General features: G+C 57.0%; 61 protein-coding genes (1 of these 61 cut by a window edge). 23 read left to right on the top strand and 38 right to left on the bottom strand.

What is annotated here, in order from left to right; all coding sequences use genetic code 11:
* Positions 1 to 1,099: the 3' portion of a 3-deoxy-D-manno-octulosonic acid transferase gene (locus tag GS636_RS15235; protein ID WP_171670373.1), read on the top strand. It extends 140 nt beyond the left edge of the window; 1,099 of the gene's 1,239 nt are visible here — the last part of the coding sequence; its start codon lies off the left edge, out of view; its stop codon occupies positions 1,097 to 1,099.
* Positions 1,086 to 2,087: a tetraacyldisaccharide 4'-kinase gene (lpxK, locus tag GS636_RS15230; RefSeq protein ID WP_171670371.1), complete on the top strand. Its 1,002-nt coding sequence runs from the start codon at positions 1,086 to 1,088 to the stop codon at positions 2,085 to 2,087. The genes GS636_RS15235 and lpxK overlap by 14 nt, the downstream gene beginning before the upstream one ends.
* 36 nt (positions 2,088 to 2,123) lie before the next feature.
* Here the strand turns inward: lpxK and GS636_RS15225 are convergent, their stop codons facing one another.
* Both GS636_RS15225 and GS636_RS15220 read right to left on the bottom strand, forming a co-directional pair.
* A complete protein-coding gene (locus tag GS636_RS15225) occupies positions 2,124 to 2,786 on the bottom strand; it encodes a DsbA family protein (RefSeq protein WP_171670368.1) in 663 nt (220 codons plus the stop codon).
* Positions 2,787 to 2,799: 13 nt separating this feature from the next.
* Positions 2,800 to 3,306, bottom strand: coding sequence for a DUF721 domain-containing protein (locus GS636_RS15220; protein WP_171670366.1), 507 nt, complete (start codon positions 3,304 to 3,306; stop codon positions 2,800 to 2,802).
* Positions 3,307 to 3,387: 81 nt separating this feature from the next.
* Between GS636_RS15220 and mutY the strand changes: the two genes are divergently transcribed.
* Positions 3,388 to 4,443 carry an A/G-specific adenine glycosylase gene (gene mutY / locus GS636_RS15215; RefSeq protein ID WP_171670363.1) on the top strand — a complete coding sequence of 352 codons (1,056 nt, stop codon included), beginning with the start codon at positions 3,388 to 3,390 and terminating at the stop codon, positions 4,441 to 4,443.
* A 61-nt stretch (positions 4,444 to 4,504) separates the two neighbouring features.
* A complete protein-coding gene (locus tag GS636_RS15210; protein ID WP_171670360.1) occupies positions 4,505 to 5,641 on the top strand; it encodes an alkane 1-monooxygenase in 1,137 nt (378 codons plus the stop codon).
* A 79-nt stretch (positions 5,642 to 5,720) separates the two neighbouring features.
* On the opposite strand, the gene GS636_RS15205 is transcribed toward GS636_RS15210, so the two are convergent.
* From GS636_RS15205 to GS636_RS15190, 4 genes are all read right to left on the bottom strand, one after another.
* Entirely contained in the window at positions 5,721 to 7,103 is a 1,383-nt protein-coding gene (locus GS636_RS15205; protein WP_171670357.1) for an adenylate/guanylate cyclase domain-containing protein, read from the bottom strand.
* 140 nt (positions 7,104 to 7,243) lie between these two features.
* Positions 7,244 to 8,344, bottom strand: a complete 1,101-nt coding sequence (locus tag GS636_RS15200) for a site-specific DNA-methyltransferase (protein ID WP_171095800.1) — start codon at positions 8,342 to 8,344, stop codon at positions 7,244 to 7,246.
* A gap of 107 nt (positions 8,345 to 8,451) precedes the next feature.
* A complete protein-coding gene (locus tag GS636_RS15195; RefSeq protein ID WP_171188749.1) occupies positions 8,452 to 9,069 on the bottom strand; it encodes a ribonuclease HII in 618 nt (205 codons plus the stop codon).
* Positions 9,070 to 9,178: 109 nt separating this feature from the next.
* Positions 9,179 to 9,637, bottom strand: coding sequence for a hypothetical protein (locus GS636_RS15190; protein WP_171095796.1), 459 nt, complete (start codon positions 9,635 to 9,637; stop codon positions 9,179 to 9,181).
* A 176-nt stretch (positions 9,638 to 9,813) separates the two neighbouring features.
* Here GS636_RS15190 and GS636_RS15185 point away from each other — a divergent pair, with 176 nt between their 5' ends.
* The 3 genes from GS636_RS15185 to GS636_RS15175 all read left to right on the top strand — a co-directional run bounded on the left by GS636_RS15185 (position 9,814) and on the right by GS636_RS15175 (position 12,455).
* Positions 9,814 to 10,101, top strand: a complete 288-nt coding sequence (locus GS636_RS15185; RefSeq protein WP_171236098.1) for a hypothetical protein — start codon at positions 9,814 to 9,816, stop codon at positions 10,099 to 10,101.
* A complete protein-coding gene (locus tag GS636_RS15180) occupies positions 10,073 to 10,774 on the top strand; it encodes a helix-turn-helix domain-containing protein (RefSeq protein ID WP_171095792.1) in 702 nt (233 codons plus the stop codon). Before GS636_RS15185 ends, GS636_RS15180 begins: the two co-directional genes overlap by 29 nt.
* A gap of 106 nt (positions 10,775 to 10,880) precedes the next feature.
* Positions 10,881 to 12,455, top strand: a complete 1,575-nt coding sequence (locus tag GS636_RS15175) for a DUF427 domain-containing protein (RefSeq protein WP_171670355.1) — start codon at positions 10,881 to 10,883, stop codon at positions 12,453 to 12,455.
* A gap of 89 nt (positions 12,456 to 12,544) precedes the next feature.
* Here GS636_RS15175 and GS636_RS15170 read toward each other — a convergent pair whose 3' ends face one another.
* The 6 genes from GS636_RS15170 to GS636_RS15145 form a co-directional block, all read right to left on the bottom strand.
* Complete coding sequence (locus GS636_RS15170) at positions 12,545 to 13,339, bottom strand: DUF1217 domain-containing protein (protein ID WP_171670352.1); 795 nt, start codon at positions 13,337 to 13,339, stop codon at positions 12,545 to 12,547.
* Positions 13,336 to 13,737 carry a flagellar biosynthesis repressor FlbT gene (gene flbT, locus GS636_RS15165; RefSeq protein WP_171670350.1) on the bottom strand — a complete coding sequence of 134 codons (402 nt, stop codon included), beginning with the start codon at positions 13,735 to 13,737 and terminating at the stop codon, positions 13,336 to 13,338. Before flbT ends, GS636_RS15170 begins: the two co-directional genes overlap by 4 nt.
* Positions 13,737 to 14,111 (bottom strand): flagellar biosynthesis regulator FlaF, encoded by a 375-nt coding sequence (gene flaF, locus GS636_RS15160; protein ID WP_171670347.1) that lies wholly within the window; start codon positions 14,109 to 14,111, stop codon positions 13,737 to 13,739. The genes flbT and flaF overlap by 1 nt, the downstream gene beginning before the upstream one ends.
* A 77-nt stretch (positions 14,112 to 14,188) precedes the next feature.
* Complete coding sequence (locus tag GS636_RS15155) at positions 14,189 to 15,400, bottom strand: flagellin (RefSeq protein WP_171188593.1); 1,212 nt, start codon at positions 15,398 to 15,400, stop codon at positions 14,189 to 14,191.
* Between the two features lie 209 nt (positions 15,401 to 15,609).
* Entirely contained in the window at positions 15,610 to 15,969 is a 360-nt protein-coding gene (locus tag GS636_RS15150) for a flagellar export chaperone FlgN (RefSeq protein ID WP_171670344.1), read from the bottom strand.
* Positions 15,959 to 16,234 carry a rod-binding protein gene (locus tag GS636_RS15145; RefSeq protein WP_171188589.1) on the bottom strand — a complete coding sequence of 92 codons (276 nt, stop codon included), beginning with the start codon at positions 16,232 to 16,234 and terminating at the stop codon, positions 15,959 to 15,961. Before GS636_RS15145 ends, GS636_RS15150 begins: the two co-directional genes overlap by 11 nt.
* A 111-nt stretch (positions 16,235 to 16,345) precedes the next feature.
* Between GS636_RS15145 and GS636_RS15140 the strand changes: the two genes are divergently transcribed.
* From GS636_RS15140 to GS636_RS15130, 3 genes are read left to right on the top strand one after another with little or no spacing between them, the layout of a single operon-like run.
* Complete coding sequence (locus tag GS636_RS15140; protein ID WP_171670342.1) at positions 16,346 to 17,569, top strand: flagellar hook-length control protein FliK; 1,224 nt, start codon at positions 16,346 to 16,348, stop codon at positions 17,567 to 17,569.
* Between the two features lie 3 nt (positions 17,570 to 17,572).
* A complete protein-coding gene (locus tag GS636_RS15135) occupies positions 17,573 to 18,235 on the top strand; it encodes a flagellar hook capping FlgD N-terminal domain-containing protein (RefSeq protein WP_171670339.1) in 663 nt (220 codons plus the stop codon).
* Positions 18,236 to 18,285: 50 nt separating this feature from the next.
* A complete protein-coding gene (locus tag GS636_RS15130) occupies positions 18,286 to 19,155 on the top strand; it encodes a phosphotransferase family protein (protein WP_371808733.1) in 870 nt (289 codons plus the stop codon).
* A gap of 9 nt (positions 19,156 to 19,164) precedes the next feature.
* Here GS636_RS15130 and GS636_RS15125 read toward each other — a convergent pair whose 3' ends face one another.
* The 5 genes from GS636_RS15125 to GS636_RS15105 all read right to left on the bottom strand — a co-directional run bounded on the left by GS636_RS15125 (position 19,165) and on the right by GS636_RS15105 (position 24,457).
* Entirely contained in the window at positions 19,165 to 20,466 is a 1,302-nt protein-coding gene (locus GS636_RS15125; RefSeq protein ID WP_171670337.1) for an FAD-binding oxidoreductase, read from the bottom strand.
* A complete protein-coding gene (locus GS636_RS15120; RefSeq protein ID WP_171095769.1) occupies positions 20,463 to 21,281 on the bottom strand; it encodes an ABC transporter permease in 819 nt (272 codons plus the stop codon). The genes GS636_RS15125 and GS636_RS15120 overlap by 4 nt, the downstream gene beginning before the upstream one ends.
* Positions 21,278 to 22,168 carry an ABC transporter permease subunit gene (locus GS636_RS15115; protein ID WP_171670334.1) on the bottom strand — a complete coding sequence of 297 codons (891 nt, stop codon included), beginning with the start codon at positions 22,166 to 22,168 and terminating at the stop codon, positions 21,278 to 21,280. The genes GS636_RS15120 and GS636_RS15115 overlap by 4 nt, the downstream gene beginning before the upstream one ends.
* Positions 22,168 to 23,295 (bottom strand): ABC transporter ATP-binding protein, encoded by a 1,128-nt coding sequence (locus tag GS636_RS15110; RefSeq protein WP_171670332.1) that lies wholly within the window; start codon positions 23,293 to 23,295, stop codon positions 22,168 to 22,170. The genes GS636_RS15115 and GS636_RS15110 overlap by 1 nt, the downstream gene beginning before the upstream one ends.
* Positions 23,296 to 23,371: 76 nt before the next feature.
* Complete coding sequence (locus GS636_RS15105; protein ID WP_171670330.1) at positions 23,372 to 24,457, bottom strand: polyamine ABC transporter substrate-binding protein; 1,086 nt, start codon at positions 24,455 to 24,457, stop codon at positions 23,372 to 23,374.
* A 140-nt stretch (positions 24,458 to 24,597) separates the two neighbouring features.
* Here GS636_RS15105 and GS636_RS15100 point away from each other — a divergent pair, with 140 nt between their 5' ends.
* The 3 genes from GS636_RS15100 (at position 24,598) to GS636_RS15090 (ending at position 28,062) form a co-directional block, all read left to right on the top strand.
* Positions 24,598 to 25,281, top strand: a complete 684-nt coding sequence (locus GS636_RS15100; protein ID WP_253762823.1) for a GntR family transcriptional regulator — start codon at positions 24,598 to 24,600, stop codon at positions 25,279 to 25,281.
* Positions 25,282 to 25,356: 75 nt separating this feature from the next.
* The gene (locus GS636_RS15095; RefSeq protein WP_171095759.1) at positions 25,357 to 26,754 is read left to right on the top strand and encodes an aspartate aminotransferase family protein; all 1,398 of its coding nucleotides are present in this window, start codon (positions 25,357 to 25,359) and stop codon (positions 26,752 to 26,754) included.
* 129 nt (positions 26,755 to 26,883) lie between these two features.
* Positions 26,884 to 28,062, top strand: coding sequence for a peptidase S41 (locus GS636_RS15090; protein ID WP_171670326.1), 1,179 nt, complete (start codon positions 26,884 to 26,886; stop codon positions 28,060 to 28,062).
* 55 nt (positions 28,063 to 28,117) lie between these two features.
* On the opposite strand, the gene GS636_RS15085 is transcribed toward GS636_RS15090, so the two are convergent.
* Both GS636_RS15085 and GS636_RS15080 read right to left on the bottom strand, forming a co-directional pair.
* Positions 28,118 to 29,410 carry a lytic murein transglycosylase gene (locus GS636_RS15085; protein WP_253762821.1) on the bottom strand — a complete coding sequence of 431 codons (1,293 nt, stop codon included), beginning with the start codon at positions 29,408 to 29,410 and terminating at the stop codon, positions 28,118 to 28,120.
* Between the two features lie 87 nt (positions 29,411 to 29,497).
* Entirely contained in the window at positions 29,498 to 30,211 is a 714-nt protein-coding gene (locus GS636_RS15080; RefSeq protein WP_171095754.1) for a YafY family protein, read from the bottom strand.
* An 84-nt stretch (positions 30,212 to 30,295) separates the two neighbouring features.
* Here GS636_RS15080 and GS636_RS15075 point away from each other — a divergent pair, with 84 nt between their 5' ends.
* Together GS636_RS15075 and GS636_RS15070 are read left to right on the top strand one after the other, a co-directional pair.
* The gene (locus tag GS636_RS15075) at positions 30,296 to 30,994 is read left to right on the top strand and encodes a glutathione S-transferase family protein (RefSeq protein ID WP_171188571.1); all 699 of its coding nucleotides are present in this window, start codon (positions 30,296 to 30,298) and stop codon (positions 30,992 to 30,994) included.
* Entirely contained in the window at positions 30,991 to 31,377 is a 387-nt protein-coding gene (locus tag GS636_RS15070) for a DUF1801 domain-containing protein (RefSeq protein ID WP_171670321.1), read from the top strand. The genes GS636_RS15075 and GS636_RS15070 overlap by 4 nt, the downstream gene beginning before the upstream one ends.
* Here GS636_RS15070 and rnr read toward each other — a convergent pair.
* From rnr to dapE, 3 genes are read right to left on the bottom strand one after another with little or no spacing between them, the layout of a single operon-like run.
* On the bottom strand, positions 31,368 to 33,626 hold the full coding sequence (gene rnr / locus GS636_RS15065) for a ribonuclease R (protein ID WP_171670318.1): 2,259 nt from the start codon (positions 33,624 to 33,626) through the stop codon (positions 31,368 to 31,370). The genes GS636_RS15070 and rnr overlap by 10 nt on opposite strands.
* Before the next feature lie 47 nt (positions 33,627 to 33,673).
* On the bottom strand, positions 33,674 to 34,249 hold the full coding sequence (locus GS636_RS15060) for a TIGR04282 family arsenosugar biosynthesis glycosyltransferase (RefSeq protein ID WP_171670315.1): 576 nt from the start codon (positions 34,247 to 34,249) through the stop codon (positions 33,674 to 33,676).
* Positions 34,250 to 34,252: 3 nt separating this feature from the next.
* Positions 34,253 to 35,392, bottom strand: a complete 1,140-nt coding sequence (dapE, locus tag GS636_RS15055) for a succinyl-diaminopimelate desuccinylase (RefSeq protein ID WP_171670313.1) — start codon at positions 35,390 to 35,392, stop codon at positions 34,253 to 34,255.
* 210 nt (positions 35,393 to 35,602) lie between these two features.
* Here dapE and GS636_RS15050 point away from each other — a divergent pair, with 210 nt between their 5' ends.
* Entirely contained in the window at positions 35,603 to 36,661 is a 1,059-nt protein-coding gene (locus GS636_RS15050; protein ID WP_171670311.1) for a transporter substrate-binding domain-containing protein, read from the top strand.
* On the opposite strand, the gene GS636_RS15045 is transcribed toward GS636_RS15050, so the two are convergent.
* Entirely contained in the window at positions 36,658 to 37,014 is a 357-nt protein-coding gene (locus GS636_RS15045) for a hypothetical protein (RefSeq protein WP_253284805.1), read from the bottom strand. The genes GS636_RS15050 and GS636_RS15045 overlap by 4 nt on opposite strands.
* Before the next feature lie 104 nt (positions 37,015 to 37,118).
* Between GS636_RS15045 and GS636_RS15040 the strand changes: the two genes are divergently transcribed.
* Complete coding sequence (locus GS636_RS15040; RefSeq protein ID WP_171670308.1) at positions 37,119 to 37,454, top strand: cupin domain-containing protein; 336 nt, start codon at positions 37,119 to 37,121, stop codon at positions 37,452 to 37,454.
* A 57-nt stretch (positions 37,455 to 37,511) separates the two neighbouring features.
* On the opposite strand, the gene dapD is transcribed toward GS636_RS15040, so the two are convergent.
* The 3 genes from dapD to GS636_RS15025 all read right to left on the bottom strand — a co-directional run bounded on the left by dapD (position 37,512) and on the right by GS636_RS15025 (position 40,003).
* Entirely contained in the window at positions 37,512 to 38,339 is an 828-nt protein-coding gene (gene dapD / locus GS636_RS15035; protein ID WP_171105853.1) for a 2,3,4,5-tetrahydropyridine-2,6-dicarboxylate N-succinyltransferase, read from the bottom strand.
* 108 nt (positions 38,340 to 38,447) lie between these two features.
* Entirely contained in the window at positions 38,448 to 39,047 is a 600-nt protein-coding gene (locus GS636_RS15030) for a GntR family transcriptional regulator (protein WP_171095734.1), read from the bottom strand.
* A 44-nt stretch (positions 39,048 to 39,091) separates the two neighbouring features.
* Positions 39,092 to 40,003, bottom strand: a complete 912-nt coding sequence (locus GS636_RS15025; RefSeq protein WP_171670305.1) for a threonine/serine dehydratase — start codon at positions 40,001 to 40,003, stop codon at positions 39,092 to 39,094.
* A 79-nt stretch (positions 40,004 to 40,082) separates the two neighbouring features.
* Between GS636_RS15025 and GS636_RS15020 the strand changes: the two genes are divergently transcribed.
* On the top strand, positions 40,083 to 40,925 hold the full coding sequence (locus GS636_RS15020; protein ID WP_171188552.1) for a TIGR00730 family Rossman fold protein: 843 nt from the start codon (positions 40,083 to 40,085) through the stop codon (positions 40,923 to 40,925).
* Positions 40,926 to 40,928: 3 nt separating this feature from the next.
* Entirely contained in the window at positions 40,929 to 42,026 is a 1,098-nt protein-coding gene (locus GS636_RS15015; protein WP_171670303.1) for a cystathionine gamma-lyase, read from the top strand.
* Here the strand turns inward: GS636_RS15015 and GS636_RS15010 are convergent, their stop codons facing one another.
* Complete coding sequence (locus GS636_RS15010) at positions 42,027 to 42,410, bottom strand: hypothetical protein (RefSeq protein WP_171670300.1); 384 nt, start codon at positions 42,408 to 42,410, stop codon at positions 42,027 to 42,029.
* Positions 42,411 to 42,570: 160 nt separating this feature from the next.
* On the opposite strand from GS636_RS15010, the gene GS636_RS15005 reads away from it, so the two are divergent.
* From GS636_RS15005 to GS636_RS14995, 3 genes are all read left to right on the top strand, one after another.
* Entirely contained in the window at positions 42,571 to 43,491 is a 921-nt protein-coding gene (locus tag GS636_RS15005; RefSeq protein ID WP_171670298.1) for a DnaJ C-terminal domain-containing protein, read from the top strand.
* A complete protein-coding gene (locus GS636_RS15000; protein ID WP_152459322.1) occupies positions 43,488 to 43,826 on the top strand; it encodes a hypothetical protein in 339 nt (112 codons plus the stop codon). The genes GS636_RS15005 and GS636_RS15000 overlap by 4 nt, the downstream gene beginning before the upstream one ends.
* A gap of 63 nt (positions 43,827 to 43,889) precedes the next feature.
* Positions 43,890 to 45,548: a U32 family peptidase gene (locus GS636_RS14995; protein ID WP_171670295.1), complete on the top strand. Its 1,659-nt coding sequence runs from the start codon at positions 43,890 to 43,892 to the stop codon at positions 45,546 to 45,548.
* 6 nt (positions 45,549 to 45,554) lie between these two features.
* Here GS636_RS14995 and GS636_RS14990 read toward each other — a convergent pair whose 3' ends face one another.
* The 4 genes from GS636_RS14990 to GS636_RS14975 form a co-directional block, all read right to left on the bottom strand.
* The gene (locus tag GS636_RS14990) at positions 45,555 to 46,172 is read right to left on the bottom strand and encodes a cytochrome P460 family protein (protein WP_171670293.1); all 618 of its coding nucleotides are present in this window, start codon (positions 46,170 to 46,172) and stop codon (positions 45,555 to 45,557) included.
* 286 nt (positions 46,173 to 46,458) lie between these two features.
* Entirely contained in the window at positions 46,459 to 47,646 is a 1,188-nt protein-coding gene (rlmN, locus tag GS636_RS14985) for a 23S rRNA (adenine(2503)-C(2))-methyltransferase RlmN (protein ID WP_171095715.1), read from the bottom strand.
* A 175-nt stretch (positions 47,647 to 47,821) separates the two neighbouring features.
* The gene (locus tag GS636_RS14980) at positions 47,822 to 47,989 is read right to left on the bottom strand and encodes a hypothetical protein (RefSeq protein ID WP_171670290.1); all 168 of its coding nucleotides are present in this window, start codon (positions 47,987 to 47,989) and stop codon (positions 47,822 to 47,824) included.
* Positions 47,990 to 48,157: 168 nt separating this feature from the next.
* On the bottom strand, positions 48,158 to 48,694 hold the full coding sequence (locus GS636_RS14975; protein ID WP_171670288.1) for an invasion associated locus B family protein: 537 nt from the start codon (positions 48,692 to 48,694) through the stop codon (positions 48,158 to 48,160).
* A gap of 178 nt (positions 48,695 to 48,872) precedes the next feature.
* On the opposite strand from GS636_RS14975, the gene GS636_RS14970 reads away from it, so the two are divergent.
* Positions 48,873 to 49,871, top strand: coding sequence for an asparaginase (locus tag GS636_RS14970; protein WP_171670285.1), 999 nt, complete (start codon positions 48,873 to 48,875; stop codon positions 49,869 to 49,871).
* 5 nt (positions 49,872 to 49,876) lie between these two features.
* Here GS636_RS14970 and GS636_RS14965 read toward each other — a convergent pair whose 3' ends face one another.
* The 7 genes from GS636_RS14965 to GS636_RS14935 form a co-directional block, all read right to left on the bottom strand.
* Entirely contained in the window at positions 49,877 to 50,197 is a 321-nt protein-coding gene (locus GS636_RS14965) for a YciI family protein (protein ID WP_171095708.1), read from the bottom strand.
* 22 nt (positions 50,198 to 50,219) lie between these two features.
* On the bottom strand, positions 50,220 to 50,648 hold the full coding sequence (locus GS636_RS14960; RefSeq protein ID WP_171670283.1) for an SRPBCC domain-containing protein: 429 nt from the start codon (positions 50,646 to 50,648) through the stop codon (positions 50,220 to 50,222).
* Positions 50,636 to 50,965, bottom strand: coding sequence for a helix-turn-helix transcriptional regulator (locus GS636_RS14955; protein ID WP_171670280.1), 330 nt, complete (start codon positions 50,963 to 50,965; stop codon positions 50,636 to 50,638). The genes GS636_RS14960 and GS636_RS14955 overlap by 13 nt, the downstream gene beginning before the upstream one ends.
* Positions 50,966 to 51,007: 42 nt before the next feature.
* A complete protein-coding gene (serB, locus tag GS636_RS14950) occupies positions 51,008 to 51,886 on the bottom strand; it encodes a phosphoserine phosphatase SerB (protein WP_171670277.1) in 879 nt (292 codons plus the stop codon).
* 35 nt (positions 51,887 to 51,921) lie between these two features.
* Positions 51,922 to 52,650, bottom strand: coding sequence for a metallophosphoesterase (locus GS636_RS14945; protein ID WP_171670275.1), 729 nt, complete (start codon positions 52,648 to 52,650; stop codon positions 51,922 to 51,924).
* Between the two features lie 121 nt (positions 52,651 to 52,771).
* On the bottom strand, positions 52,772 to 54,367 hold the full coding sequence (serA, locus tag GS636_RS14940) for a phosphoglycerate dehydrogenase (protein WP_171670273.1): 1,596 nt from the start codon (positions 54,365 to 54,367) through the stop codon (positions 52,772 to 52,774).
* Positions 54,368 to 54,425: 58 nt separating this feature from the next.
* Positions 54,426 to 55,580 (bottom strand): phosphoserine transaminase, encoded by a 1,155-nt coding sequence (locus tag GS636_RS14935; protein WP_171670271.1) that lies wholly within the window; start codon positions 55,578 to 55,580, stop codon positions 54,426 to 54,428.
* Between the last annotated feature and the right edge of the window lie 185 nt (positions 55,581 to 55,765).

Here is a 55,765-nt window from a genome sequence, read left to right as displayed (position 1 = left end):
GCGCGCGGTGAACGACTTTTGCCACCGGATGCTGCAAGTTCGATCCGATCTGAACTTCGTCCTGACAACGCCGTCTGACGCAGATTTGGACAGCTGGCCGCAACATGATTTCCCGCTGGTCAACCTGCCTCAGGACCAAAGCGGTGCTGTGCGCGGCTTCTTGGATCACTGGCGTCCGTCTATGGGGCTTTGGGTGGGCGGTGATCTGATGCCGAACATTCTGACCCGAGCCGATGAACACAACATCCCACTGGTTCTGTTCGATGCTCAGTTCAGCGTTACCTTACCCCGAAGCGCACGCTGGTTGCCGGATATCACGCGGGCCACGTTTGACTGTTTTCAACACGTCATGACTGCATCGCCAGAAACAGCGCGCCAGATCCGCCGACTGGGCATTCCATCCGCCAAAGTCCATGAATCGCCTCCCCTGCGCATCAGCCCCAACCCCAGGCCATGGCCCGAAGACGAGTTGATTGAAACCAATCACACCCTTGCCGGGCGACCCGTCTGGCTGGCAGCCTGGGTTCAGGACAAAGAATTTATCTCAGTTCTGACGGCACACCGGCAGGCCCTTCGCATGCTGCACCGGCTTGTCCTTGTGTTGCACGTGGCTGATGAATTAGAGGTCGGGCCGCTGAAACGTCGGCTTGAAACTATGGACCTACGCTGCGTCAATTGGGACGCCGGAGAAGAGATTGAAGATACCACGCAGGTAATACTGACATCGGACCCAGAAAACCTGGGCCTGTGGTGTCGCGTGTCCGCCGTCACTTTTATGGCCAGTTCGCTGGAGCGTGGCGCGGGCGGTCGTGATCCCTCTGAGTCGATTGCATTGGGATCTGCTATTATTTACGGGCCGTTTGTTCATCGCCACGACGCTTTGTATTCTCAGCTGCGGCAGGCTGGTGCTGCCAAACAGGTCAAGACAGCAACCGAACTGGGGGATGCTCTGATCGAACTTCTGGCACCGGATCTTGCGGCAGGCATGGCATTGGCGGGATGGCAGATGATAACCGAAGGCGCACCACAAGCAGATGCCCTGATCGAAATGGTGCAAGATATTCTGGATCAGCGGAGTGCGGAACATGCGGGCGCCTGATTTCTGGAACACCGCCCCGGATCATCTGGACTTCAGGGCGCGTCTGCTGGCACCGTTCGGCCATCTTTATGCCGCTGCCACGGCCCGCAGGGTCGCTTCAAAGGTCGGTGAACAGCCGGGCGTGCCGGTGATCTGTATCGGCAACCTCAATGCCGGTGGGACTGGCAAGACACCTACGGTGATCTGGACCCTCGAACAGCTTAGAAATGCATGGCACGAGCCACATGTCGTCACGCGTGGGCATGGGGGGTCGCTGGAAGGCCCGGTGCTGGTCGATCCTGCCAAACACACCGCCGCCGAGGTCGGAGATGAGCCGCTGTTGCTGGCAATGTTTGGTGAGGTTTGGGTCGCCAAGGACCGGGCAGCAGGTGCCCGTGCGGCTGCGGCTGCGGGCGCGACGGTGATCGTGCTGGACGATGGGTTTCAAAACCCTTCGGTCACCAAAGATTTTTCCATCATCGTCGTCGATGCTCAACGCGGATTTGGAAACGGGCTTTGCTTGCCCGCCGGTCCTTTGCGCGAACCTGTGAACGTTGGCTTGCAACGCGCCGATCTGGTGCTGTCACTAGGCGATAAGGCCGCGCAGAAGGCGTTTTCTTCGCAATGGAGCACACAAGTGACCGTTCCGCATGTCGCCGGAGTCATTGAACCTTTGCAGACCGGTATGGATTGGACAGGGACGCGCGCACTGGCCTTTGCAGGTATCGGCTATCCCGAAAAATTCTTTCAGACCCTGCGCCGTCTGGGTGTCGAGCTGGTGCGGGCCGAAGCATTGGACGATCACCAGCCCCTGACCCAGGCCTTGATGACCCGGCTGGAAAACGAAGCACGTATGTTAGGGGCTCAGATGATTACGACTGAAAAAGACGCTGTGCGCCTGCCCCGTGCTTTCCGTAACAAAGTGATCACGCTGCCGGTCCGACTTCAGATACCGCAAGGCGAAAAGGTGAAAGAGATGCTGCTAACCGTAGCCCCGTCACCTAAGTAGGTTCGGCCGACCCCATTAGGGTCGACCGGAAGAAGATCAGCTGCCAAGCTCGGCTTCGATCAGCTTCTTGAAATCCGCGTAGGATTGATTGTCGACCTTCTTGCCGTTCACAATGAAGGACGGCGTCGACTGAATGCCGTCGCGCTCAGCGTTTTCCTGATACCATGCAGCAAGCGTACGCGCTTTGGTGCCGTCTTGCAGACACGCTTCAAGCTGATCGCCGTCGATCCCGGCCAAACGGCCGATCTTGCGCAGCTCGTCAACGATCTCAGCCGGACCGCCCGCACGTGTCCATTCGGATTGTTTTTCATAGATCACGTCGGTGATGCCAAAAAACTTCTCTGGTCCCGCGCAACGGGCAACCATCGACGCCCACAAACCGTAACGGTCAAAATATACCTCACGATAGGTGAATTTGACCTTTCCTGTATCGATGAAATCTTTCTTGAGTTGCTTATACGCGCTCTGATGAAAATTCGCACAATGCGGGCAGGTGTAAGAGGCATATTCGATGATCTCGACCGGTGCGTCTTCGGCACCCTGCACCATTTCGATGATGGTCGAGGTATCAATATCCGCCTCCTGCGCCTCGGCAGTTCCCACCAACAGGTTGGACGAATTGGAATTTGACAGCGACAGCCAATAGCCGCCAGCGGCGACGGCGACGGCCGCACAGATTACGGTTGCAATACGGCTCATTCTCAGCCCTTTCTCAGCGTTTCTGTTTGGATAAAACGTTGCATGCAAGACGTTCAAGAGCCGCGCGCAAATCTTCATCATTCACGTCGCGTGACACTTTGTCTGCTTCGGCGGCAACGTCAGGTGCAATCTGGGCTTTTGCCTGCTTCGGCTTGTGGTCGAAACTGGCTTGCCCTTCGGCAAATCCGGTCGGGGCGGTCTGGGTGATGCGGATGCGGCTGATGGCGTTGTATCCGTAAACCGCGTTGACCTTACCGCGCAGTTGTTCCTTCTGCATTTCCAGCATCGGCGCCTGCGGGCCGGTGGTCAGCACGGTCAGGGTCGCACCAAAGCCGCCCTTACCATAGCCCACATTGACCGGGCGCGCGATGGCAGCGGTGTCCTGACCTACAATCTCGGCCCAATGGGTCAACAACCGCGACACAGCAAAGCCCCGGCTTTCACCGGCGCGCCGGATCTGATCATTCAGCAAAGACGCGGTGCGTTTGAACCCGCGGGTCGAGGAACGTCTGCGTTGCATCTGGTTTCCCACTCCTACACCGCTATTGTAATAGGCAGACCATCGGGTGCCAGCGAAACCCGACAAGGAGATGAATAAAACTTGCGTGATTCCCCTGAATTCATCGTCAGCACCCCGCTTTTAGAGTGGTATGACCGCCACGCGCGCGACATGCCATGGCGCGTCAGCCCTGTGGCTCGGGCCGACGGGGTGCGCCCTGACCCCTACCGGGTCTGGCTGTCCGAAGTGATGTTGCAGCAGACCACCGTGGCAGCGGTGCGCGATTACTTCCTGCGTTTCATCACCCGATGGCCAACAGTTCACACGCTTGCCGCTGCGCCGGACGAACAGGTGATGGGGGAATGGGCTGGGCTGGGATATTATGCCCGTGCCCGCAACCTACTGAAATGCGCCCGTGTTGTTGCGCAAGACCACGATGGCCAGTTTCCTCACACCTATGATGCATTGCTGAAACTGCCCGGCATCGGCCCGTATACCGCCGCTGCGATCTCGGCCATTGCATTTGATCAGCCCGAAACAGTGCTGGATGGCAATGTCGAACGGGTCATGGCCCGGTTTTTTGACATTCACGATCCTTTGCCAGGGTCCAAATCTTTGCTGAAAGAAAAGGCCGAGACCCTGACGCCGACCACGCGACCCGGGGATTATGCTCAGGCTGTTATGGATTTGGGGGCCACGATCTGCACGCCGAAATCTCCGGCCTGCGGCATATGTCCGTTGCGTGACCCCTGTCAGGCCCGCATCGCAGGAACCCAGGCCGACCTTCCCCGAAAAACGCCGAAAAGGCCCAAACCCACCCGTTATGGCCACGTCTATATTGCGCGTAAGGCAGACGGGGCCATGGTTTTGGAGCGTCGGCCGGATAAGGGCCTTCTGGGCGGAATGCTGGGCTGGCCCGGATCAGAGTGGAACGATGCGCCAGCCGAAAGCGCCCCGTTCCCGGCAGATTGGGCGATCCTGCCGGCTGAAGTTCGCCATACCTTCACGCATTTCCATTTGATACTCAGGGTTTGGGCCGCCGATATCGAAGATGACAACGTCCCCGAGCACCTGAAAGTGTTGGACAAGCACAGTTTCAAACCCAGCGACCTGCCAACGGTGATGCGCAAAGCCTACGATCTATGGAAAGAGCGTTAAGACCGCTGTGCAATCCGCCGGGCCACAGTTAGGCTAGGCCCATAACGTCGGAGCAGAAATAATGATCGCAACAGGCACACTGTCCCGCTGGCAGTCCGCATCCCCTTTCTGGGTGTCCTTGCTGTTGATCCCGCTAATCTGGTTCACCGCAATTGCCGGAGGCTGGTGGGTCCTGTTGATCCCTCTTTCGACTTGGTGGGCGTTTGCGGTTCTGGACCGGATCACCGGCCTGAACGAGCAGAATGCAGATCCGGAGACATCTGATGATGTGTTGCACTGGTACATCCTACTGACAAAGCTTTGGGTGCCGCTTCAATTCCTGACGCTGTTTGGTTTGATTTGGTATGCAACCCACACCAACCATCTGTCGATGCCCGCAAAAATCGGTCTGTTTTTCGGTATGGGCGTCCTGTCCGGTACAATCGGGATCAATTACAGTCACGAGCTTATGCACCAGAAAAGCCGGGGCGAGCGATGGCTGGGTGACATCCTTTTGGCCATGGTGCTGTATTCCCATTTCCGGTCCGAACATCTGCTGGTCCATCACCGTTACGTGGGCACACCGCGCGATCCGGTGACGGCCCGGTACAACGAAGGGTTCCACCGCTTTTATCCCCGCGTTCTGTGGCAATGCTTTTTGTCAGCCTTCAAGGCCGAACGCGACAAGCTGGCCCGCAAAGACCGGCCATGGACGGATCGCTCCAACCCATTTTGGCGATACTGGACCCTGCAAGGCGCAATGCTAATTCTGGCAGCGCTGATCGGAGGGTGGGCTGGTTTGGCCCTGTTTCTGCTGCAAGCCGGTGTCGCGATCTGGCAGCTTGAGCTGGTCAACTACGTGGAACACTACGGCCTGACCCGAAAACATCTGGGCGACGGGCGGTACGAACATGTCTTGCCACGCCATTCCTGGAATGCGGCGCATAAAGCGTCAAATTGGTTGCTGATCAATCTGCAGCGCCATTCCGACCATCACTACAAACCCAACCGTCGGTTTCCCCTGTTGCAACATCACAGGCCAGACTCAGCCCCACAATTGCCGTATGGCTATCCGGTGATGACCGTTGCAGCGATGATCCCCCCGCTTTGGCGGCGGGTGATGAACCCGCGTGTTCGGGAATGGAGACGTCACTACTATCCCGAAATTACGGATTGGCACCCTTATAACAAGGCTTTGAACCAGATGCCCAAAGCGTGACCGCAGCGCGCGTCTGCGCGCTGTCTGGCCCAACTGTCAGCACGGCATCTTCGCTTCTGTTCTGATGGGCGGGAGGGTTTCAGTTCTTCATCACCCAGATATTCATCGGAGCCTCTACCCCGCGGACAGATTGATCGCGATGTGCAGTGAAACCTTCCATCGCACCTGGCACAGTGGGGTTTTCTTCAGCTACCCGTTCCCGCACAGCATCGCTGACAACTATGCTTGCCCGAAACTCGCGCGTCAGCGCTTCCAGCTTGGCCGCCACATTGACCGCATCACCGATCACTGCAAATTCCAGCCGGTTGGCGCCGATGTCCCCCAAAACGACCGAGCCATAATGCACCCCAATACCAATTTGGATTTCGGGTTCTCCCGCACGCCGACGATCCAGATTCCAGCGGTCGATCACCTTCACCATCGCGCGCGCGCAGCCCAACGCATTGCTTGCATCCAAGGGCGTCGGCACCGGCGTGCCAAAGGTCGCCATCAACCCGTCACCCAGATACTTGTCCAGGGTTCCGTGGTGCCGGAACACCTCGCTCTCCATTCGGGCGTGGAAGCCCCGCAGCACCTCGATGACCTCATAAGGATCACGGCCAGCGGCGTATTTTGTGAAACCCACGATGTCGATAAACAAGACCGCCACATTCTCTTTACGGACCTGTTTCAGCGGTTCGTCATTCTGGCTGAGTTCATCCACCACGTTGGGTGAGAAATATCGCGACAGATTGGCCCGTTCCCGTTCCAAACCGGCGTTGCTCATCAGCAGCTGGTTCAATCGCCGCATCGAGACACCCAATGTCACCGCAACCATGACAAAAACGACGACTTGCTGGACACGCTGCGGGGCCATGAAGCTGTTGGGGTCCAACAATTCGGCAACGTCCGGATAGCCCTGCAAGGCTGTCGCAACCTTTTCGCTGATCCCCGGAATGGGGGTGGCCACCCACCAGGCAATGATCCAACCCGCCGTCCACATCATTGCGGTCCAGGAACCGATGGCAATCACCGTGCGCCAGGAATAGGCCAGAGTCCCAGCTGCAAGAATGATGAAGAAATATTGGAAGTTGTCGAACCGGTATTGCATTGCCAGCGGTCGAACGTCATCGCTGAACGGGTTAGGCACGATCATTCCAAGCGTCATGATCAGCAGATCGACGAAGATTAAAAACAGCTCGGCACGGGATTGCCCAACGCGACCGGCCCGACGGATCAGCCAACCGTTCGCGCAGATCAACAGCAGGATGAAGTGATACCATAGCACTTCCCACTGCGGGTTAAGGAAAATCAACAACACCCCGGTCAGCGCCATCGCCACCCAACGGGCACGCACGGCCAGTTCCAACCCTTCGCGCTTATGCCGTTCTAACGCGGCCTCGGTATATTTGTTATCCAAATCGTATGTATCAGGCTGTGTAAAAAACAGGCTGCGGCGGGGCTGCGCGGTCGTCTCGGTCATGGCCGTGATCTTTCTTGCAGTGTCAGGGTCATTGTCATGCAACCACTGTTGATGCCAAAACAAAAGACCCCGCCGTAGGATCGGCGGGGCAAGGCTTAGTGCCTAGTGTCAGGCCACAGGCACCGGCGGTGTTCTTGAAATCAGTTCATCTCGGCCCGGATCTGCTGACGCAGAACGTCGATCGGAACCGTTTTTCCATCGCGCTTGAAGCACCAGTATGTCCAGCCGTTGCAGGAAGGGGCGTTTTCCAGATGCGCGCCAACCTGATGGATCGAGCCTTTGACGTTTTGACCGACCAGCGTGCCATCGGCGCGCACTTTGGCTTTGTGACGCTGGTTCATGGAATAGAGTTCTTCGCCCGGGCGTAGCATCCCACGTTCGACCAGTTGGCCAAAGGGTACGCGCGGTTCCGCACGTTTGCTGGCGCTGACCTCCAGCGCCTCGCGGTCGAACTTGCGCACCTTGGCGATGCGTTTCTCGGCCACTTTGCGATAGCTTTCCTCGCGCTCGATACCGATGAACTCGCGACCTAGCATTTTGGCAACTGCACCGGTTGTACCTGTGCCAAAGAACGGATCCAAAATCACGTCGCCCGGATTGGTCGAGCCAATCAACACGCGGTGCAACAACGACTCCGGCTTTTGCGTCGGATGCGCTTTGTCACCGTTTTCGTCCTTCAGACGCTCATGCCCGGTGCAGATCGGCAGCACCCAGTCACTGCGCATTTGCACGCCTTCGTTCAGCGCTTTCAAAGCTTCATAGTTGAAGGTGTATTTTGCACCTTCGCGCTTGCTGGCCCAGATCATCGTCTCATGCGCGTTGGTAAAGCGTTTACCCCGGAAATTCGGCATCGGGTTCGACTTGCGCCATACAACGTCGTTCAAAATCCAGTACCCCGCGTCCTGCAGGGCCGAGCCCACGCGGAAGATGTTGTGATAAGACCCAATAACCCAGATCGCGCCGTTGGGCTTCAGCAGTCGGTGCGCCGCCTTCAGCCATTCGCGGGTGAACTGGTCATAAGCCCCAAAGCTGGAAAACTGATCCCAGTGATCATCAACCGCATCCACCTGAGAGTTATCCGGGCGGTGCAACTGGCCTTTCAACTGCAGATTATAGGGCGGATCCGCAAAAATCAGGTCAACCGACGCCTCGGGGAGACTGTTCATCACATCGATGCAGTCCCCGGATAGAATCGTGTTTAAAGGGAGCGCTTTTGCGCCCTTTTTGGTGGTCGTTGTCATATCACTGCCTCAAGTATCCACGGCGCTTTTGCGCTCATTTGGTTGAGACAAGGATGAGTCAAAGACGATTCGCCGTCAATTTCTTTTTTGAATCAGCAGGTTACGATTTACTCTTGATACAAGATATTGTGCACCGGTTTGAACGAACGTCTATGGTGTGGGGTCACGCCAAGATTTTGCAGCGCTTCTTTGTGTTGTTTTGACGGATAACCGGCGTTGGTTTCCCATCCATAACCCGGATGCTGTTGCGCCAAATCCACCATCACCTGATCGCGCCAGTTTTTCGCAAGGATTGAAGCGGCCGCAATCGACACCGAACGGGCATCCCCCTTCACAACAGCCTGCGACGGGATCTTCATACCACGCGGAATCATATTGCCGTCGATTAGCAGGAAATCGGGGGCCGGTGTCAGTGCCTCGACCGCGCGCAGCATCGCCAGATGCGAGGCCCGCAAGATGTTGATCTCATCAATCTCGGCAACCGTGGCCTCTGCGACAGCAAACTCGGCGCTGGCGCGAATCTCTGCGTCCAGTGCAGCCCGACGTTTTGCAGTTAGCTTCTTAGAGTCATTCAACCCCTCGGGAATATCCTCTGCGTTCAGAATCACGGCGGCGGCAACAACCGGTCCGGCCAAAGGGCCGCGCCCGACTTCATCCACTCCGGCGATACGGATATGGCCCCGCTCCAGCAGCGCTTGCTCAAGTTCGAAATCTGGCTTTGTCATGCCATCGGAAAACCGCGTTTCACGCAGCACCGCAAGTAAAAAGAGAGGGCAGCCCACACTGCCCTCTCCAACGCGGCACTTCTTTGGCACCGCTCCTGCTCAACCGATGTTACTGGTAAACGACGCGGTATCCCTTCTGGCGCAGGCACGCAGGTTCGTATGCCCGCTTGACCTTTTTGCCATTCCAGAAACCAACCTTGCACTCTTGGGGCAGGCTATTGGCATGTTTGTAGTGTTTCTTGAGGCACTTCGGACCAAGCAACAAATGGTCCTGTGAATAGCTGTTATACGTACGCAAGCAGCGCTGGGGCAGATCGTACCGGGCTACGCGCGGCGGCAATGGGCGCACCGGCTGGGGCTTGTAAGGTTTCGGAGTATACGTTTGATGGCGTGCCGCCCGGTTCCTATCCTTTTCCTTGTTATAGTAATGAACTCCGGCCCCAATAATCGCGATGGCCGCCAGACCACCCAGAATGTCCTTGGCATCCGCTGCCCGCGCCTGAGAGGCCGAAACGCCGGTAATGGCAACCGCGGTCGCAATGATCAAAGCGATGAATTTCTTATGCATGAGGCGTGTCCTTCTGATTGTTTGGGCGACCATGTGACAGACCGCGTCCTGATTGCCCTGACACTGGGGGCAGCCGTTCCTGCCAAGCAATAACGGCCCGGTGTTATCGGATATCAGATCCCGCAAACCCCTTAGGTTATTGAATATCGCAGCAACTCATGCGCAGGATGCGGCCTATGAAACAGATCCTCTCTTCTCTGACCTTTGTGGCCCTGATATCGCTTGGCTCTGCCGCGTCTGCGGCGGACTGCTATGCGGATTACAAGGCGAAAAAGGACAACCCTCTGCGTTTGCATTACGGGGTTATTCAAGTCTCGAACTGCGATAAGGGTCAGGCCCGAGCAGAAATCGCCCAGCGCCTGAGCGCGTCAGGCTGGACCCTGCTTGAGGTTCAGTCCGTTTTTGGACCAGAAGGGTTGGATCAGAGGAAGGGCAATGCCGGACAATTCTATCTCCGTTTCTGATGCGCGCCGGTCGGGCGTCCGGCTGGTTGTGCTGGGCATCGCTGCCATCGTTCTTATTCTGATTACGGCCGCCATTTTTCTGTTCTGGACCTTGCCAGATGCAAATGCGTTTAATGCGCGTGTCGAGCGTTTGTTTGTCGAGGCTGACCTGACCTCGCAAACAGAAATCCGGTTGCTTGAGATCTTGGCCCAATCGGGCACAGCCTTTGCCGACACCTTGTCCAGTTACCGGATGGTCATCTACGTATTGCTGGTTTTCGCGAGTGCGATGATGATCTCGGCACTGGTCTTTCTGGTGATGCTGGTTCTGATGAATCGACGCATGGCACAGATCGAACGCACCGGCATTCAGGTGACATCCCTGCTGATCAGCCGTGAGGAAAACACCGTTTACCTCAACAATATGGATTTCAAACTGACGCCCGCCGCCATGGAAACCCTGTCCGTTCTGGCGGAATCACGGCTGGATGACGAGGTTCTGTCCGGTGCCCAGATCGAGGGCATGATTTCCGGTCGCGATGCTGCCGATTGCGACGAAGCCGCTGGCGCAACGCGGATCAAACGGCTGCGCGACGCGCTTGGAAATCAAATGGTCAGCGAACTTTTGGTCAAGAATATCGCCAAGAAAGGCTATATGCTGTCCATAGAAAAAGACGTCATTCAGATGGTTTGATCACGTGGCAGCCCACGCTCGCATTCGGTAAAATCCCATTTCAACCTCTTGGAAAGTGGGATGGGAACGCCCATTCTGTATATACCAAAGGCAAGGGAGGTCGCTTATGAACGTCCACGCCGCACCAAAGATGACCGGTTACGGAATCTCTGTCGAGCCTCTGAGCGGCAGGATTGCGATTTACCGCGATGACGTCCTTTTGGCTGAAAGCACAAATGCCAAGGTTATGTATGAAACGCGCTTGCCGCCCACGGTTTACGTGCCGCGTGTGGACGTGTGTGTAGATTTGAGCGCAGAAACCGAACTGCAAACCTTCTGCCCGTTCAAAGGCACCGCCACCTATCACGACATCAGCCTGCCAGGTGAAACGCTGGCCAATTCCGTCTGGGCCTACGAAGACACTTTGCCGGAAAGCAAAGCAATACAAGGCTGCATCGGTTTTACAGCTGGAGCCTATACACGGATAGATTTAGGCGACAACCGCCTGCGTGAAGTTGATGATGGCAACATAAGCGGGCCTCTGATTGATTGGTTGATGCGCGGTGCGTCTACAGCGACGACACCAGAGAGCTTTACCGAAGCACTAGCTGAAAAAATGCTGGAGCACGGTATCGCGATCCAGCGTCTGAGTATTTTGGCATGGTCCCTACATCCCTTGATCGTGGGCAAGCATTATATCTGGGAAAAAGGCGAAGAAGAGATTCTGACCCGGGCCCCCACCTATGAAATCTATGATCATCCGGCCTTTATCAACAGCCCACTGCGCCATGTTTCGAACGGTCTTGGCGGCGTGCGGCAACGGCTGAACGATGACAACCCGCATAACAGCTTCCCGATCATGGAGGATTTACGGGCCAAAGGCGCGACCGATTATGTCGCCATGCCGCTGCCATTTTCCGATGGGCGGACAAATGTTCTGACGCTGACCTGTGATCATCCGGATGGGTTTACCACGGAAAACCTGGGCCTGGTGTTCGAGTGTTCTGCGGTGATCGCTCGGTTCTACGAAGTTTTCATGCAACGTGAAAACGCGCAGGTTTTGCTGGAAACATATGTCGGCAAACGCACAGGCGCCCGCGTTTTGGGCGGAGAGATTCGGCGCGGCGATGGGGATGAGATCGACGCGGCGATCATGTTCTGCGATCTCCGCAACTCGACAAGCCTTGAAGAGAAACTGGGCCGAGCCGCTTACATCAATGTGTTGAATGCGTTCTTTGAAACGGTGTCGGGCATCGTGCACGACAACGGAGGAGAAGTTCTAAAGTTCATTGGCGACGCTGTTTTGGCCGTCTTTCCAGTTTCGGAAGAGGACGCCACGACCGCTCGGGTGAATGCACAACGTTCGGCAATTCAAATCGTGGAAACGTTGGGTGAACTGCGAAAAGACGGCTCTGATGCACATTGCGACTGTTCAATCGGCGTGGCTTACGGGCGCGTGACTTATGGCAACGTGGGGTCGCGCGAGCGCCTGGATTTCACGGTTATCGGTCAAGCCGCAAATATAGCCGCGCGTTTGGGGGAATTTGGCAAAACAAAAGGGCATCGGATTGTTGTGTCCGAAGACATTGAACCAGCATGCTCCAACGCTTTGCCGCTGGGTGCGGTAGAGTTACACAATGTGTCTCAACCAGTCGTATCTTACGCCTTGCGCACTGCGGCGGATGCTATACTCGACGGCTAAGGCTGATACTTGTGCTCTGGCAATTCATCTGGCGTCCGGTGATCCAGCCCAACATCAGACGCAATCCGACCTCAGGCGGAACGTTCCGTTCACACAGCCCCAAGCAGGATCAACGCAGTCTGTGCCGGTGAAATCGTGTTCTGAAGCTGTGCAATCTGGCTGCGGGCCAGATAGGTGTCGGTCAGTTCCGTGATAGCGTTCTGATCCGAGAACCGCGCCAGATCTTCCGATCCGGTCAATTGAAACAACCTGTCTTTGAATTCGACCAATTGCGCGTCAATGTCCAGCTGAGCAAAGGACGGAGGCAAACCAAGCGCCGTCTCCATCATGCTGCGCAAGGGCGGCAACCCCATCAGATCGAACCACTTGGTATCGGCACTTGACGTGCTGTTTGCCAGGTCTGCAAGCTCCCGCTGAGCATAAAGCGCGATACGCATCGTCTCATCCGAAGCGCCTACGGCGATTTCGAACCGAGCAGACAAGTTGGCCTGCGCAATTTCTTCCATATTTGTTCTAAGCGCCGTTTTCCTGGCAGCCCCTGGGCCGAACCCGAAAGCGTCTGAAAACTCGCGATACCGCTTGTCTGCAAGGCGATTTGACAAAGCGTCGTCAGCCTGCGTGCCATCTTCAAGGATCTTTTGAACAAAAAACCTGTTATCCAAATCGCCTTCCAGTCCGAACGCACCCAAAGCGACCTGCAACAGCCTGCGATCCGATACCAGGTCTTCTGCTGATTGAACTTTGCCAATGTTTTCCATGAAATATTTCGTCTCTCGATCATTCGCCGCTGACGAGGAAAAGCTTTGAAACTGGCCTTCGTAAGTGCGTTGAAGAAATCGCCAGCCAACGATTCCTCCGGAAGGGACAACAGGCTGAAAGGTCATTGCTGATACGCCATCAAGCGCTCTTCTCTTGGCAGAAGCGAACGGAGGGATTTGAGGCATTTGTAATAGTGCTCGGCCACCAGCGCATCGGTGGCCTCAGACAGAACGCGGCGGCTGTCTGCATCCGTAAAGACCTGACTCAACTCCTCTACGCGGCGCAGCAGTTGCTGCCGGGCGTGTTCCGGTTCCATGTCACCAGACAAGACCAATTGTGCTGCATAACAAACGCGACGCACCGGCGTGTTGGCTTCGTCCGGATGGATCGCATCCTTTAAACGCAGGACATTGGCCTGCGGCGTCATGATTGAAAACCTGCTGCGGCGATCCCCGTTTTCGATAACCACACCGTTGATCAGCACTCCTTCTTTCGGGGCAAGTTTCAGGACCAGTCCACTCATTAAGTTGCCCTCATCTGACGCAGGCCGCGCAAGACAGCCGTGTTGATTTCCAACAATGGCTCAACCGCTGCCCCATCTCCCAATACGCGACTGCTGTGTTGTTCGGTAAACTCGGCAAGGTAGAATATCCGCGCCCGCAGATCGTTCGGCAACGCGTTTGCGGAATCCGCAACGCCTGTTGCCAGTACCCCCCAAAGGCGCCGATTCTCATGCACCGCCTGCACAAACGCCGAGAAATCCGTCGCTTTGCGCGCTGTTGCGGCCTTGAGGCGCCGCGTGATTCTGGAGATTGCTTCATATTCGGTATCGCGGGGCGTCCGTGTTGGCGTGGCGGCTTGCGCATAGCTGTGTTGAGCGAGGGTTTGCGGTGTCACTTGAAATCCTTCCAAAGGGTCGCCTTCAGGCGATCAGGGCCGGGGCACAAAAACCATGCCCCGGCCTGCTTTTTTGATTAGCGGAACAGCGACAGGATCGACTGCGGGGCCTGGTTGGCGATCGATAGCGACTGAGTTGCCAGCTGCTGCTGTACCTGAAGCGCCTGCAGACGAGCCGAGGTCTCTTCCATATCTGCATCGACAAGCGAGCCGATACCGGATTTGAACGAGTCAGACAGGTTCGAAATGAACTCTTTCTGGGTCTCAATTCGGCCTTGCGCCGAACCAAACGCGGCCGATGCGTCGATCGACGTGTCGATCAGCGACTCGACTGCAGCCAATGCAGCGGTCGCCCCCGCACCTGTCGACACATCAATACCGGCCAGAGCGCCAAGACCACCAGCACCCGCGTTCACGAACTGAGCAGAGAACGAGAGGTCAGAACCAGTGCCGTTGGTCACTGACAAGGTTCCGGCCGTACCAGAATCATAGTCGACCGTTAGGCCAGTAATTCCAAGTTCTTCAATCTTTGACTTCAGCCCCACTGCGACAAGGTCACCAGTGGTTGTCGCCGCAGCGTCCTCTGCGGACACCGTGTACGAGACAACCTGATCATTAATGGCGACGACAACCTTGTCCCCAGCAGCGAACGCGCCGCTGGATTCATCGGTCACCAACGCGGTCGCAGCGGTCGCACCGTTGTCAATGGTCGCGCCAACACGGTCATTGCCGGTCGACGCACCGGTTGACCCATCAAAGACCTGTTTTGTGGCGTAGCCGCCAGTGGACAGGTTCTGCCCGGATACCGAGATGGAAGATGCCGTAACTGCACCGGTATTGTCGCGATCCAACGACGCCAGAATCGAGGCTGAGCCTGCTGATCCATCAACCAGGTTCAGGCCGTTGAACTGGGCAGCGCTGACAACCGATGCGATCTGCTCTTTCAATGCTGTCACGTCATCGTTGATTTTACCCCGATCAACATTGTCTTCCTGCGCTGCGACAATCTTGCTTTTCATCTGCGTCAACAGATCTGTGACGGTTTCCGACGCGTTCCGTGCAACGGCGACTGTCGATTCCCCCAACGCCAAGCTGTCCTTGATGGCGTTGAAGCCTTTGACATCCGATTCCATCACTTTCGAAATTGCCCAAACCGCCGAGTTGTCCTTGGCTGTCGCGACGTCTTTGCCGGTCGAAATCGCGTTCTGGGTCATCGCCAGGTTCTTGTTCACAGACTTCAGCGTTTGCAGCGCAACCATCGCGCCATTGTTTGTCAGAATGCTGGACATAGCTTTCATCCTTTTCCGTTTGGGCCATTTTGCCCATGTTCACCCCACAAGACCTGCGGGCTTTGGTGTCTTTCTGACCTGTGCGACGCGCCACTTGGCCGTTCGCGCCACCTGCCGTTTCCAGGTGCAGCACCACTTTTGAACCAGACCCCCTAACGGAATGCTAAAACCTCAGAACCCATAATTTCGGATTTGAATCAAACTTCTGCCTATGCCCTCTTTTCCAACTTCACAGTGCTGCGAACTGCGAATTGACTGCGTTGACCGTCGGCGCCATAGGTGCTGAATTCCTGTCGAACACGCCGCAGTTCGGCCATGCGGGTGGCAACCGCCCGAATGCCGGCGGCTGCACTGTTCAGCAACGCCTGATTCCGCTCGACCTTGCGCTGGACGCGAATCAACGCGTCACTGTCCTGCACTTGAAGATCGTTGATTGCACCGATCAGTTTCTCTTTTTCCGGCACCATATGGGCCAGGCGATCGAGATCCCCTTGCACAAGGGCCGCGCGCTCAAGATCCAGAACTTCTTCCAGTGATTTGATCAGCGTCATGTCGGCTTCAAATGTCATCGGCTTTCTCCATCAGTGACTTGAGCAGGATTTCAGACAACCCAACGCCCCCGGACTGAGCCAGTTGTTGCGCCTGGTGCTGAACAAGAAGCGATCCAAACTGGTCTTCGCCGACCCCGCCGCCGAAACTCTGTCGTGTCTGCGCCAGCCCAGCTGACTTGAGCATTTCACTTAAAAAAGCCGCCTCCAACTCTATGGCTGCGTTTTTGAGGCGGGTGTGAGTCAATGGTGCCGGACCCGTTGAGAGGCTCTTGGAAACCTGCATTGTTTTCTCCGAAATTTGCTTCGAACTTTCTTGATCAAAGGCGAAAGCGGTTAAAATAAACGTAACTTCCTGCGGGCAGAGTGCAGAGCAATCACACGGAGCCGGAGCAAAATGCCCAACCCAGTTATGCTGCCCACAACGACGTCGACAGCCGTTGCCAAACCCGCCTCGACGCGCAATGAGGCTGGCCAGAACGGTGAAGTGACAAGCTTTGAAGACATTCTTGGGCAAGAAACGGGCGGCGATGAGCCGCCTGAACCCGAACTGCTGGTTACTGCTCCTGAAATGCAAGACTCGGGAACTGAAACAGAGACAGCAGATCAAACAGAGCGCCAAGCTGCCCCGATTGCGGAACCGCAACTTGTTTCGACTCTGGCGGGCAACTCAACAAAACCTGCCGACAGGATGTTCATTCCTGAGGGCGATCAGAATCCAAGCACTCACCTACAAGCAGGTGTTCCGCATATTTTTGACAGTGAGCTGCCTGAGCCACCGCACATTTCTACGTCCTCGGGCCAGCATAACATCGCCGATCCTGTTGCACCCACAGCTGCGCGATCTGATGCAGGATTGGTTCACACTGCTGTGACCCAACAGCGGATACCTGTGAAGGTAGCCGAGAATGGCCGACCTATCGAGCAAATGACCAAGGCAAACGGCAAATTAAGCGTGCCGGACATCGGTCCCAACTTTCAAAACACCGACCCTGTACAACCACCAGAAGTCGCACCCGCAACGTCCAAACCAGCAAATCCAGATCGCGCGCCACCTGTTGCACAGCTTCAACTGATGGCAACGCTTGCCGAAAAAGAACAGAACGCTCTTGTTCAGGAAGCTGAGCCAACAGTTTTCGCCAAGGACGAACCGCTCCAACTTGCTCCGAGAGAAACAACGCCGCAGCTTTCTGCGCCGTCTGCGTCAGCTCGCGCCGAGCTCGCCCGTGCAATCGCCGGGCAGTTGGCGGCGACCATTCAGACGCGTCCGGGGGCCGGGATAACTGAAATTGCATTGAACCCCGATGAATTGGGGCGTGTTTCCATTGTTCTGAACGGGCGCGATGACGGGCTGCACATGACCATTGCCTTGGAACGCCCAGAAACCCTGGAGCTGATGCGACGTCACATTTCCTTACTTACGGAAGAGTTTCAGAAACTGGGATACGGTGCGTTGAGCTTTGATCTGGGTACAGCCTCCGACGCGGACACGGGCTGGGCTAACACCAACAAGACCGAGTCGGGATCCGTCTTTGAATCGATAAAAGGCGATTCGGATGTTCAAACCGACTCTCTTCCACAAATTTTAGTCCCAAGCCGGGGCATCGATATGAGGTTTTGACACATGATCACCCCAGTGAATACGGCGCAGGCAGCAAGCTCTCAGCCGTCTGCAAACAACGCACAGACGTCCGCGATTACATCGGATTTCGAAACCTTTTTGCTGATGCTCACAGCGCAAGCCCAGAATCAGGATCCGCTTGAGCCGATGGACTCGACACAATACGCGTCGCAACTGGCCCAGTTCTCGATGGTCGAGCAGCAAGTTCAGACCAATGATCATCTGTCATCGTTGGCAAGCACGCTGGGCAGTGTGAACCTTAGTGACCTTGCAAGCTGGGTCGGTATGGACGTCCGATCAACTTCCGCCTTTCACTTTGACGGACAGCCCAAGACCTTGTTTGCCCAGGCTGATCCACAAGCTGATACAGCCAAGCTGGTGATACGTGACGAAAACGGGACCGTGCTCGACAAAGTAACTGTACCCCCTGCTCAATCCGAATTTGTGTGGGCCGGCGTTACCTCTTCGGGAAATCCAATGAGCGCCGGCAACTACACAGCGGCGCTGGAAAGCTACAAAAATGGAGAGCTGCTGACCCAAACACCAGTCGCAGCCTACAACCGCGTCATAGAGGCTCAGGTTGGCGGTAATACAGTGCTTCTAACCCTTAGCGGCGGGGAAGTGATTTCAGCAAGCGACGTAAACGCCGTCCGAACTGGCGCTTGATCTGGGGCGCTGGAGCGTCCAAAGCTTGGCAAATCGACTCGCCAAAAGAAGTGACAAGACCCCTGCCTGAAACGCCTGCCCCTCCTCGCGATCTGGTTGACCACCTCTGCGTTCAGGGGCTGGTCAGCGCGCGCGCGCGATTTGAAACACTCTATGGCGGGCGCACCAATCGGGTATGGAAGGTTTTGGAAGACAGCGGCGACAAGGTATTGAAGCTGTACAACACGGCCCTTCGCAACCCCTTGTTTCGCAATGATCCAGAGTTAGAGGCGCAATGCCTCAAAACCCTCGGGCCAGAAGGGTTCGTACCAAGGTTGCGCGACTCAGGACGGTACAAAGATGCGCATTGGGTCTTCTATGACCATGCCCCTGGAACACCCTGGCAGGAAGGAGCCGACAAGGTTGGTGCGTTGCTGCGCAGGTTACACGACCTCACGCTTTCTTTCTCAGCCCCAGCCGGATGCAACGGCAGTGAGGACCTCAGGGCGCATGGGGTTCGTATTCTGCAGGGCTGCTCATCCGAGACGCGGCACAAATTGTTGGAACAGCAACCCGTGGAAACGGTGGCGCCTGCGAAAAAGACGTGCCTGATTCATGGCGACCCGGTAGCTGGGAACATCCTGGTTGCAGGAACAAACCTGACACTGATCGACTGGCAATGCCCTGCCCTTGGTGATCCAACCGAGGATTTGGCGCTGTTTCTTTCTCCGGCCATGCAACGCCTGTACCGAGGGGCCGCTTTGGCAAAGTTCGAAGAAGAGCAGTTTCTGAACGCCTACGGCGATCCGGAAATTGCGGACCGTTACCTGCGCTTAAAACCTTGGTATGCGTGGCGCATGGCCACCTATTGCCTGTGGCGCGCGGAAAACGGCGCGCCCGATTATGCCGAAGGACTGAAGCTAGAAGCAGCGGCCCTGTGACTTTCGCCTTTATCTAAGATCCGCAAGGCCCATCAGGGCATAGGCTGGCGGCATGAGCGCGCGACGCCAGCGCCCCAGTGGGAATTTTTCAGGCGTTTGACACATAGCTGCAGGCAAACCGGCACTCTGCCCCAGGGCCAACCTGGCCAGAGCCCGTCCGCTGTAGGCTCCCATGGCAACGCCATTTCCGTGATAAGCAAAGCCGGCAAACATACCCGGTTGCCCCTGTACAGGTCCAACATAGGGCGTCAACGCACGCGACATACACACCAACCCGGACCACATATGCGTGGCCTCGACCTTCGACCAGGCGGGAAACATCTTTTTGAAATCCTGCTGAACCTTTGCCCGGATTGATGCCTCTGAACGGGCAGAAGAGCGCAACCCACCCCTCATACCAAACAGAAATCGCCCGTCCGGCATCAAGCGGAAATAATGCAGAAGATTACGCGTGTCATAGCACATCTGGGCCGAGGTCCAGCCCTGTTCCAATTGCTCGGTCTGGCTGAGCGGTCGCGTGACCATAACGGTCGATTGTGCCGGCAGGTAACGCCCTGACATCCAATCCGGGATATCTTCGCTGGAATACCCGTTGGTACAAACCAAAACAACTTGCGCATTGACCTGCCCTCCTGGGGTTCGCAATGCAAACCCCGAAGCGGATTTCTTGATACCTAGAACCGGGCTGTTCTGAAACAGATGTGCACCTTTGGTCTTGGCGGCGCGTGCGATCCCGAAAAGGTACTTCCGGGGATTTAACCCAAATCCGACGGGCATCGTGTACCCCCCGTAAAATGCCCCCTCCATTCCCAACGCGGGCAAGTCTTTGGCTTCGTGCACTATGCCGGTCTTGTCTGACTTTTGGCGCAACACATCCATCGCGTGTTTTGAATGCGCAAGTTGGGTTTCACCGTTCGAATGCGTGTCCGCATCAATGTGATACCGCGCCAGAAGATCGGCGACCAACTGCACGGCATCTGCTTCGGCTGTTTCATAGGCCAGCGCCCCGGCGCGACCATGCCGTCGTGCCATCGCGGCATGGTTCAGTTTTGAGCCACCCAAACAGCAAAAGCCGCCATTGCGTCCGGACGCACCCCATCCCGGAGGGCCGGCTTCGAATACCGCAACCGAAGTGGTTTCAGCCAAATGCAAGGCCGCAGAAATCCCCGTAAAACCACCGCCGATCACGGCGACATCTACTTGCAGGTCTTCCTGAACCTCTGGCCAATCGGGGCTGGAAACCGTTTCATCCCACCAACACCCGTCGCGTGGTGCGTTGCTGTACGCGTAGTTCGGAAAAATCCGCTTCATTCGGTGCGCGCGGCGGCCAATTCGTCCTGCCGCTGACGAACCATCGCCCGTTTGGTGACAAGCGAGGCCGTGATGACCCCAACCGTCACCACAGCAATCATGATCGTGGACAGCGCGTTGATTTCCGGGCTTACACCAAGACGTACGGCCGAGAAAATCTTGATCGGCAAGGTTGTCGCAGACGGCCCTGATGTGAAAGACGCAATCACCAGATCATCCAGCGACAAGGTGAAGGCCAGCAACCAGCCCGAAATCACTGCCGGTGCGATGATCGGCAGGGTGACAAGGCGGAAAGCTTGCGCGGGTGAGCATCCGAGATCAAGCGCTGCTTCTTCCAGTGACCGGTCAAATGTGATGAGACGCGAGGATACAACCACCGACACGAAACACATTGAGAAGGTGGTATGCGCCAGAACGATGGTCAGAATTCCTCGATCCAGACCGATGCCGATAAACAGCAGCAACAACGAAAGACCGGTAATCACTTCGGGCATCACCAGCGGCGCGTAGATCATGCCAGAAAACAGCGTCCGACCAAAAAACCGTCCGCTGCGGACCAGCACATAGGCAGCAGCCGTTCCCAAAATGGTTGCCAGTGTTGACGAAAAAACCGCTACCCGGACTGTGACCCAAGCGGCATCCAAAAACGCCTCGTTCTGCAGCAGCTCTCCGTACCACTTAGTTGAAAACCCGGCCCAAACCGTGACCAGCTTGCTTTCGTTGAAGCTGAAAACGATCAGGATGATCATCGGGATGTAAAGGAACGCAAATCCCAGCGTCAGCGAAACAGTATTGAACCAGCTTAACCTGTTCATCCGTCACTCTCCGCCTGTTTCTGCTGGTTGCGCTGGAACAGCACGATGGGAACCACCAAGATCAGTAGCAAGATAATCGCCACTGCACTGGCCACCGGCCAGTCACGGTTCGAGAAGAACTCTTCCCACAACACCTTGCCGATCATCAGTGTGCCCGAACCGCCCAGAAGCGAGGGGATCACGAACTCACCGATCACCGGGATCATCACAAGGAAGCAACCTGCAATGATGCCGGGCTTGGACAGTGGAATGGTCACCAGCCAGAAGGCTTGCAAACGCGAACAGCCCAGATCTTCGGCCGCCTCAATCAGCGATCCGTCCAAACGCTCCAACGCCGAATAAATCGGCAGAATCATGAACGGCAGATAGGTGTAAACGATGCCAATATAGACAGCGGTCGAGGTATTCAGGATCGTCAGCGGCGTCGAAATGAGACCCGTCCACAGCAAGATTTGATTCAGATACCCTTCGTTCGAAAGGATACCCATCCACGCGTAAACCCGGATCAGGAATGAGGTCCAGAAGGGCAGGATCACCAGCATCATAAGCGTTGGCCGCCATTCCTGAGGCGCGCGGGCCATGCCATAGGCGATGGGATAGCCGACGAGCAATGTAAAGAAGGTCGAGATCAAAGCGATCTTGACGCTGGACAGGTAGGCTTTCCAATACAGATCATCCTCAGTCAGCCAGACATAGTTCTCAAAATCCAGTTCGCTTAAAAACTTTTTGATCCCCGCCCAGCCGGCGGACATATCTAGGGTCGGAGTATAAGGCGGGATGGCAAGTGCCGTGTCCGACAGCGATATCTTCAGAACGATGAAGAATGGCACCAGAAACAGTGCCAGCAACCAGACATAAGGGATGGCGATTAGAACGGCGCGGCGCATCAGTTCGCCAGCAAAACCGCAGCCGTCGCTGTCCACGACAGCCAGACCGGGTCTTCCCAAGTGAACGAACGGCGCGATATACGGCGGGTGTTGGCCGTCTGTGCCTTGATGATTGTGCCGTTTGCCAATTCGACGTGATAGGTGGACAGATTGCCCAGATAGGCAATGTCATGAACCTTGCCCTGAACAGCGTTTACCGCATCGGCTGGCCTCTCGGCTGAGATGGTCACCTTCTCGGGGCGGATCGCCAGATGGCAGGACTGACCGTTTGAAAAGCTCGTTGATGATGACGCCGTTATAGGAGCCTGACCTTCGGCCCAATCAATCTGATAAGTATCCTCACCCGATGGGGCTGCACGGCCTTCGATAATGTTCACATCCCCAATGAAATCAGCAACATAAACCGAGGCCGGGTTCTCGTAGATTCGGTCGGGCGTAGCAACCTGCATCAATTGCCCCTGATCCATCACCGCCACTCGACTGGCGACTGTCATGGCCTCTTCCTGATCGTGGGTGACGATCACAAATGTGGTGCCGGTTTTCTCTTGAATATCCATCAATTCGAACTGCGTATCTTGGCGCAGTTTCTTGTCGAGCGCACCCAGCGGTTCGTCCAACAGCAGAAGCTTTGGGGCCTTCGCCAGCGAGCGTGCCAAAGCAACGCGCTGTCGTTGTCCACCTGAAATCTGATGCGGCTTACGGCGGGCAAACTGCTCCAATCGGGTCAGGCGCAGCATTTCTTCAACCCGTTCTTCAAGGTCGTGTTTCGGCATATTGTCCCGACGCAGACCAAACGCGATGTTTTCCCAGACGCTGAGATGCGGGAAAAGAGCATATGACTGGAACATCATGTTCACAGCGCGCTTGTTGGGTGGAATAGGGTCAATATCCTGACCGCCCAACAGGATATGACCTTCGGTTGGGGTTTCGAACCCGGCAAGCATCCGCATCATCGTTGTCTTGCCACATCCCGACGGACCAAGCAGGGCAAAGAATTCACGCTCGAAAATATCCAGTGACAGATTGTCGATCGCCGTGAACTCGCCGAAGCGCTTGGTCACGTTCTGAAACTGGATCAAGGGTTTCGCCTGTGGGTCATCCCACGGCGCAAAGACGTCAGAATTCAAGGCAGCCCCCGCATAGTCAGTTTGGACATTTTGTGTGCGGGGCCGTCATTCGACCGCCCCGCGCCGTGAAACCGGATCAGGTACCTGACTTGATCTTGGTCCAAAGGCGGGTCACGACACGCTGCGTTTTCGCAGGGTAAGGCGTCGTGATGTACAGGTTTTGCATTGTCGTATCATCCGGATAGATTGCCGGATCACCAATCACGTCTTCCTCAAGGAATTCCTGCGAGGCTTTGTTGCCATTGGCGTAGTAGACGTAATTGGACGCGGCAGCCATGTTGTTGGCATCCAGGATGAAATTCAGGAACTTATGCGCGCCTTCCGGATTCGGTGCATCCGCCGGGATCGCCATTTGGTCAAACCACATCAGCGATCCTTCCGCGAACGGATGATATTCGATGTTCACACCGTTCTCGGCTTCGGCTGCGCGGTCTCTTGCCTGCAGGATGTCACCTGACCAACCCACGGCAACGCAAATGTCGCCATTCGCCAGCGCGTTGATGTATTCCGAACTGTGGAATTTTTGGATGTGTGGACGAACGCTCATCAGAACGTCTTCGGCTCTCTTGATCACATCCGGATCGTGGCTGTCCGGGTCTTCACCGATATACTGCAAGGTCATCGGTATCATTTCGGCTGGCGCATCAAGGAAATGAACACCACATGACGCCAGTTTTTCCATGTTCTCTGGCTTCAAAACCAGATCCATGCTGTTCAGTGCCACATCGTCGCCCAAGGCTTCCTTGACCTTGTCGACATTCACACCAATACCCGTGGTGCCCCACATATAGTTAATCGAATAGGCGTTGTTTGGGTCATACCCTGCAGTTCGCTCTTGAATAACGTCCCAAAGGTTGCCCGCATTCGACAGTTTGGCCGCATCCAGTTCCTGAAACGCCCCTGCCTGAATTTGACGTTGAAGGAACGTGCCAGAAGGCACCACCACGTCATAGCCCGAACCACCAGCCAGCATCTTGGTTTCCAGAACCTCGTTGCTGTCAAACACGTCGTAGATGAGGGTCAGACCAGTTTCTTCCTCGAATTTGCTCAGAAGCTCTTCGTCGATGTAGTCGGACCAGTTGTAGACACGCACCTCTTCAGCGAAAGCCGCCGAAGTCCCCAATGCGATGACCGCTGTCATGGTCAGCGTTTTGATTGTCATATTCTTCTCCCTGCAAGTGTACGGCTATTTTCCCGTTTTTTTGGATTTGATCAAGTTTTGCGTTTTCCCTTGATCCAGCGTATGGTTTCACGAGGTCTGTCACCTGACAAGTCAGGGTTAGTCGAAATAGGATGAACCAATTGGATTTGATCAAAAATAAGGCATCTGCAACTCCAACCGACAGCGGAAAACAACCCGCACATGAGCAGGTTTATCAAACCCTCAGATCTCAGATCCTGTTTGGGGAACTGGTCCCGGGGCAGCCCGTCACAATCCAAGGTTTGACTGATTCGCTGGGTGTTGGAATGACCCCGGTACGCGAAGCGATCCGACGGTTGATCTCGGATGGGGCACTGGTATTTCAGGGCAACCGCCGCGTCAGCGTTCCGCTTTTGACCACCGCTGATATCGAGCAAATGATTTTTGCCAGAATTTCAATAGAATCAGAGCTTTCCAGACGCGCAACCGGCAATTTGCAGACGGCAGACATTGATCATCTGGTACGCATCGACAAGCATTTGGATCGTATGATCGCGGATGGCGACGTTGGCGGGTATCTGCGTTTGAACCAAACGTTTCATGAGACACTCTATTCCCATGCCAATGCCGCTATCCTCAGCGACCTTGCCGAACGGCTGTGGTTGCGCTTTGGCCCGTCTTTGCGGGTTGTTTGCGGTCGTTTTGGCACACAGAGCCTTCCTGACCGGCACAAAGATATCATTACCGCGTTGCGCAACGGCGACGCTGAAATGGCGGCAAAAGCAACGGCTCAGGACATTGAGCAAGGTATGGAGCTGATCTCGGAGTCCCTCAATTCCGCCTAAATCCCTCCGATTCGATTGACAGTGTAAAATTTGATCATATTGTGATCCCCAATTGCTTTTGTGGGAGAATCTCGGATGTCCACCATCACCAATCATATGCCGACCGCAGAACTTCAGGCGCTGGATGCAGCGCATCACCTCCATCCGTTTTCCGCCAATGGCGCGCTGGGTCAGGAAGGTGCGCGTGTGATTACCCGTGCCAAAGGGGTTTACCTGACCGATAGTGAGGGTGAAGAGATTTTGGACGCCATGGCAGGTTTGTGGTGCGTCAATATCGGGTACGGTCGCGACGAACTGGCAGAAGTTGCCGCGCGTCAGATGCGTGAACTGCCCTATTACAACACGTTTTTCAAAACGACCCATGTTCCGGCCATTGCACTGGCCGCAAAGATTGCCGAGCTGGCACCGGGCGATCTGAACCACGTCTTCTTTGCTGCGGGCGGGTCCGAGGCCAACGATACAAATATCCGTCTGGTCCGCACCTATTGGGCCGAAAAGGGCCAGCCGGACAAGAACATCATCATCAGCCGTCACAATGCTTATCACGGGTCTTCTGTAGGGTCTGCTTCGCTGGGCGGCATGGCAGGGATGCATGCGCAAGGTGGCATCCCGATCCCGAACATTCATCACATCAACCAACCCAATTGGTGGGCCGAAGGTGGTGACATGTCGCCCGAAGACTTCGGACTGGCCCGTGCTCGCGAGCTGGAAGAGGCTATTCTGGAACTGGGCGAAGACCGCGTCGCCGCCTTTATCGCCGAACCCGTGCAGGGCGCAGGGGGCGTGATCGTCGCGCCGGATACGTATTGGCCGGAAATCCAGCGCATCTGTGACAAGTACGACATTCTTTTGATCGCGGATGAGGTCATCTGCGGATTTGGCCGTACCGGCAATTGGTTCGGCTCGCAAACCGTTGGAATCAAGCCGCATATCATGACCATCGCCAAGGGGCTCAGCTCGGGCTACGCGCCGATCGGCGGGTCCATCGTAAATGATGAGATCGCCCAAGTGATCGGCGGCACCGAGTTCAACCACGGCTACACCTATTCCGGCCACCCTGTCGCCGCTGCTGTGGCGCTGGAGAACCTACGTATCCTCGAAGAAGAGAAGATCGTCGAGCATGTTCGCGACGTAGCCGCCCCTTACCTGAAGGAAAAATGGGAGGCTCTGGCCGATCATCCGCTGGTGGGTGAGGCGAAAATCGTTGGCATGATGGCGTCGATCGCGTTGACCCCAGACAAGGCCAGCCGCGCCAAGTTCGCATCCGAACCGGGCACCGTGGGCTATATTTGCCGCGACCGTTGTTTTGCCAATAACCTGATCATGCGTCATGTGGGCGACCGGATGATTATCTCACCGCCCCTGATCCTGACCCCGGCAGACATCGATGAGATGTTTGTGCGGATCCACAAGTCATTGGATGAAGCGCAAGCCGAGATTATTGCACAGGGTTTAATGAAAGCGGCGTCTTAATCGGCGCGGTCGGGAACACGGTAAAGGCGGCTAGAATGGCCGCCTTTTGTTTTTTGGGCTTGGCCAGATGATACTGTCCAGTTTAGCCCTTGTTAGACATTCCTTATTCTCGGAACGTTAGGATCCTTTGTGTCGCTGAGCCAAGACCTCGAACCCATTCTGGACGTTGTGAAACGAACCGACCCAAGCTTTGCGACGGTCGATCCAAGAAAGATCGACGCCAATATCGAAGCTGCGCGAAAACACGCGTCTCAGAATGCGCGAGAGCAGTTCTTGCTTTCGGCAATGCGCCTCTTAGCCCTTTCCGGCAACGGCCACACACGCCTGATCCCGAACGACGCGATCTCAGTCCTGCCGCTGCGATTTGTGAGCTTTGGGAGATCGGTTTTTCTAACCAAAACCTTTACGCCACTTGCGGAACTTGCGCCCAGTAAGCTGCTCGGCGTTAACGGTACACCTGTAGAAAAGATCGAACGCGCGGCAGCCTCTCTTCTGTCAGGAACACCGCAACGAAAGCGTGTAATTGGACCTTTGATATTTGCCTGGCCAGCAGCGTTGGCCGAACTGGGTTTCGCACCATTCGACCATGAGACACAGTATCACCTTCAAGGCGCTGACGGGCGCAGACACTCAGTAAGTGTGGCGAACGGCGATACTGTTCTGGCGTCAGAAATGTATCCACGGAACGAACACGGCAAAGTCGATCCCCTAAGGAATGACAAAGGGTTCGTGGAAATCCACGACTGTTCTGAAAATGGTCTCGCTTTGAAGCTGCCAAGTTTCTTCGATCCCAGTGAAAGCGCGCTTGCCGAAGCAATCGATAAAGCCGCCACACAGGTTCGGGCCCGCCGCGACAATTTCCTTGTCATCGATGTTCGGAGCAACACCGGGGGCGACTTTTTGGCAACCATGCCTCTGATCGATGCAATCACCGAAAGTACCCAGCGGTGCGGATGTGCGGTGTTGGTGGACAAATTCACCTTTTCTGCAGCAATCGTCTTTGTCGCGATCCTCAGGTATCGGCTTGGGTACAAGCTGACGATCGTCGGTGAAGAAATGGGCGACGGGCTCAAGTTCTTTGCGGAAGGCGGCTTGATCGAATTGCCGAACAGCGGCGCCGTTGTTCGATACTCAACTGCGCTTCACGATTGGGAAACCGGAACGACGGATCAAACGACGCCGTCTGACATCGCCCGTCAGCTCGTGCCTGTCCATAGGCTTGCAATTGATCGGGAATGGTTTTCGACACCGTTTGACACAACGCCTGAGGACACTGCCTACAACAGGCTGGTTGAAGAATTGGCTTAACGCAGTTGCGTCGCGCACAACCGGCTCAAGCAAACATAGACGGCCCGCTACTCGGTCACCTCAACCGATCCAACAGTTTCACAGTCGGATACCCGTCCGGGCGCAACCCCTGTGCCAGCTGATAGGCCCGCACGGCGTTGATCGTATTTGGTCCGGTACGCCCATCAATGCCCTTTGTGTCGAACCCGGCTTCGGTCAGGCGGGTTTGCAGTTCCTTTTTCTCGGAAAAACTCAACACCCGGTCCGCGCGCGGCCAGTTGGATTGAAACGACACGCCTCCGGCAAGTCGGTCAGACAGATGCCCGATACCGATCACATAGGCGTCGGCCCCGTTATACGCTTCGATCACACTGAAATTGTCAAAGATCATCAAGGCAACGCCCTGCCCTCCGGCCGGAAGCAGGATCGCCGCCCGACCGTGGTCTGGAACAGCGTTGCCATCGGTTCCCACAACACCCTGTGCAGCCCATTCGGACGGCATCCGGGTGAAGTCTCGCCGGGCCGAAGCGTAGTCAAAGCCTGCGGGCAACTGCACCTCAACCCCCCAAGGTTGCCCCTTGGTCCAGCCGTGTTGTGCCAGATACGACGCCGCCGAGGCCAGCGCATCCGTTGGATCGTCTGACCAGATGTCGCGACGGCCATCTCCGTCAAAGTCGACCGCATGATCAAGATACGAGGTCGGCATGAATTGCGTGTGGCCCATCGCCCCCGCCCAACTGCCCAACATGTTTGCAGCGCTGACATCACCTGCCTGCACGATCTGCAGGGCAGCGATCAACTGGGCTTCGAAGAACTGAGCACGCCGTGCGTCAAAGGCCAGTGTCGCCAGAGACCTGAGCGTGCGGCTACTGCCACGATAGGACCCAAACGAGGTTTCCAGCCCCCAGATTGCCGTTACAACCTCTTTCTCGACACCATATTCAGCCTCAATCTGCTTCAGCACCTGCCGGTGCCGTTGCATGGCGGCACGCCCGTTTGACAATCGCGTGTCCGAAACCGCCGAATCCAAATAAGCCCAAATCGGCTTCGAGAATTCGGCCTGATTTCGATCCCGCGCAATGATGTCTTCGTCAAAGGTTATATCCGAAAACACCTGAGACAGCGTCCGTTGCGATATTCCCTGCTGCCGCGCCCTATCCTGAAACGCGCTCAGCCAGACCTGAAACCGTGCTGCCGCTGCTGCAGAAACCTGCAGCGCCTCGATCGATGGTCGCGGAACGGGTCGAAGCGAAACAGCCAAGTCTGCCGAAGCCAGCTGTATCGTTTCGCCAAGAGCATCACTGCCCGACCATTTTCCAGTGTCTGTTGTGTCCGCCTGCACCATGGATGCCCATAATGCGACGGTCATGACGCCGCCTACGCATTTATGCATACCGATTTTTCCTGATTACTGCTCAACCCTAAGGTAGCGCAAAATCGGCAAATCACAAAGCGCTCAGGCACCTGTCTCGCAGTCTTGTGCTTCCCGGTCGGCGCGGATGCGAGCCAGCACATCGCGCAGCATCGGCACCCGGTTTGGCCTAAAGCTTTGATCCGTCACGCACATATCCTGCATCCGGTCCAGGCGAAAAACGCGAAAATCCTGCCTCAGATGGCACCAGCTGAGCAACACATTCGAGCGGTCCATATAGACGATGCTAAGCGGATCCACGCGCCGACGCGTGGCCTCTCCCTTTGCGTCGGTATACGAAAACTCTACCGTGCGCTCGTCCCAGGCTGCCTGCCGCAGGGTTGAAGCGTCTATCGTCGGTGCCGGAGGACGATTAAATCGGGTGGCCGCCAGAATTGCGTGACTCAGCCTGTGCGACTGACGCGGTGGCAAGCGGCCCTGCAACTTTCGCAGTGCGGCACTGGCGGCATCCGCCAAGGCCGGGTCACCAATAACCTGTACTTCGCGCAGGCCCAGAACCAGCGCCTCAAGCTCATCATCGGTGAAACCCAGCGGGGGCAATGTTGCATCCTCGATCAGGGTAAACCCAAACCCCGCTTCGCCGTCGATAACGGCCCCCAGACCACGTAGCGCATCGATATCGCGATGGATCGTCCGGGCAGACACATCCAGATCCTGCGCCAGTTGCGCCGAGGTTTTCGGCGACGGGCCAGAACGCAGGGCCTGCATCAATTGGAACAGTCGTGCTGTGCGAGACATGATACACCCTAGCTTAAACCTGATGTCAGTAACTGTCATCAGTGCCGACTAGGTATCAAGCATCCCCTTAGACGGAGCAAAGTGATGCTGACCCTTCTCACCTATCCTTCTGCCTTCGGCCTGTTCAGTGCCAGCCCGTTCTGCGTCAAAACGGCTTTAATGCTGCAACATTCCGGCCAGAAATGGCAGCGCTCTGACATGCTTGATCCCCGAAAGATGCCGCACCAGAAACTACCCGTTCTGCGCACGCCCGATCGGCTGATCCCCGACAGTGACCTGATCCGTGACTGGCTGGAACAAGACCAGGGTGCGGATTTCGATCATGGGCTTACAGATGTTGAAAAAGCGCAATCCCGCGCTTTGGTCAGGATGGCCGAAGAACATCTGTATTTTCACATCGTTCTGGATCGTTGGGGCAATGACGACGTATGGCCGATCCTGCGTGAAACCTTCTTTACCGGGATACCGGCCCTGATCCGCAAGCCGGCGTCCAACGCAATCCGAAAGTCTGTTCTGAAGGGGATCACGTCTCAAGGGATTGGGCGGTTTTCGCTGTCCGAACGGTTGGACAGGGTTGAACGCGATCTCGAGGCGATCTCGGCCTATCTTTGGCAATCCTCCTTCCTGCTGGGGGATCAGCCGACGTCTGCGGACATGAGCGTCGGTCCAATGCTAGCTGCAATGCGCGCAACGCCTGCGGATACCCCGCTGACCCGGCGCATCAAACAGGATAATGTGTTGAACAGTTACGTGGACCGGATGGAACAGGCGATACCCGTTTGAAACCTTTTGATAACCCTAAAGTCGCCGCAGCATTAGAGGCCCTGGCACCGCCCGCGCGCGCAGGGGCCCTTGCGCTGCGTGACCTGATCATTGGCACGGCAACAACTCTGCCCGCCGCCAACCCGCTGCGAGAGGAGCTGCGCTGGGGCCAACCTGCGTACCTGGCGCCCAAAGGATCAACGATCCGGCTGGGGGCACACAAGTCGGCCAATTTCGCACTGTTCGTGCATTGTCAAAGCCGATTGATGGGTGACTTCACTTCAGCCTTCCCGAATGAAGATCGCATTGACGGAACCCGCGCCGTTCTGTTCGACGACCCGCATCAGATAGATCCGAACCGCCACGGGTGGCTGATCGCCCGGGCGCTGACCTATCACCTCTGACGGCGCTTGCGTTCCACCTTGCGTTTGATCTTGTCCTTCTTGCGCTTGGTGCTGACAGCCTTTCGGCGGGTCGCCCGCTTGGAATGACCCCGTCCGCGCGGCAACGCCTGATCGTCAATCGACAAAAGTTCCAGTTCCAGACCGCCAGTAACAGGTGTTGCTTCGGTCAAGCGCACTGTGACACGCTGACCGATGGCGATGATCAGGCCGGTGTCCGACCCCATTAGTGTCCCGGCCTCGCGGTCAAAATGAAAGAACTCACGCCCAAGCGAACGCACAGGTACTAGCCCGTCCGCGCCGGTCTCGTCCATCTTCACGAAGGCCCCGAACCGGGCGATGCCGCTGATCCGACCAGAGAACTCATTGCCCACCCGCTCGCTTAGATAGGCTGCCAGATAGCGGTCAGTTGTGTCCCGCTCGGCCATCATCGAGCGGCGCTCGGTGTCCGAAATGTGCGTGGCTGTCTCGTCCAAGCGCATAATTTCATCCTCGGTCAGCCCGTCCTTGCCCCAGCCATGAGCCGAGATCAACGCGCGATGCACGATCAGGTCGGCATAGCGGCGGATGGGTGAGGTGAAATGTGCATAGTTGTGCAGAGCCAACCCGAAATGTCCGAAGTTTTCAGGGTTATAATAAGCCTGCGCCATCGACCGCAGAGTGGTAAGGTTGATGAGTTCCGCGTCCTCTGTCCCCGCAGCTGCGTTCAGCAATGCGTTCAGATGCCGGGTCTGCAATACCTGCCCCTTGGCCAGGTTCAAACCCGCCGCCTGTGCTGTTTCCCGCAAGCTTTCCAGCTTCTCAGGCGCGGGTTCCTCGTGCACACGGAACAACAGCGGGCGGCGTTTGGCAATCAGGGTTTCAGCAGCGGCGACATTGGCGAGGATCATGAACTCCTCGATCAGCTTATGGGCGTCCAGCCGGTCGCGGAACGCCACGCTCGTCACTTCCCCGGTTTCGGACAGGACGATCTTGCGTTCGGGCAGATCCAGTTCCAGCGGCTGCCGCACCGCACGGGCCTTTTTCAGGGCGGCGTACGCGGCATAGAGCGGTTTCAGCACCGGCTCCAGCAACGGCCCGGTGCGGTCATTCGGGGTGCCGTCAATGGCCTCTTGTACTTCTGTGTAATTCAGCGAGGCCGCCGACCGCATCAGACCACGTACAAACCTGTGCCCAATCTTGTTCCCATCCGCATCGATCTGCATTCGCACAGCGATACAGGCACGCGGCACCCCTTCGTGCAGGGAACACAAATCGCCCGACAAGCGATCCGGCAGCATCGGAACCACACGATCCGGGAAATAGCTGGAGTTACCTCGCTTTCGCGCCTCACGATCCAGGGCCGTTCCGGGCTGCACATAAGCGGCGACATCGGCTATGGCGACCCAGATCACGTGCCCGCCGGGGTTCTTGGGATCGTCGTCGGCATGAGCATAGCATGCATCGTCATGATCCCGCGCATCCGAGGGGTCGATGGTCAACAGCGGCATATCCCGCAGGTCTTCGCGGCCTTTCAAACCAACAGGCTTGGCCTTGTCAGCCTCATCGATCACTTTGTCGGGGAAATCGTCCGGGATGCCATGCTGATGAATCGCGATCAGTGACACCGCCTTGGGCGCGGTCGGATCACCCAAGCGTTCGACAATGCGCGCCCGCGGCAGACCCATGCGGTTTTTAGGTCCCGCCTGTTCAGCTTCGACCAACTCGCCGTCTTTGGCGCCCAAAACCGCGCCTTCAGGCACCAGCCATTCAGAAGAGCTTGCCTTGTCGATGGGCACAATCCGCCCGCCCTCGGCCCCCTTGCGGAAGATACCGACGATCTTGCGCGGATTAGTACCGATGCGGCGGATCAGGCGGGCCTCGTAATTGTGATCTTCTTCATGCACCACAGTCAGGCGGGCCAGAATTCGGTCGCCTTCACCTAATGCCGGATCGCTTGCGCGGGTGATCAGCAGAACGATGGGCTCGACACCTTCGCCATGCCATTCCAGAGGACGCGCGAACAGGTCACCATCCTCATTCGGGACCTTCACCTGCAACACACTGACCGGCGGCAGGCGATCCGGGTCACGATAGCTGCGCTTGCGCTTTTCCAGATGCCCTTCTGCCTCAAGCTCTTTGAGAATGCGCTTGAGATCGATCCGATCCGCGCCCTTGATGCCAAAGGCTTTGGCGATATCGCGTTTCGACGTCAGGGTTGGGTTCGCCGAGATCCAGTCAAGGACCTCCTGCTTGGTGGGGATGCGAGTCATATCTTCGGCCTATCACGCGTTTGCGACCGCGTCATGATCAAAAAACTTCAGGCTTTCAGATCGGCCACCGTATCCACATCGCGCAGGTGATCCAGCAACGAGACCCGCGTGCCGGGAACCGTGGCCAACGTGTCCGACAAAGCGTGTTCCGTCGACCAGCGCACATTGCGAAACAAACCCGTCGGCAGAGCAGCGTAACGTTGCGCGCCGACCAGCCAGTAACCGCCATCCGGTGCAGGGCCAAACACCATTTGAGACCGCCCTAGCGCATCAAAAGCACCGGCAATATGCTTGCGCGTAATCCCCGGAATATCGGCACCGATCAGGCAAACCGGGCCTTTGGGCATGCCCCGCAGCATGCGACCCATTCGGTGTCCAAGATCACCACGCCCCTGTCCCGCGCGCGGCAGGTCAGCTGGCCAGATACGGCTGGTCAGACCCTCGGCATCTGGCGCCACGGCAAGGACGATTTGCCAACGCGGATCACGCAGCCGACGGATCAAAGACCGGGTCTGATGCCGGAACCACCAGGCCGCACCAACCATGCCGATATCACGCCCCAGCCGCGTTTTCACACGACCAGGACGCGGCTCTTTCACCATGATCACCAATGTGCGCTGCATGGCTTAGGCAAAATAGTCCTTCAGGATACGCATATAGATCGCCTTGAGCTGTTCGATCTGGGCCACTTCAACGCATTCATCCACCTGGTGCATGGTGCGCCCGACCAGCCCGAACTCGACCACCGGGCAGTGGTTTTTGACGAAACGCGCATCCGATGTGCCCCCTGTTGTCGACAACTCGGGCGTGACACCGGTTTCCGCTTCGACCGCTTTGGCCACCAGATCAGACAGTGGCCCCGGCGGGGTCAGAAAGCTTTCGCCGGAAATCTTGATTTTCACGTCCACCTTAACGCCATACTCGGCAGCCACATGATCGGCCTCTGATCGCAACCAATCGCTTAGGCTTGCACCGGAATGCAGTTCGTTGAAACGGATATTCACCGCGCCGCTGCACCGGGCTGGGATCACGTTGGTGGCAGCGTTCCCGGTGTCGATCGTAACAACTGCCAATGTAGAGGCGTCGAAGTGGTCCGTGCCCTGATCCAGCTCGTGACTTGCCAGCCGATCCATCAGCCGCGCAATCGCAGGTAAAGGGTTCTTGGCCCGATGCGGATAGGCCGAATGCCCCTGAACGCCGGTGATCTGAAACCATGCCGTCATCGAGCCACGACGGCCGATCTTCATCATCTCGCCCATCGTGTTCGGGCATGTGGGCTCACCGACCAGACAGACCGACATGCGCTCATCCGCGCTGCTCATGTAGTCAAGTAAGGCGGTGGTGCCGTCCAGCGCATCACCTTCTTCATCACCCGTGATGGTCAGGATGATGGCCCCGTCCGGCGGCGTGTCGCGCACGAAATCCACCGCGGCGGCGGCAAAGGCCGCAACGCCTGATTTCATATCGGTAGTGCCGCGCCCGTACATCACACCATCCCGCACCTCGGCCCCGAAAGGCGGCATCGTCCAGGCCGCTTCGTCGCCTGTCGGAACAACATCGGTATGGCCGTTGAACCCAAAGCTGCGCGCATGGCCTTTCTGGCCCCACCGAGCGAACAGGTTACTGATGCCCCCACGGTCGACGCGCGTGCATTCAAAGCCCGCATCCGACAGAACCGACCCAAGCAATTCAAGCGCTCCACCCTCTTCAGGTGTGACCGATGGGCAACGGATCAGGTCGGCTGTCAATTGAACGGGGTCGGTCATGCAGGGGCCTCAGAAACTACGTCTTTTGCGGGTTCGCGCACAGATTCAACGAATTGGCCGGTTTTCCAACCCCAATCGACAAAAAAATCGATCACCTGAATGCAAAGGTGTCAAAGCGACACCCCAACCCCTTATGACAATTTACCCAGCGACCACCTTGCCGTGCGCCGCACAATCGCGTTACAGGGCCGCGAAACAGGTGAATTGAATATGAAGCGCGCTTTATACGCTCTGATCTGCCTGACTTTCGCCGTCATCGCACAGCAGAGCCTGGCACAGTCCCTTTCTGTCACAACCGTGACCCGCCCTCCGTTTTCCTATGTCGAAGACGGGGCCGAAACGGGTTTCTCGATGGACTTGCTGGCTGCACTGGCTGAGTCCCTGAATTGGGATTACACCGTCAACCGCGTGGATGCCTTTGCAGACATGCTGGGCGCTGTGCAGGATGGGTCTGCTGACCTTGCCATCGCCAATATCTCGATCACGGCGATGCGTGAAACGCAAATGGATTTCAGCCAGCCGATCTTTGAGGCCGGGCTGCAGATCATGGTGCCGTCAGACGCAGTGCGCCAGCCTTCCTTGGTACAGGCACTGCTGTCCAAAGAACTCTTCATCGCTATCGGTCTGGCCTTTGCCATTCTCCTTGGCGGCGGCATGTTGATGTGGAGCTTTGAGCGCCGCGCCCAACCCTATTTTGACCGCAAACTGAACGAAGCCTGGTTTCCATCGTTCTGGTGGGCGCTGAACCTGGTTGTGAATGGCGGCTTCGAGGAACGTATGCCCCGTACCCCGTTTGGGCGAATGTTGGGGGTTGTGCTGGTTGTATCGTCATTGTTCATCGTATCGGTCTTTACCGCACGCATCACCTCGGTCATGACGGTGGACGCGATTACCGGTAGTGTAAACTCGGTTAACGATCTCTACGGTAAAAATGTCGGCACCATTTCCAACTCGACCGCGGCAAGTTTTCTAAACCGGCGTGAGATCGAATTCACCGGCTATCCCGGACTGGAGCAGATGCTGGACGCCTTCAAGGCCGAGGAACTTGACGCGGTCGTGTTTGACGCGCCTGTTCTGTCCTATTTCGCCTCGCATGAGGGGCGGCGGATCGCGTCCATGACAGGTGGCATCTTCCTGCGCGAAAACTATGGCGTCGCCTTCCCGACAGGCTCACCGCTGGTCGAGGATGTCAATCAGGCCCTGCTGGCACTGCGCGAAGACGGAACCTATGACGAAATTTATCGCAAATGGTTCGGGATGCGGAACTAGGCTTCTGCCTCGTCTCCAAAAAACGGCGTCATCTGCGCAACGATTACAGCATTTTCGTCCAGCGCGCGCTGCATTAGGGCACGTTCGTCCGGTTCGATATCGTGACCCTGCGCCTCGCGTTCGGCTAGTGTGCCATACCCGGTGACGTCCAACGGTGCCGTGTCGGCCTGCTTCAGTATCGCTACCGTTTCGCGCACGGCCTCGGCCTCGTCGACGCCACTGGCATAGCAGATCAACGCCGCGCCGGTCGCCCCTTCGGGCAGCCCGTCACCATCCTTGCGGCCGATCTGGACCAGAAGAGTATAAACTTGCTGACGCGAAGGTTTCTTTTGCTTTTCCATGCGCAGGGCCATAGCTGCGTGCCCGCCGACGGTCAAGAAGCCCGGAATTGCAGACGGGCAATCTGGCGTCCATAGTACCGGTAAACAGCCGAACCATGACAACACAGGACAATTTCATGACCTATCCCGATTTCATCACAGCCTTTCCCAGCCTTGATGTCCCGTTCCCGGAAGACGTCGTTCAAACCGCCGTGATACGGTCGGATGCAGGATTGGTCGCGTTTTTCACGTTTCTCAAGGACTTCGAACTGCCTGCACATGCCCACAAAGCCCAATGGGGAACGGTAATTGAAGGCGAAGTTGAACTGACTATCGGTGCAGAGACCAAAACATACCGCCCGGGCGACAGCTATTCGATCCCATCGGGGGTCGAACATGGCGGTAAGATCAAGGCGGGTACTCGGGTGATCGACGTTTTTGAAGAACCGGACCGCTATCCGATCAAAGTCTGAATCACAAAAAAAGGGCTGCTGCAAAAGCGACAGCCCTTCATTGATGTTTTGGCGGTTTTAGTCGCGCAGCAGCTCGTTGATGCCTGTTTTTGAGCGGGTCTTTTCATCCACCCGCTTCACGATCACGGCGCAGTACAGGCTGATGTTATTCTTCGAAGGCATCGAACCGGCAACGACCACCGAATAGGGCGGCACTTCGCCATAGGTGACTTCACCAGTTTCACGGTCGACGATCTTGGTGGATTTGCCGATGAACACGCCCATGCCCAGAACCGAACCTTCGCGGACGATACAACCTTCGACCACTTCCGAACGTGCACCGATAAAGCAGTTGTCCTCGATGATGGTCGGGCCAGCTTGCATCGGCTCCAGCACGCCGCCAATGCCGACACCACCGGACAGATGAACGTTTTTGCCAATCTGCGCGCAGGATCCGACCGTGGCCCATGTATCAACCATGGTGCCTTCGTCGACATAAGCGCCCAGGTTCACAAAAGACGGCATCAGAACGGCGCCAGGCGCGATATAAGCAGACTTGCGGACAACGCAGTTCGGAACGGCGCGGAACCCGGCTGCTTGCCATTGGCTTGCGTCCCAACCGGCGAACTTGCTGTCCACCTTGTCCCACCAGCCGCCAGCCTGCGGACCACCGGACTGGATTTCCATATCCTTGATGCGGAAGCCCAACAGAACCGCTTTCTTGGCCCACTGGTTCACATGCCAGTCGCCATTCTCAAGCTTTTCCGCAACGCGCAGCGACCCGCTGTCCAGCGCGTTCAGCGTATCCTCGATCGCTTCACGCTGTTCGCCGGTGGTGGCGGGCGTGATTGTGTCGCGCGCCTCCCAGGCGGCTTCGATGGCGGCTTCCAGTTGCGCGTTGGACATGGGGCGTCTCCCTACAGAATCTGTTCGTGTCGGTTTGGCCTATACGCAAGTGGAACCCATGGCGCAATGCGACGAACACAGGTCATTTTGCGTCTGAAAGGTCTGGAATCAGCTGGCGCGGCGGATATGGCGGGTTAGGATACCTTTTGCAGTGCTTAGGTCCTTGCGCTTGAGGGCCTGAACAAGTGCCGCATGATCCTTGTCCACCTGTTGCACCCATTTTGACCGCCAATGCGCAAACAGATGACGGGCGCTTGCGATGTGCAGATCGTCGATGGCGTGTAAAAGCCGGGGCAAGCCGCACGGCGTCAAAATGGCGCGATGGAAGGCTCGGTTCAAGGCTTCCCATTGCGGCATAGTCTGCGCCTCATCACAGGCGATGCGTGCGTGATCGATCTTGTCCAACGCGACCGGAGACATGTTCTGCACCGATTGCTGCAACGCCAGGGTTTCCAGCGCCACGCGCATTTCGATCACCTCGCGCACCTCAGCCGGGTCCAGCGCAGTGACGCGCATCCCGCGGCGAGGCTCATGCAGGGCCAACCCGTGTGCTTCGAGCCGCAACAAGGCTTCACGTACAGGGACATGGCTGGTGTCAAACTGGCGGGCAATATGGTCCTGCCGCAGCTTTTCCCCGGCCTCAAGCTCTCCGGTGATGATTTGCTGGCTCAGGCTTTGATAGATCGTGTCGGAAATCGTAGCGGACATGGATTATAGATAAAATCCGCCCTACCCGTTCACAAGCCGATAATTCACCCTGCAAACGGGTCCGGTGCAATATTTGCGCCGCACAGCAGAACGGCAACACGCTCATCCGGTTCGGGCTGGTAGACACCCGACGTCAATGCTGCGAGGGCTGCTGCGCCTGCGGGCTCCACCAAAATGCGGTGGTTCCGCCAAAGCGCCTTTTGCGCATCCGCTATCGCGTCGTCCGACACCAGAACCGAGCTCATCCCCTGCGCCAGATCGAAACAGATCTGTCCGATCCGCCGCGCACCCAGAGCATTGGCTGCAATTCCCGAGACCGAGACATCCACCGGCTCACCCGCCTGTAAGGCAGCGTTCAAGGCGCAAGAGGTTTCAGGTTCGACCGCCACAACCTTGCGCGCGCTGTCAAACCACGCCAGGGCACCGGCAATCAGACCGCCGCCACCGACCGCAACCAGAACCGTATCGGCCTGCAATCCCTGAGCATCCCATTCGGCAAAACAAGTCCCTTGCCCTGCCACTGTAGCCGGTGCGTCATAGGCGTGAATTTGCATGGCGCCCGTAGCCGCCTCATGCTCCTGCGCCGCGGTCAGCGCGTTGGCGTATTCGCCAGATACAACACTCAAGTCTGCGCCAGTTTGCCGGATCAACGCTATTTTCGACGGGCCTGCCAGTTCTGGCACGAATATCTTGGCGGGATAGCCCAACGTCTGCGCGGCATACGCCGCCGCCGCACCATGATTGCCACCAGACGCCGCAACCAAACCGGCTTGTGGCACCTCCATGCTGAGCAGCGTGTTGAACGCCCCCCGCGCCTTGAAACTGCCAGTGTGCTGCATGTGCTCCAGCTTCAGCTCGATCGGATAGCCCGGAATGCGGCTTTCCATCACTGGGGTCACTTGTGCATATCCGGCGATACGGTCGCGGGCTTTTGAAATTTCACTTTTCCAATTCATTCTTGTCTTTCCGTGACTGGCGCTCTGATCGCGAACCCTATAGCTGTTTGTCAAACACGCAAGCAGGGATCGATCACCTATGAGAGAAGACCGCCACAACCCGTTCCGCGACGCGCAGACCGACCGCTCGACCGCGAGTGAGGTTCCGGACACGCCGCAGACGCGTTCACCTGCCTATCGCCTTGCCTTTGCCGATGACGAATTCCTGTGCCGGGACGAATTGCGCCCGGTGCGTCTGCAACTGGAATTGCTGAAGCCCGAGATGATCATGACCGAGCGCGACATCACCTCGACCATTGTGATGTTCGGCGGCGCGCGCATTCCGGAACCGTCGCAGAAACACACCGCTCGAACAGAGACTTTGGCCGGGTTGTCACAATATTACGATGAGGCGCGTGAGTTCTCGCGGCTAATGACCGAAAAGTCAAACGAAACCGGATGCCGTGAGAACGTCATCGTCACCGGCGGTGGTCCCGGTGTGATGGAGGCCGGAAACCGTGGCGCGCAGGACGCGGGTGGGTGTTCGATCGGCTTGAATATCGTGCTGCCGCATGAACAGGCGCCGAACCTCTATGTGACGCCGGACCTCAGCTTCAACTTCCATTACTTTGCCATTCGCAAGATGCATTTCCTGATGCGCGCCCGCGCCATCACCATCTTCCCCGGCGGTTTTGGCACCATGGATGAACTGTTCGAATCCCTGACCCTGATCCAGACCGGGCGGATGGACCGCGTGCCCTTCCTGCTGTTTGGCCGCGAATTCTGGGAAAAGGTCATCAATTGGGAAGCGCTGGCCGATGCCGGCACCATCTCGGACGAAGACCTCGACCTGTTCCGCTTTGTCGACACTGCGCAAGAGGCGGTCGAGATCATCGAGAACTGGGAACCCGCCCCGCCCCGCGACGAAATTCCGGGGCGCTGAGCTATGGCTTCTAAAACCGGAGAGATGCTGCACCTGCGCGGCAACGCGTTGAACGCCGGTGAGCCGGTAACCCTGCCGCTGACCCAAAGCAGCATGTACCACCTGCCCGGCGTGACAGAAGGTTTGCGCACCTATGGCCGCGTCGACAACCCAACCTGGGAGCATCTGGAACATGTTCTGGCCCATCTGGAGGACGCACCCTGCCTGACATTCCCTTCGGGGATGGCAGCGATCTCGGCAGCGTTGTTCGCGACCCTCAAGGCCGGATCACGCCTGCTGATCCCGTCGGACGGGTACTACGTGACACGCCTGCTGGCCAATCGTTTCCTTTCACGTCTGGACGTGACCGTTGAGGAACGACCCACTACCGCCTTTACCAACGGCGGTTTTGGTGGGTTCGATGTTGTCTTTGTAGAAAGCCCCTCGAACCCCGGTTTGGATATGATCGATCTGGCAGTGGTTGCCGAACAGGTGCGCGCCGCCGGGGGAGTGACCATTGCCGACAACACGACGATGACCCCGCTGGGTCAACGCCCACTGGAACTGGGCATTGATGTGGTTGTCTCGTCAGATACCAAGGCGATGGGCGGGCATTCCGACATGCTGATGGGCCATGTGGCCTGCCGCAACAACGATATCATGGAACGGGTCGAGGAATGGCGAAAAGTGTCCGGATCAATCCCCGGACCGCATGAGGCGTGGCTGCTGCATCGCGGGCTGGAAACGCTGGATGTACGCTTCGACCGCATGTGTAGCTCGGCACAGGTATTAGCGGTACAATTGGCGGCACACCCCGCAGTGAAACAGGTCCGCTATCCAGGTCTGCCGGGCGATCCATCCCACAAGCTGGCGCAGGCACAGACGGCGCGCTTCGGGTTTCTGCTGTCCCTGACACTGGAAAGTGAAGAGAAAGCCGAAGCCTTCATCAACGATTGCCCTCTTCTTCGCCCCGCCACTTCTTTCGGAGGGGTCCACAGTTCAGCCGAACGTCGCGCGCGCTGGGGCGACGATGTCGATCCCGCCTTCATCCGCCTGTCCGTCGGATGCGAACCTGTAGAAGAACTGTGGCAAGCCATCGAGGCCAGCTTGAACGCGCTGTGATTACTTCTTGGTTTCGCGCAGCTCTTTGAACACGTAGATCGGCAGCACAACGCTGGCGATCAGCGCCCCCAGCCAGACCAACAGCGTTGCTCCCAACAGGTTCGCAACCCCACCTACGGTCAGCCCAGCGGTTATCAGATCAGTCACCAACAGGCCCACAAAGGTCACTATCAAAGCAATCCCGCCCTTCAGCGCAGGCGCTTTCTTTTCACCCAGCTTCAGGATCAGGGGTTCGGCAATCAGCTGCACCACGGTGAAGACGATTACAACGACGATGAAAGAGATCGGCTTGATCGCAAATCCTGACAGTATCAGCGAGGCAAGCAACAACCCAATGGCATTCCCCGCCAGCAAGGCCAAAGCCGATTTTATTCTACGCGACATGTGACGATCTCCGTCAATCAACAATTAGAAGCATGCAGATGTTAACAGACCTGCAGGATTTTACGAGGCAATTCAATCGCCTCTTCCTTTTGACCCGTTGAAATCGCATGGTAGAAGACATTCATCAAGATCAGACCTGTCCCTGAACCATGAGTGTGAGATGAGCGACGATCCCTATTCCGTTCTTGGCGTGGCCAAAGACGCCAGCGCCGCCGAGATCAAGAAAGCCTATCGGCGCATTGCCAAAGAATGCCATCCGGACCTAAAGCCCGGCGATGCTGAGGCTGAGGCAAAGTTCAAAGCCGCTGCAGCTGCATATGACTTGCTGAAAGACCCGGAAACCCGTGCCCGTTATGACAATGGCGAGATCGACGCATCGGGGCAGGAACGTCCGCAACAACAGTACTACCGTGAATATGCTGAAGCCGCTGGAAACCCCTATCGCGGACGTCAGGCAGACCCGGACGACATGTCCGACATCTTCGCCGAGTTCATGAGGGGCCGTGGTGGGTTTGGCGGCCAGCGCGGCCATGAGTTTCACGCGCCGGGGCACAACCTGAACTATTCGCTGCAGATCAGCTTTCTGGATGCCGTGTTCGGCGCCAGTCAGAAACTGACCCTGCCGGACGGCGACCGGATCCAAGTCAAAATCCCCGCAGGTATAACCGATGGTCAAACCATCCGCCTGCGGGGCAAAGGGGCACCGGGATATGGTGAAGGCCCTCCAGGCGATGCTCTGGTAACTGTTTCGGTGGCCAGTCATCCGGTGTTTGATCGTCAGGGCGACGACATTCACATCAAGCTGCCCATCACCATTGATGAGGCGATTCTGGGTGGCAAAGTACCGGCCCCTACGATTGATGGCGGCGTGAATGTCAGCGTCCCGGCAGGCACAAGCAGTGGTAAAACCCTGCGATTGCGGGGCAAGGGTGTCAAAAAACGCGGCTCGTCCGAGCGTGGGGATCAGTTGATCGAACTGACCGTCTCGATGCCCGACACAATCGATGACGATCTGAAACAGTTCATGGAGACCTGGCGCGAGACGCACAGCTACGACCCGCGGAAAGGAATGCCGTCATGACCTTGACCGAGAAGGAACTGATCGAAACCGTAGCCCGACTGACCTCGGACCGACTGACCGAGTATCTGGCGGCAGAGATTGTGATCCCCGAACAATCAGACCAAGGGCTGATCTATCACAGTATCGACGTCGCCCGTCTGGAACTGGCCTGCGAGTTGCACGAACAGTACGACATGGAGGCGGATGCGCTGTCGATGATGATCTCACTGATTGATCAGATGCACGGGCTGCGGGCCGAACTGCGCGAGGTTCTGAACGCGGTCGAGGCTCAACCCGAACCGGTGCGTCAGCAGCTGGTTGAAGTGATCGGCACAGCGCGGTTCCGTCGCAGATAACGGGGTTTTGGACTCGGCCTATTTGGCGTAGAAGGCCGCCTTGATCCTTTGCCAGGTGGCCAAATGACCCAGTCCCGATCCGAATTGCTGATGCCCGCGGGTAATCTGCGCAAGTTGAAACTCGCCATCCTTTACGGCGCAGACGCGGTGTATCTGGGCACACCCGATATGTCGTTGCGCACGAAATCCGAGTTCTCGCTGGAAGAGGTGATCGAAGGGGTTGAGTTCTGCCACAGCCATGGCCGACGCGCCTATCTGACGCTGAACCTGTTTTCGCATAACAAAGACATCCCGAAACTGGATGAATACATCGACACGGTGCGCAAGGTGCAGCCCGACGGGTTGATCATCGCCGATCCCGGTGTGTTCCAATATGTCCGCGAACGCGCACCCGAACTGCCGCTGCATATCTCGACCCAGGCCAATATCTGTTCCTGGCTGTCGGTGAAGTTCTGGCAGGATCAGGGTGCGGAACTGGTGGTTCTGGCGCGCGAAGTTTCGTACCCCGAGCTTGTGGAAATCCGCGAGAAATGCCCTGACATCAAGCTTGAGGCTTTTGTTCATGGTGCCATGTGCATGACCTATTCCGGTCGTTGCCTGCTGTCGAACTTCATGGCCGAACGCGGTGCAAACCAGGGCAATTGCGCCAATTCCTGCCGTTGGAACTATGGTCTGAAGCTGCGTCTGAAGGACGGCACACATCAGGAACTGCGCATCACCGACGAAAACGCCGATCTGTTTGAATTCCTGCTGGAAGAAGGCTGCCGCCCCGGTGATTTGATGCCAATCGAAGAAGATGATCGCGGGTCATATATCCTGAACTCGCGCGATCTGTGTATCATGCCGAAGCTGGATGAATACCTGAAGATCGGTGTCGACAGCCTCAAGGTCGAAGGGCGCGGCAAGTCGGAGTATTACGCTGCCATCGTCGCGCGGGCGTATCGGATGGCCATCGACGACTACAACGCCGACCCCGAGAACTGGGACCCGAAGCCCTACATGCGCGAACTCGAAACCGTCGGAAACCGAGGCTACACGCTGGCCTTCCACGAAGGGCGTCTGACCAATTACGCACATGACTACGAACACACCGCTTCAATCGCGCAGTGGGAGTATGCGGGGATTGTCACCGAAGTGACTGAAGACGCCTTTCTGGTCGAGGTGAAGAACAAGCTGGAACCGGGCGACGTGTTGGATTTTGTCTCGCCCATCTCACGCGATACGGTTCTGCTGCGGGTCTACGATTTTGAGCGCGCGTCTGATGGCAAGCGGCTGGATGTCGTGCATGGCAGCACGAAAACTATTATCCGACTGCCTTTCACCCTGTTCGATCACGAAGACATTGACGATCTGCGCGCGCGCTTCCCGGTTTACTCGGTTCTGCGCAAGGAACGCGCCCTGACCGATGAACACTGGAGCCGCATTCGTTTCGACAAACTGGTTCAAGGGCTGGAAACCACGGGCCGCGACAACCCAACGGCTTATGCCCGTCGTCGTGACGAACTGGTTGAAAAGATCGGCGAAGATGGCAATGAACGCCGGTTCAAGACCAACCGTATCGGCACCGAAGGCTGCTGTGGCAAGGGGTGCAACGGGTGCCTGATCTTCTGGCAGGATGAGAAATACGCGCTAGCTCGAGAAGTCCTGTCAAAACGCAAACAAGGCGAACAACTCAGCCGCCGCGAGGCGACGGAACTGAAGCTACCGGGCGAACCGGCCTGATCCGGTTCATTCGCTCTTGCGATACTCCTCCGGCACGTAAAACGTATAGTCGCGATCCGCCACCTGTTCGTGGCAGACATGGCAATAAGCGACTTCACCGGCGCGATCACCCAAAGTGTCGCCAAAAACCGAGCCGTCCGGCAGGACCATGATATAACGCCAATCCGCTGTATCCGGGTTCACCCCGTTTGCCAGTTTCTCCATTATGAACATGGCACCTGGATGTATGCGACCTTCATCCGTCACCGTCATGCTGTCTTTGGCCAGAACCGAACCCATTGGCAGTTCCTCGCCTTCCTGCAAAGTCGCATAGTTATGAGCCATGCGGTTGGCATAACTGTTCACAAACCGCTGGCCATGAGTTGCCGAAATATAGGGTGCATCGTTGAACAGCGGCCAGCTTTGGTAGTTCAGGATCAGGTCCAGTTGCGCCGCTGCATAGCCGCGCGCCATTCGACGATTGAGCGACTTGTAATGCCTTAATGCCTCTTCCTTGCTCAGCTCAGCAGGGTTTTCGATTGCGATATGAGCGTTTTCACTGTCAGCAAAGGCCAGGCCAGAGCCTGTGGCCAATACAAGTACAGCGGTTCCGCTTCGGATAATTCTCAAAAAACTTTGGTTCATAATAGTGGCCCACCTGAAAATCAGTTCGCCTGTGCACCGCCTGACGGCGCATCTGTAAGTCTAGCGGCACCGCAATAACTTGCCAGCATTGGCCCGGTCAGTTCACCGTCTTGTGCATCGATTTGAAAAAGCACATGCCAGTGGCGGGCATGGGAAACATAGCAAATTATGCATGTGGTTTCAGCACCTGAAACATTAAGTTTACAGGCACACTTATGGCGTGCAGACCGCAGTTGAAATCACCTGTTACGTGATCTGATCAATCCGGGCCCGAGAAGGAAAAACCTTATTGGCTCAACCCTGTTTCGGCCTCGATCTGTTTGCGCGATTTGCGGGCGCGTTCGGTTGCCGATTTAAGTTGTCCACAGGCCGCCATGATATCCTCACCGCGCGTCTTGCGAATGGGCGATGCATAGCCCGCGTGGTAGATAATATTCGCAAAAGCCCGGATACGGTTGTTCGAGCTGCGCTTATACGGCGCGCCGGGCCATTCGTTGAACGGGATCAGGTTGATCTTGGCCGGGATGTTGTGACGCTTGATGTGATCGATCAGGCGGTGTGCATCCTCATCACTGTCGTTGACGCCATCCAGCATCACGTATTCAAAGGTAATCCGTTCCGAGTTCGACGCATTGGGATAGCTGGCCAGCGCCTGCAGCAATTCTTCAATGTTCCAACGCTTGTTGATCGGCACCAGCACGTCGCGGGTCTCATCCGTGGTGGCATGGAATGAGATCGCCAGCAAACAGCCGATTTCCTCAGCCGTGCGCGCGATCTCGGGCACCACGCCCGACGTCGACAGCGTGATACGGCGGCGCGACAGGGAAATCCCTTCGGGATCCATGGCAATTTTCATCGCGTCGCGGACGTTTTCGAAATTGTAAAGCGGCTCGCCCATACCCATCAGAACGATGTTCGACAGCAGGCGCGTTTCATCCTTGGGCGCGCCGGGGGTGGGCCATTCGTCAAGATCATCGCGAGCCATCATGACCTGACCGACGATCTCGGCCGCTGTCAGGTTGCGCACCAGTTTCTGCGTGCCCGTGTGGCAGAACGAACAAGTCAGCGTGCACCCGACCTGAGACGAGATACAGAGCGTGCCGCGATCTTCTTCGGGGATATAGACGACCTCAACCTCATGCCCGCCTGCGATACGGCACAGATACTTGCGAGTGCCATCCTCAGAAACCTGACGTGTTACGACTTCGGGGATTTCGATCACGAAATGCTCGGCCAGTTGCGCGCGGTAGGCTTTGGCCAGATTGGTCATCTCTGCAAAGTCGCGCACACCCCATTGATAAATCCACTGCCAGATCTGACCGGTGCGCATCTTTGCCTGCTTTTCTGGCGTGCCATGTTCGATCAGAACGGCACGTAACTGGTCACGGGTCAGCCCGACAAGGTTAATCTTGCCCTCAGGCAGTTTGCGAGGGAGGGTCAGGACATCTTGAGTGATCGGCGCTTTGGGCGACATTTTGGGCTCTCTGAGGCGTATCTCGAAGGATTCTGGCTTGGGATGCGCCTCTATATAGGAACCTGCGCAAAGATCAAAAGGATTCGTCACATCTGGCGGGCTTGCACAGAAAAGCCGCAGTAACAGTGTCACTGCGGCCTTCGACTTGTTTCAATCCGTGCAGATCAAAGCCGGGTCAGACACCTGCCGGCGGGATGAAGCAGTCTTCAGCATCCAGAGTTTTGACCGGGTCTTCTGGTCCGCATTGTTCGCCAGTCACCGGATAGGTCTCACCTGTATTGTCGCAAGCGCTCAGCAGCACAGCCGAGATCATCATCAGTGCGGCAAGAGATTTGTTCAGCATCAGCCCAACTCCTTCGTTTCCTTTGAACTAATTAGTTCAAAAAGAGCGAGAGCTTACTTTGATGCGGATCAAGTGCGGGCGCGAACGTAGCGTAATGCTGGCGCGCCGGACGGCATAAAGAAGAAAAGCCCCGCCATACTGACGGGGCCTGCACCGAAATACGCTGACTTATTTGGTGCAGCGTTGCTTCGCATCGTCAATTGCCGCAGTAAAGCCCAGCAACGAGAACGTGTCTTTCGTCTGCGTCCCGCGTTCCGAGCGCGCCGTCAGAACAGCCTCGTTCCCGCGCTTCATCGCTTCGATCACTTTGGGTTCCTGCCCTTGTGTCGAAGGCCAGGCCCATTCGCCATCGGTTATGAATTCGAATTCGGCGTCGTCGATCTTGACGTTGACGGTCGAACCCGCTGCAAAGGGATACCCACCCGTAAACGACACGGTTCCGTTCACTTCCTCACCGGGCCGGAACACCACGAACAGCAAAATGTCACTACGCCGCACGGACACCACGCGACCGCCGCGCGTATTGACGGTTTCATCCGGGGTTGCAACGCTCCAGCATTCTGTTGGGTCTTCTTCGACAAAGACGCTCCAATCCGTCTTCACGGCAACACGGTTGGTGCTGCTTGCCTGCTGAGCGATTGCAGTTGTCGTGACCGTCCCTGCCAAAGACAGGCCCGCAATCACACGAACGAGCATTGATCCCATTTGTCCAGCCTCCTAGCTCGACCCATACCTCAAACCCATCGGATATGGCTGCGAACCCTTCTGGCCCGTCTATTCCGTTGCGCATTCCGATGATTGCCGACATACACACACTAACGCAGATTTCGCCACAGGCGAAAGGGCGATTGGCAGAATTTTGCGCATAATTTCGGAGGTCCAGATGACGCAACCCGTACCAATGACAGAACTGTGGCGTGGGTCTTTGCTGGAAAGCCTGCATCTGGGTCACGCAGTCATTTGTGATGACACGGGTCAGATCGTGCGCAGCTGGGGCGATCCAAGGGCTGTGGTCTATCCACGGTCTTCGGCCAAGATGATCCAAGCGCTTCCTTTGGTGACATCGGGTGCTGCGGCGAAATACGGGTTGAACAGCGAACATCTTGCACTCGCTTGCGCCTCACATAATGGTGCCGCGATCCACACAGATCGGGTAACAGCTTGGCTGGATCACCTGGGGCTGACCGAGCATGATCTGCGCTGCGGCCCACAGGAACCGGCGGACACCGCTGCGCGGGACCGGCTGATACTGGCTGATGATACGCCTTGCCAGATCCACAACAATTGCTCGGGCAAACACTGCGGATTTCTGACATTGGCTCAGCACATGGGCGCAGGGCCGGAATATCTGGAAATTGACCACCCGGTGCAACAGGCGTGTCTTTCAGCCGTCGAAGAGACAACCGGTGAAACCAGCCCCGCCTATGGCATCGACGGGTGTTCTGCTCCGAATTTCGCGACCTCACTAGCGGGGTTGGCACGGTCGATGGCGTGGTTTGCAAGCGCGGCAGACCGCTCGGACCGGTCCAGCGATGCGGCGGCACAACTGGTTGCGGCCATGGTCAAGCACCCCGAACTGGTCGCCGGTGAGACCCGCGCCTGCACCGAACTGATGCGCGCAATGAACGGTCGCGTCGCCATCAAGACCGGGGCCGAGGCCGTCTTTGTAGCCATCATCCCGGAAAAACGCATGGGCGTTGCGCTGAAGATCACCGACGGCACGACCCGCGCCAGCGAATGCGCGATTGCCGCCATTCTAGTCAGCCTTGGCGTGCTGGAGGCCGATCACCCGGCCACCCGCAAATTCATGAACGCCACACAATACAGCCGTCGCGGGCTGGAATGCGGTGTGATCAAACCTGCGCCGGGCTTCCCCGGCTAAGGTCCTCACATCTCGATCTCATGCACCTCGGCCACTTCGACCGAGCCTGAACCGTTGACGACCATCGGACAGCCCTTGGCCATCGCTGTCGCTGCGTCGATGCTGTCGGCCTTGATCACCGTAAAGCCCGAGGCCGGGTTCGCACCGCCATTATCAACGACCCCGCTGCTGCTGACGGTATAGGACTGGCCCACCGGGTTACCCGGGATCTCCAGCGCCTCACCCATGTCCTGAAACCAAGCACCCCAGGCGGCCATGGTCGCCTCAATCTCGGCGGGGTCGGTTGGGGTGTGACCCCCATGATAGACAAACAAAAATTGGGGCATGTCGCTCCTCCCTGATGAAAACCTATTTGCAAAGTGCTTCGAGTTTACGCAGCGAAGATGTCCAACCCTGATTGTGGTTGGCCGCCGCATCGGCATCGGCCAGTTCCCGGTGATCCAGTGTCAGTCGTGATCCGGTGCTTGTTGCCGCGACCGACAAGGTGACGTGGCTTTCGTTGCCGCGCTGGTCCTGATCATCATGCCAGCCCCAAGTAAAGCCCACTGAATTGGGTGGATCGACATGGGTCACATGGCCTGAAACCTTGTATTGCTGTCCCTCGCTGTTTTCCATAACCGAATACCATGGGCCTGTTCGTGAAAAATCCAGATTGTGTTCGGGCACGTGCATTCCTTCGGGACCCCACCACTGCAACAACCTGCTGCCGTCGCTGATCCAAGCAAACAAATCTTCAGGGGTGACGGGGAAGTCCCGCTCCAGTTTCAGGTCGGCCATGATTTCTCCCTTTCGATAATGTCACTCAGACGATCGAGGCTGCTTTCCCAGAATTGACGTTTGGATATGGTCCAATCGGCAATCATCCGCAGCCCTTCGGCCCGGACAGAATACATCCGCTGCGTGCCCTGGACGCGCTGCTGCACCAAACCAGCTTCACGCAAGACCTTTAAATGGCGCGAGATCGCAGCCCCCGAGACACCTCGCCCTTCGATCAGGTCACCGGCAGGCAGTTCACCCTGTTCCATCAATTGTTCAACAATCGAGAATCGGGTGGCGTCAGACAATGCTGAAAAGGCGGTCAGAAGCGTGCTCATGACCACTATTTAACATAAATGTTAAATAAAAGATAGCCTCGGTTATTCGTAGGCAAAGTCAGCGCGACTGTACCCTTGCAGGTAAAGCAGCGCCGTCAGGTCACCGTGATTCACCCGCACGTCGCATTGAACCGCCACCGAAGGCTTGGCATGAAGGGCAACCCCGGTCCCCGCCCGGCCCAGCATTCCAAGGTCATTTGCCCCGTCGCCCACTGCCATCACGTCATTTTCAGACAGGCCAAGCCGAGTTGAGATCTGTTCCAGTGCTTCGATCTTGGCCTGACGTCCCAAAATCGGACGCGCCACATCGCCCGTCAGTTTCCCGTCTTCAGCCAACAGCGTATTGGCCCGGTTTTCATCAAAACCCAGCAACTCTGCCACCCGTGCCGTAAAGGCTGTGAATCCGCCCGATACCAACGCAGCATAGGCACCGTTCGACCGCATCGTGGCCAACAATGCCTTACCACCGGGCATGAGGGTGATCCGTTCGTTCAGAACTTTGCCAATGACGCTTTCATCCAAATCCTTGAGCAAACCGACCCGTTCGATCAGCGCCCCCTCAAAGTCCAGCTCTCCGTTCATGGCTCGGGCAGTGATGTCCTTGACCCTGTCTCCCACACCGGCTTCATCCGCCAGTTCATCGATGCATTCTTGCTGGATCATCGTGCTGTCCATATCGGCCAGCAGCATCTTTTTGCGCCGCCCTTCTGCAGATTGCACGATCAGGTCGACACCCATGCCCTGCAAGTCCGCCCAGACGTCCCAGCGATTGTCGGGCATGTCGCTTAGTTCAAACTCTACCGCCTCATCCGGGCTGAGCCAGACAACATCCCCACCACCCCACGCATTGCGCAACGACTCGGGCAGGGCGCGGTCCAGCGAAGGCGCTGCAGGATTGGTCAGCAAAGTTGCGACATACATATTCATTCTCCAATACCTTGCGCGTGTGCGTCAAATTAAGGGGTCAAAAGACTGCGTCCTTTTTCAGTCAGTTCCCAACAGGTCTGCCCCTCAAACACGGCCACACCCACCGGACGCCCATAGCCCGCGCCTGTATCCAGGTTGACGCGATTTCCATAATGCTTCGCCTGATCCACTGGCGTGTGACCATGCACGATCAGCTTGGGATGCGGACCTCGATGGTTGTGAAATTCCTGCCTGATCCAGACCAGATCACTTGCCCGTTGTTCGTTGAGCGGCATGCCCGGGCGAATGCCCGCATGAACAAAAGCAAGCTCGGGCGTTTGGTGCATCAACACCAGATCGCGCAGGAAGGTCAGGTGCGATTTCGGCACTGCCCCCTTTGCCATCCGGTGCAAGTCTTCCAACCGTATTTGACCTTCAAACTCCACTCCGTAACTGCGCAATGTCTCGATTCCGCCCAACCGGTCATGTAGCCAGTGATACCCCACAAGTAGATGCGGATCGTGGCGCGGGATGTCTTCCATGAACCAGGCGAACATACGGTCGTGATTGCCCAGCAGGGTGATCCAGTTCCGACCCGCATCACGCCCGGTGATCAGGTGATCAATCAAGCCCCGACTATCGGAGCCGCGATCCACATAATCCCCTAAAAACACCACCTGAGCATCCGGGCCACCATCATGTTGGATCAGAGAAAGTGCGCGCTCTAGCTCGGCCACCTGCCCGTGCAAATCGCCGATTACATAGACAGGCTGTGTCATAGACATCCTCCGCCAGTAAGCTTCCGCTCGCTTGTGCCCCAGATCGCGGCTCCAGAGAACAAAGGACCCGGATCTTTTCAAAACCGGGTCCTGAACTGTTTCTCAAACTCAACAGGCCACGTCAGGCGACATCAAACACCAATGGTTTGATCTGCGTGAACAAGCCCGTTTCCGCCAGCTTGGCGCGTGCCTCGGCCGGAACCGGTTCGTCCACGTAAAGCAGCGCAATGGCTTCGCCGCCTGCCTCGGATCGACCAAGGGTAAAGTTCGCGATGTTGACGTTGTTCTCACCCATGGTCTGACCGAGTGCACCAATGATACCCGGCACATCTTCGTTGGTCGTGTACAGCATATGAGCGCCGATCTCGGCATCGATATTGATGCCCTTGATCTGGATAAAGCGCGGCTTGCCGTCGCTGAACACAGTGCCCCCGATCGAACGTTCGCGCTTATCGGTTACAACGGTGACTTTGATGTAGCCCTCAAACGCGCCCGACTTGTCCTGATTGGTGGTCGAGATTTTGATCCCGCGTTCCTTGGCGACAACCGGGGCTGAAACCATATTCACCTCGGGATTGAACTTCTTCATGATCCCCGCGACCACTGCGCAGTTCAGCGCCGCCAGGTTCATTTCAGCGGCCACACCATCGTAAAGGATGTTGATCGCCTTGACCGGCTCATCTGTCATCTGGCCGATGAAGCTGCCCAAATGCCCGGCCAGCTTGATCCAGGGGCCCATGACCTTGGCCTCTTCCGCAGTGACGCTGGGCATGTTCAGCGCATTCTCAACCGCGCCGGTCAGCAAGTAGTTCGAGATCTGCTCAGCCACCTGCAATGCTACGTTTTCTTGCGCTTCAGTCGTGGCCGCACCAAGGTGGGGCGTGCAGACCACGTTGGGCAGATTGAACAGCGCGTTTTCCTTGGCGGGTTCCTCACTGAACACGTCAAAAGCCGCCCCGGCCACGTGACCGGATCGCAGCGCTTCGGCCAAAGCGTCTTCATCAACCAATCCACCACGGGCGCAGTTGATGATGCGCACACCTTTCTTGGTTTTGGCAAGGTTCTCGCGGCTCAGAATATTGCGGGTCTGGTCGGTCAGCGGCACGTGCAAAGTGATGAAGTCGGCGCGCGACAGCAACTCGTCCAGCTCGACTTTTTCCACGCCCATTTGCGCGGCTTTCTCTTCGCCCAGATAGGGGTCATAGGCGACGACCTTCATCTTCAGGCCCAATGCGCGCTCGCAGACGATACCACCAATGTTGCCTGCGCCGATCACGCCGAGCGTCTTGTTGGTCAATTCGATCCCCATGAACTTGGATTTTTCCCACTTGCCCGCATGAGTCGAAGTGCTGGCCTCGGGAATCTGCCGCGCCACGGCAAACATCATCGCAATCGCATGTTCTGCGGTCGTGATCATGTTGCCGAACGGCGTGTTCATCACAATCACGCCTTTCTTCGAAGCGGCATCCTTGTCGATATTGTCCGTGCCGATACCAGCGCGGCCAATAACCTTCAGATTGTCGGCTTTCTCCAGGATGGTCGGTGTGACCTTGGTGGCGGAACGAATGGCAAGGCCGTCGTACTGCCCAATCACCTCGGCCAGCTTGTCTTTGTCCTTGCCCAGATCCGGCATGAAATCCACATCGATGCCGCGATCGCGGAAAATCTGCACGGCGGTTTCGCTGAGCTTGTCAGATACGAGTACTTTAGGGGCCATATCTCTGGTCCTTGAATTGTATGGAAGGTCCGGGCCTGAACCGGCCCGGCAAAAAAGGTCAGGCAGCTTCGGTTTGCGCTGCGATCTCGGCCTCGAAGGCCCAGGCCAACCAAGGCAACATCGCCTCGATATCCGAGGTCTCAACCGTACCGCCGCACCAGATACGCAGACCCGCAGGCGCGTCGCGGTAGGCCCCGATGTCCAGCGCGATATTCTGAACCTCAAGCCGTTTGGCCACAGCCTTGGCGAAGGCGGCTCCGTCCTGAATGCGCGCGTCGGTGAATTTCAGGCACACGGATGTATTCGACCGCGTCGCCGCGTCTTCGGCCAGATTGGCAATCCAGTCATTTTGTGCACAGAACACATGAACCGCATTGGCGCTTGCGTCCGCACGAGCAATCAAACCCTGCAAGCCACCGACCGAGCGCGCCCAGTCCAGCGCAAACAGGTAATCCTCGACCGCCAACATAGAAGGCGTGTTGATCGTGGCACCGGTAAAGATACCTTCGATCAGCTTTCCGCCTTTGGTCAGACGGAAAATCTTGGGCAGCGGCCATGCTGGGGTGTAGCTTTCCAGCCGTTCAACGGCACGAGGGCTCAGGATCAACATCCCGTGCGCCGCTTCGCCACCCAACACCTTCTGCCAGCTAAAGGTGGTGACATCCAGCTTGTCCCACGGCAAGTCCATCGCAAAGGCCGCCGAGGTGGCATCGCAGATTGTCAGACCCTGACGGTCATCTGCGATCCAGTCGCCGTTGGGAACTCGCACGCCAGAGGTGGTGCCGTTCCACGTAAACACGACGTCATTGGCGAAATCGACGGACGCGAGATCAACCAGCTGTCCGTAGTCGGCGGTTTTCACTTCGGCATCGATCTTCAGCTGTTTGACTACATCTGTGACCCAACCGGACCCAAAGCTTTCCCAGGCCAGCATCTCGACCTTGCGTTCGCCCAACAGCGACCACAGCGCCATTTCGACCGCGCCGGTGTCCGAGGCAGGAACGATGCCGATTTTGTAATCTGCCGGAATGCCCAGAATTTCACGCGTGCCTTCAATGGCCGCTTTCAACTTGTCCTTGCCAACAGCAGCGCGGTGCGAACGACCCAGCGCAGCATCGGCCAGCTTGGACAGCTCAAATGTGGGGGGTTTGGCACAAGGGCCCGAGGAAAAACGCGGATTTGCCGGCCGCGTTGCCGGTTGTTCGATAGTCATCTGTATTACCCTTCCAGATACACGCCCCTCGTTGGGGAGGGGTGTCCCACGCACAGAGCTATGGGGGCTTTGCACCTGCAGCAAGCGGAAAAGACGCTTGGCCGGACAAAAACGACATTTGAAGAGGCATCACATCGGAACGCTTGTTTCCGATTGGCGAAAACCCCGCCATTGATTTGGCGGGG

Origin of the sequence: Ruegeria sp. HKCCD4884 (genome assembly GCF_013110855.1) — a bacterium.
Taxonomy (GTDB): Bacteria; Pseudomonadota; Alphaproteobacteria; order Rhodobacterales; family Rhodobacteraceae; genus Ruegeria.
Note: the sequence above shows the minus strand (reverse complement) of the source record. Positions and strands in the feature narration are given on the sequence as shown.

Coding starts and splice junctions, on each gene's coding strand:
- rnr (WP_171670318.1), bottom strand. CDS start 33,626: ATGACTCGCATCCCCACCAAGCAGGAGGTCCTTGACTGGATCTCGGCG.
- GS636_RS15075 (WP_171188571.1), top strand. CDS start 30,296: ATGCTGACCCTTCTCACCTATCCTTCTGCCTTCGGCCTGTTCAGTGCC.
- rlmN (WP_171095715.1), bottom strand. CDS start 47,646: ATGTCGCCCAAAGCGCCGATCACTCAAGATGTCCTGACCCTCCCTCGC.
- dapE (WP_171670313.1), bottom strand. CDS start 35,392: ATGACCGACCCCGTTCAATTGACAGCCGACCTGATCCGTTGCCCATCG.
- GS636_RS14975 (WP_171670288.1), bottom strand. CDS start 48,694: ATGGGATCAATGCTCGTTCGTGTGATTGCGGGCCTGTCTTTGGCAGGG.
- GS636_RS15175 (WP_171670355.1), top strand. CDS start 10,881: ATGAACGTCCACGCCGCACCAAAGATGACCGGTTACGGAATCTCTGTC.
- GS636_RS15205 (WP_171670357.1), bottom strand. CDS start 7,103: ATGACCGAGACGACCGCGCAGCCCCGCCGCAGCCTGTTTTTTACACAG.
- GS636_RS15020 (WP_171188552.1), top strand. CDS start 40,083: ATGAGAGAAGACCGCCACAACCCGTTCCGCGACGCGCAGACCGACCGC.
- GS636_RS14965 (WP_171095708.1), bottom strand. CDS start 50,197: ATGCCCCAATTTTTGTTTGTCTATCATGGGGGTCACACCCCAACCGAC.
- GS636_RS15225 (WP_171670368.1), bottom strand. CDS start 2,786: ATGAGCCGTATTGCAACCGTAATCTGTGCGGCCGTCGCCGTCGCCGCT.
- GS636_RS15115 (WP_171670334.1), bottom strand. CDS start 22,168: ATGCGCCGCGCCGTTCTAATCGCCATCCCTTATGTCTGGTTGCTGGCA.
- GS636_RS15105 (WP_171670330.1), bottom strand. CDS start 24,457: ATGACAATCAAAACGCTGACCATGACAGCGGTCATCGCATTGGGGACT.
- GS636_RS15025 (WP_171670305.1), bottom strand. CDS start 40,003: ATGAATTGGAAAAGTGAAATTTCAAAAGCCCGCGACCGTATCGCCGGA.
- GS636_RS14970 (WP_171670285.1), top strand. CDS start 48,873: ATGACGCAACCCGTACCAATGACAGAACTGTGGCGTGGGTCTTTGCTG.
- serB (WP_171670277.1), bottom strand. CDS start 51,886: ATGTATGTCGCAACTTTGCTGACCAATCCTGCAGCGCCTTCGCTGGAC.
- GS636_RS15050 (WP_171670311.1), top strand. CDS start 35,603: ATGAAGCGCGCTTTATACGCTCTGATCTGCCTGACTTTCGCCGTCATC.
- serA (WP_171670273.1), bottom strand. CDS start 54,367: ATGGCCCCTAAAGTACTCGTATCTGACAAGCTCAGCGAAACCGCCGTG.
- GS636_RS15030 (WP_171095734.1), bottom strand. CDS start 39,047: ATGTCCGCTACGATTTCCGACACGATCTATCAAAGCCTGAGCCAGCAA.
- GS636_RS15005 (WP_171670298.1), top strand. CDS start 42,571: ATGAGCGACGATCCCTATTCCGTTCTTGGCGTGGCCAAAGACGCCAGC.
- GS636_RS15195 (WP_171188749.1), bottom strand. CDS start 9,069: ATGACAAAGCCAGATTTCGAACTTGAGCAAGCGCTGCTGGAGCGGGGC.
- GS636_RS15145 (WP_171188589.1), bottom strand. CDS start 16,234: ATGCAGGTTTCCAAGAGCCTCTCAACGGGTCCGGCACCATTGACTCAC.
- GS636_RS14980 (WP_171670290.1), bottom strand. CDS start 47,989: ATGCTGAACAAATCTCTTGCCGCACTGATGATGATCTCGGCTGTGCTG.
- GS636_RS15080 (WP_171095754.1), bottom strand. CDS start 30,211: ATGTCTCGCACAGCACGACTGTTCCAATTGATGCAGGCCCTGCGTTCT.
- GS636_RS14960 (WP_171670283.1), bottom strand. CDS start 50,648: ATGGCCGACCTGAAACTGGAGCGGGACTTCCCCGTCACCCCTGAAGAT.
- GS636_RS15060 (WP_171670315.1), bottom strand. CDS start 34,249: ATGCAGCGCACATTGGTGATCATGGTGAAAGAGCCGCGTCCTGGTCGT.
- GS636_RS15135 (WP_171670339.1), top strand. CDS start 17,573: ATGATCACCCCAGTGAATACGGCGCAGGCAGCAAGCTCTCAGCCGTCT.
- GS636_RS14955 (WP_171670280.1), bottom strand. CDS start 50,965: ATGAGCACGCTTCTGACCGCCTTTTCAGCATTGTCTGACGCCACCCGA.
- GS636_RS15120 (WP_171095769.1), bottom strand. CDS start 21,281: ATGAACAGGTTAAGCTGGTTCAATACTGTTTCGCTGACGCTGGGATTT.
- GS636_RS15010 (WP_171670300.1), bottom strand. CDS start 42,410: ATGTCGCGTAGAATAAAATCGGCTTTGGCCTTGCTGGCGGGGAATGCC.
- GS636_RS15200 (WP_171095800.1), bottom strand. CDS start 8,344: ATGACAACGACCACCAAAAAGGGCGCAAAAGCGCTCCCTTTAAACACG.
- GS636_RS14995 (WP_171670295.1), top strand. CDS start 43,890: ATGACCCAGTCCCGATCCGAATTGCTGATGCCCGCGGGTAATCTGCGC.
- GS636_RS15095 (WP_171095759.1), top strand. CDS start 25,357: ATGTCCACCATCACCAATCATATGCCGACCGCAGAACTTCAGGCGCTG.
- GS636_RS14945 (WP_171670275.1), bottom strand. CDS start 52,650: ATGACACAGCCTGTCTATGTAATCGGCGATTTGCACGGGCAGGTGGCC.
- GS636_RS15015 (WP_171670303.1), top strand. CDS start 40,929: ATGGCTTCTAAAACCGGAGAGATGCTGCACCTGCGCGGCAACGCGTTG.
- lpxK (WP_171670371.1), top strand. CDS start 1,086: ATGCGGGCGCCTGATTTCTGGAACACCGCCCCGGATCATCTGGACTTC.
- GS636_RS15180 (WP_171095792.1), top strand. CDS start 10,073: ATGCCGGACAATTCTATCTCCGTTTCTGATGCGCGCCGGTCGGGCGTC.
- GS636_RS15150 (WP_171670344.1), bottom strand. CDS start 15,969: ATGACATTTGAAGCCGACATGACGCTGATCAAATCACTGGAAGAAGTT.
- GS636_RS15000 (WP_152459322.1), top strand. CDS start 43,488: ATGACCTTGACCGAGAAGGAACTGATCGAAACCGTAGCCCGACTGACC.
- GS636_RS15045 (WP_253284805.1), bottom strand. CDS start 37,014: ATGGCCCTGCGCATGGAAAAGCAAAAGAAACCTTCGCGTCAGCAAGTT.
- GS636_RS14990 (WP_171670293.1), bottom strand. CDS start 46,172: ATGAACCAAAGTTTTTTGAGAATTATCCGAAGCGGAACCGCTGTACTT.
- GS636_RS15220 (WP_171670366.1), bottom strand. CDS start 3,306: ATGCAACGCAGACGTTCCTCGACCCGCGGGTTCAAACGCACCGCGTCT.
- GS636_RS15170 (WP_171670352.1), bottom strand. CDS start 13,339: ATGACCTTTCAGCCTGTTGTCCCTTCCGGAGGAATCGTTGGCTGGCGA.
- GS636_RS15210 (WP_171670360.1), top strand. CDS start 4,505: ATGATCGCAACAGGCACACTGTCCCGCTGGCAGTCCGCATCCCCTTTC.
- GS636_RS15140 (WP_171670342.1), top strand. CDS start 16,346: ATGCCCAACCCAGTTATGCTGCCCACAACGACGTCGACAGCCGTTGCC.
- GS636_RS15190 (WP_171095796.1), bottom strand. CDS start 9,637: ATGCATAAGAAATTCATCGCTTTGATCATTGCGACCGCGGTTGCCATT.
- GS636_RS15185 (WP_171236098.1), top strand. CDS start 9,814: ATGAAACAGATCCTCTCTTCTCTGACCTTTGTGGCCCTGATATCGCTT.
- GS636_RS14935 (WP_171670271.1), bottom strand. CDS start 55,580: ATGACTATCGAACAACCGGCAACGCGGCCGGCAAATCCGCGTTTTTCC.
- GS636_RS15125 (WP_171670337.1), bottom strand. CDS start 20,466: ATGAAGCGGATTTTTCCGAACTACGCGTACAGCAACGCACCACGCGAC.
- dapD (WP_171105853.1), bottom strand. CDS start 38,339: ATGTCCAACGCGCAACTGGAAGCCGCCATCGAAGCCGCCTGGGAGGCG.
- GS636_RS15040 (WP_171670308.1), top strand. CDS start 37,119: ATGACCTATCCCGATTTCATCACAGCCTTTCCCAGCCTTGATGTCCCG.
- GS636_RS15085 (WP_253762821.1), bottom strand. CDS start 29,410: ATGACCGTCGCATTATGGGCATCCATGGTGCAGGCGGACACAACAGAC.
- flbT (WP_171670350.1), bottom strand. CDS start 13,737: ATGAGTGGACTGGTCCTGAAACTTGCCCCGAAAGAAGGAGTGCTGATC.
- GS636_RS15155 (WP_171188593.1), bottom strand. CDS start 15,400: ATGTCCAGCATTCTGACAAACAATGGCGCGATGGTTGCGCTGCAAACG.